The organism is Streptomyces sp. NPDC048718, assembly GCF_043198875.1.
Taxonomy (GTDB): Bacteria; Actinomycetota; Actinomycetes; order Streptomycetales; family Streptomycetaceae; genus Streptomyces.
The window spans coordinates 152,673-199,078 of sequence record NZ_JBICVG010000006.1 but is presented as its reverse complement, the minus strand read 5'-3'; the positions used below and the strand labels follow the sequence as shown (position 1 = coordinate 199,078).

Annotated in this window: 33 protein-coding genes and 1 pseudogene; 12 read left to right on the top strand and 22 right to left on the bottom strand. The window is 70.9% G+C overall.

The window, feature by feature from the left end:
• Positions 1-132 precede the first annotated feature (132 nt).
• The 3 genes from ACGFRB_RS13625 to acnA form a co-directional block, all read right to left on the bottom strand.
• On the bottom strand, positions 133-576 hold the full coding sequence (locus tag ACGFRB_RS13625; protein ID WP_393242772.1) for a hypothetical protein: 444 nt from the start codon (positions 574-576) through the stop codon (positions 133-135).
• A gap of 425 nt (positions 577-1,001) precedes the next feature.
• Entirely contained in the window at positions 1,002-1,472 is a 471-nt protein-coding gene (locus tag ACGFRB_RS13620) for a hypothetical protein (protein WP_393242770.1), read from the bottom strand.
• A gap of 1,064 nt (positions 1,473-2,536) precedes the next feature.
• Positions 2,537-5,251 (bottom strand): aconitate hydratase AcnA, encoded by a 2,715-nt coding sequence (acnA, locus tag ACGFRB_RS13615; RefSeq protein ID WP_393242768.1) that lies wholly within the window; start codon positions 5,249-5,251, stop codon positions 2,537-2,539.
• A 570-nt stretch (positions 5,252-5,821) separates the two neighbouring features.
• Here acnA and ACGFRB_RS13610 point away from each other — a divergent pair.
• Positions 5,822-5,950, top strand: a complete 129-nt coding sequence (locus ACGFRB_RS13610) for a hypothetical protein (RefSeq protein ID WP_393242767.1) — start codon at positions 5,822-5,824, stop codon at positions 5,948-5,950.
• Between the two features lie 121 nt (positions 5,951-6,071).
• Here the strand turns inward: ACGFRB_RS13610 and ACGFRB_RS13605 are convergent, their stop codons facing one another.
• Positions 6,072-6,677 (bottom strand): lytic polysaccharide monooxygenase, encoded by a 606-nt coding sequence (locus tag ACGFRB_RS13605; RefSeq protein WP_363010467.1) that lies wholly within the window; start codon positions 6,675-6,677, stop codon positions 6,072-6,074.
• A 222-nt stretch (positions 6,678-6,899) separates the two neighbouring features.
• Positions 6,900-7,385 (bottom strand): rhodanese-like domain-containing protein, encoded by a 486-nt coding sequence (locus ACGFRB_RS13600; RefSeq protein ID WP_393242765.1) that lies wholly within the window; start codon positions 7,383-7,385, stop codon positions 6,900-6,902.
• 148 nt (positions 7,386-7,533) lie between these two features.
• On the opposite strand from ACGFRB_RS13600, the gene ACGFRB_RS13595 reads away from it, so the two are divergent.
• The gene (locus ACGFRB_RS13595; protein ID WP_393242763.1) at positions 7,534-7,980 is read left to right on the top strand and encodes an Lrp/AsnC family transcriptional regulator; all 447 of its coding nucleotides are present in this window, start codon (positions 7,534-7,536) and stop codon (positions 7,978-7,980) included.
• On the opposite strand, the gene ACGFRB_RS13590 is transcribed toward ACGFRB_RS13595, so the two are convergent.
• From ACGFRB_RS13590 to ACGFRB_RS13575, 4 genes are all read right to left on the bottom strand, one after another.
• Positions 7,970-8,776 carry a phytanoyl-CoA dioxygenase family protein gene (locus ACGFRB_RS13590; protein ID WP_393242761.1) on the bottom strand — a complete coding sequence of 269 codons (807 nt, stop codon included), beginning with the start codon at positions 8,774-8,776 and terminating at the stop codon, positions 7,970-7,972. The genes ACGFRB_RS13595 and ACGFRB_RS13590 overlap by 11 nt on opposite strands.
• A 149-nt stretch (positions 8,777-8,925) precedes the next feature.
• Positions 8,926-9,354 carry an NAD(+)--rifampin ADP-ribosyltransferase gene (gene arr, locus ACGFRB_RS13585; protein WP_393242759.1) on the bottom strand — a complete coding sequence of 143 codons (429 nt, stop codon included), beginning with the start codon at positions 9,352-9,354 and terminating at the stop codon, positions 8,926-8,928.
• A 195-nt stretch (positions 9,355-9,549) separates the two neighbouring features.
• Positions 9,550-12,462, bottom strand: a complete 2,913-nt coding sequence (locus tag ACGFRB_RS13580; RefSeq protein ID WP_393242757.1) for a DUF6923 family protein — start codon at positions 12,460-12,462, stop codon at positions 9,550-9,552.
• A 211-nt stretch (positions 12,463-12,673) separates the two neighbouring features.
• Positions 12,674-13,027, bottom strand: a complete 354-nt coding sequence (locus tag ACGFRB_RS13575) for a hypothetical protein (RefSeq protein WP_393242755.1) — start codon at positions 13,025-13,027, stop codon at positions 12,674-12,676.
• Positions 13,028-13,188: 161 nt separating this feature from the next.
• Between ACGFRB_RS13575 and ACGFRB_RS13570 the strand changes: the two genes are divergently transcribed.
• Both ACGFRB_RS13570 and ACGFRB_RS13565 read left to right on the top strand, forming a co-directional pair.
• Positions 13,189-13,545, top strand: coding sequence for a VOC family protein (locus ACGFRB_RS13570; RefSeq protein WP_393242753.1), 357 nt, complete (start codon positions 13,189-13,191; stop codon positions 13,543-13,545).
• A 50-nt stretch (positions 13,546-13,595) separates the two neighbouring features.
• On the top strand, positions 13,596-15,125 hold the full coding sequence (locus tag ACGFRB_RS13565; protein WP_361224040.1) for a UDP-N-acetylglucosamine 1-carboxyvinyltransferase: 1,530 nt from the start codon (positions 13,596-13,598) through the stop codon (positions 15,123-15,125).
• A gap of 173 nt (positions 15,126-15,298) precedes the next feature.
• On the opposite strand, the gene ACGFRB_RS13560 is transcribed toward ACGFRB_RS13565, so the two are convergent.
• The 5 genes from ACGFRB_RS13560 to ACGFRB_RS13540 all read right to left on the bottom strand — a co-directional run bounded on the left by ACGFRB_RS13560 (position 15,299) and on the right by ACGFRB_RS13540 (position 25,260).
• Positions 15,299-15,961, bottom strand: coding sequence for a deoxynucleoside kinase (locus ACGFRB_RS13560; protein WP_361224038.1), 663 nt, complete (start codon positions 15,959-15,961; stop codon positions 15,299-15,301).
• Between the two features lie 572 nt (positions 15,962-16,533).
• Positions 16,534-19,347, bottom strand: a complete 2,814-nt coding sequence (locus tag ACGFRB_RS13555) for a pPIWI_RE module domain-containing protein (protein ID WP_393242751.1) — start codon at positions 19,345-19,347, stop codon at positions 16,534-16,536.
• A 9-nt stretch (positions 19,348-19,356) separates the two neighbouring features.
• A complete protein-coding gene (locus tag ACGFRB_RS13550) occupies positions 19,357-22,863 on the bottom strand; it encodes a hypothetical protein (RefSeq protein WP_393243113.1) in 3,507 nt (1,168 codons plus the stop codon).
• Positions 22,864-22,885: 22 nt separating this feature from the next.
• Positions 22,886-24,097, bottom strand: coding sequence for a hypothetical protein (locus ACGFRB_RS13545; protein ID WP_393242749.1), 1,212 nt, complete (start codon positions 24,095-24,097; stop codon positions 22,886-22,888).
• On the bottom strand, positions 24,094-25,260 hold the full coding sequence (locus ACGFRB_RS13540; RefSeq protein WP_393242748.1) for a PD-(D/E)XK nuclease family protein: 1,167 nt from the start codon (positions 25,258-25,260) through the stop codon (positions 24,094-24,096). The genes ACGFRB_RS13545 and ACGFRB_RS13540 overlap by 4 nt, the downstream gene beginning before the upstream one ends.
• A 460-nt stretch (positions 25,261-25,720) precedes the next feature.
• On the opposite strand from ACGFRB_RS13540, the gene ACGFRB_RS13535 reads away from it, so the two are divergent.
• Positions 25,721-26,641 carry a serine/threonine protein kinase gene (locus tag ACGFRB_RS13535; protein ID WP_393242746.1) on the top strand — a complete coding sequence of 307 codons (921 nt, stop codon included), beginning with the start codon at positions 25,721-25,723 and terminating at the stop codon, positions 26,639-26,641.
• Between the two features lie 24 nt (positions 26,642-26,665).
• Here ACGFRB_RS13535 and ACGFRB_RS13530 read toward each other — a convergent pair whose 3' ends face one another.
• On the bottom strand, positions 26,666-29,461 hold the full coding sequence (locus ACGFRB_RS13530; protein ID WP_393242744.1) for an NB-ARC domain-containing protein: 2,796 nt from the start codon (positions 29,459-29,461) through the stop codon (positions 26,666-26,668).
• Positions 29,462-29,651: 190 nt separating this feature from the next.
• On the opposite strand from ACGFRB_RS13530, the gene ACGFRB_RS13525 reads away from it, so the two are divergent.
• The 3 genes from ACGFRB_RS13525 to ACGFRB_RS13515 all read left to right on the top strand — a co-directional run bounded on the left by ACGFRB_RS13525 (position 29,652) and on the right by ACGFRB_RS13515 (position 31,109).
• Positions 29,652-29,810 (top strand): hypothetical protein, encoded by a 159-nt coding sequence (locus tag ACGFRB_RS13525; RefSeq protein WP_363010379.1) that lies wholly within the window; start codon positions 29,652-29,654, stop codon positions 29,808-29,810.
• 289 nt (positions 29,811-30,099) lie between these two features.
• Positions 30,100-30,849 carry a hypothetical protein gene (locus tag ACGFRB_RS13520; protein WP_393242742.1) on the top strand — a complete coding sequence of 250 codons (750 nt, stop codon included), beginning with the start codon at positions 30,100-30,102 and terminating at the stop codon, positions 30,847-30,849.
• The gene (locus tag ACGFRB_RS13515; protein ID WP_363010375.1) at positions 30,846-31,109 is read left to right on the top strand and encodes a helix-turn-helix domain-containing protein; all 264 of its coding nucleotides are present in this window, start codon (positions 30,846-30,848) and stop codon (positions 31,107-31,109) included. The genes ACGFRB_RS13520 and ACGFRB_RS13515 overlap by 4 nt, the downstream gene beginning before the upstream one ends.
• Before the next feature lie 109 nt (positions 31,110-31,218).
• Here ACGFRB_RS13515 and ACGFRB_RS13510 read toward each other — a convergent pair whose 3' ends face one another.
• The 4 genes from ACGFRB_RS13510 to ACGFRB_RS13495 form a co-directional block, all read right to left on the bottom strand.
• A complete protein-coding gene (locus ACGFRB_RS13510) occupies positions 31,219-32,778 on the bottom strand; it encodes an MFS transporter (RefSeq protein WP_393242740.1) in 1,560 nt (519 codons plus the stop codon).
• A gap of 277 nt (positions 32,779-33,055) precedes the next feature.
• Positions 33,056-33,886: an alpha/beta fold hydrolase gene (locus ACGFRB_RS13505; RefSeq protein WP_393242738.1), complete on the bottom strand. Its 831-nt coding sequence runs from the start codon at positions 33,884-33,886 to the stop codon at positions 33,056-33,058.
• 38 nt (positions 33,887-33,924) lie between these two features.
• On the bottom strand, positions 33,925-34,326 hold the full coding sequence (locus tag ACGFRB_RS13500; protein WP_393242736.1) for a RidA family protein: 402 nt from the start codon (positions 34,324-34,326) through the stop codon (positions 33,925-33,927).
• On the bottom strand, positions 34,323-35,657 hold the full coding sequence (locus ACGFRB_RS13495) for an acyl-CoA dehydrogenase family protein (protein ID WP_393242734.1): 1,335 nt from the start codon (positions 35,655-35,657) through the stop codon (positions 34,323-34,325). Before ACGFRB_RS13495 ends, ACGFRB_RS13500 begins: the two co-directional genes overlap by 4 nt.
• Before the next feature lie 485 nt (positions 35,658-36,142).
• On the opposite strand from ACGFRB_RS13495, the gene ACGFRB_RS13490 reads away from it, so the two are divergent.
• Both ACGFRB_RS13490 and ACGFRB_RS13485 read left to right on the top strand, forming a co-directional pair.
• Entirely contained in the window at positions 36,143-37,969 is a 1,827-nt protein-coding gene (locus tag ACGFRB_RS13490) for an AMP-binding protein (protein ID WP_393242732.1), read from the top strand.
• 9 nt (positions 37,970-37,978) lie between these two features.
• On the top strand, positions 37,979-38,791 hold the full coding sequence (locus ACGFRB_RS13485) for a PaaX family transcriptional regulator C-terminal domain-containing protein (protein ID WP_393242730.1): 813 nt from the start codon (positions 37,979-37,981) through the stop codon (positions 38,789-38,791).
• 104 nt (positions 38,792-38,895) lie between these two features.
• Here ACGFRB_RS13485 and ACGFRB_RS13480 read toward each other — a convergent pair whose 3' ends face one another.
• Together ACGFRB_RS13480 and ACGFRB_RS13475 are read right to left on the bottom strand one after the other, a co-directional pair.
• The gene (locus ACGFRB_RS13480; RefSeq protein ID WP_393242728.1) at positions 38,896-41,547 is read right to left on the bottom strand and encodes a bifunctional salicylyl-CoA 5-hydroxylase/oxidoreductase; all 2,652 of its coding nucleotides are present in this window, start codon (positions 41,545-41,547) and stop codon (positions 38,896-38,898) included.
• Entirely contained in the window at positions 41,544-42,371 is an 828-nt protein-coding gene (locus tag ACGFRB_RS13475) for an enoyl-CoA hydratase family protein (RefSeq protein ID WP_361224013.1), read from the bottom strand. The genes ACGFRB_RS13480 and ACGFRB_RS13475 overlap by 4 nt, the downstream gene beginning before the upstream one ends.
• Positions 42,372-42,685: 314 nt before the next feature.
• Here ACGFRB_RS13475 and ACGFRB_RS13470 point away from each other — a divergent pair.
• Positions 42,686-43,138: pseudogene (locus ACGFRB_RS13470) on the top strand (ATP-binding protein); the annotation flags it as partial.
• A gap of 196 nt (positions 43,139-43,334) precedes the next feature.
• Here the strand turns inward: ACGFRB_RS13470 and ACGFRB_RS13465 are convergent.
• Positions 43,335-44,768, bottom strand: coding sequence for an amino acid permease (locus tag ACGFRB_RS13465; RefSeq protein ID WP_393242726.1), 1,434 nt, complete (start codon positions 44,766-44,768; stop codon positions 43,335-43,337).
• Positions 44,769-45,322: 554 nt separating this feature from the next.
• Here ACGFRB_RS13465 and ACGFRB_RS13460 point away from each other — a divergent pair.
• Positions 45,323-46,406 (top strand): collagen-like protein (locus tag ACGFRB_RS13460; RefSeq protein ID WP_393242724.1); only part of this gene is annotated, 1,084 nt, incomplete at its 3' end.

Sequence of the window (46,406 nt, the reverse complement as noted above, 5' to 3'; positions counted from 1 at the left end):
GGTGCGGGTCGTTCTCGCCCCGCGGCGGGGGGGGGGGGGGGGGGGGGGCGCGCGGGGGGGGGGGCGGGGGGGGGGCGCCCCCCCCCCCCCCCCCCCCCCCCCCCCCCCCCCCCCATACGGGTGCCGGCCGGCTCAGTTGTCGAACCAGGCGACGAGTCGGACGCACCGGGGGCCGTGGACGTCGGCGAGGGTCTTCATCGTCGCCCAGACCGGGGCCCACTCGGGGTCGTCCTTTACCGCCTGCCGGCGCGTCATGCGCTCGACGGCTGCCGGCTCGTCCCAGTCCACGGCGGCCAGCTCCTCCCAGCCGATCCAGGACGCGCTGTGGTAGAGGTCCGGATCGTCCTCGTAGTAGCTCCGGACCTCGGCGCTCACGTCGGGCGGGAGCCCCCGCTCCTGGGCGAGGGGCCGGAAGCCGGCGCGGTTGCGGACACCGAACAGGCAGCCGAAGGCGTCGTAGCTCCGTCCGCCGTACAACAGCGCCAGATCGATGGCGGGCTGCCAGTCCGCGGCCTCCTCATCGATGGTGCCGTACGTGATACGACACTCGATGAACCCGTGTATGTCCGCTCCCATGATGACGCATCCTCGCCTGCGCGGGACTTCCGCGCCAAGCGGGTTCCCTCCAGGCGGACACGTCCGGCCCCTGCGGGCTGTCGGTGCGGGTCAGGAGCCAGGAGGCGTCCAGTTCTCCCCTTCCGGCCAGGGGATGACCTGCCACTCGATGCCCTTCTTGGGGGCCGCCGCGTTTCCGCCGGCTCCGGACTCGGCCGCCTCCTTGGCCCGCTCCGGCCTCCGAGGCCGCGCCCTTGGGGCCTTCCTTGCCGGCTTCCGCCGAGGGCTTGGCGCTCTTGGCCTTGGCCGCTGCTCCGGCGTCCTCCTTGGCCGCTTCCGATACGCCCTCACCGCCCGGGCCGGGGCCGCAGTCGCCCATCACCGCACCGCAGGTGGCCACGAACGCTCCCGCGGCACCGGCGGCCCCCCAGAACCCGTCACAGTCGTCACCGCCGCCACCGCCACCCGAAGAGGTCGTGGTGGTCGTCGTGACGGTCGTGGTGGTCGTGCTGCCCGTCGTCGGGGACGGCGTGTGGGGCCTTGGTGCCGGCCGCGGGCTCGGCCGCGGGCTCGGCCGGGGCGACCCAGACGGGCAGCGTGCCCGCCTTGACCGGCCGGTGCCCGGCGGTCCGCGGGCCGTCCGTCAGGCCGACGGTCGCCGAACCGCCCTTCGGCCAGGATGGCCGGCCGGGCTGGTAGCGCTTGACCGGCCGGTAGCCGGCCGGGTGGCCCGGCCGGGGGCCTGCGAGGTTCCCGGACAGGTCGTGCCCGCCCACCCCGGCGGTCTCGGAGACCTTCTTCGGATTCCAGACCTCACCGCGGAAGTGGTAGTCCCCCGCCTGGCCACCGCGGGCTTCCCAGTCGTCGCTCTGGCCCAGGGCCAGCAGCTGCGGATCGAGTCCCTGCGGGACGGTCACCGGCAGGAGCAGGGCGAGGATGGCCAGAAGTGACCCCCCGAAAACGGTTCCACCGCCCCATATCCGATATCTCCTGCTCGCGAACCATCGATGTCGCGCTTTCACCGTGCGTCCCCCACCCTTGGGCGGCCCCGTGGCCACCGTTGCTCTTGGCCACATCAGATGTGTGACCGGCGGAGGCTATTGATGTGCACGAGGTTTGATCAATACGGCGCGTCGACCCCGAGTTCGAATAAATCTGGCCACCTTGATATGCGAAGTACACCTGTTCACCCAGGGCAAACGAGCAGTCAATCGGACAAACCGCAGGGCCTGTTGGGCCGCATCACGGCAGCGCCGCCGTCGGCGCATGGGGGAATCCTTGATTCCACCTCGCTCGATCTTGCGAGGAATTCAGCGAATGCTTTATCGTTCCGGCCGAAGTCCCGGAAGACAAAGGCATCTGAAGCCCTGTCAAAAAATTCTGGTGGCGGCGTCCGCTCTGGCCCTCTCCGTGCCCGCTGCGGCTTCAGCGATGTCCTGATCGTCCACGCCCAGGCCGCCGCGACCGACCCCCGGATCAGGGAGTTCAAGCTCGGCGCGGTCACCGGCGGACTGACCCCGACCCCGACCCCGGCCGCCGGCTCTACCAGTCCGTCTACGGCGAGTACGCCAACGGCGCGGTGAGCGACGTGCGCCTCTACCGGCAGGCGCTGCCCGCGGCGAACACCGCGGCCACCGGCGAACTGCCGGGCATCACCCAGCTCGACCGACCGGCACGCGACCGGCGGCCCGGCCCCCGCCCTTCCGGTGGAGACCGGGCCGCTCCGGTTCCATCCCCGGGCGTGCGACCGAAGGATTCTCAGTACCGTCCTGGCGGCGCTCGCTCTCCACCCGCTCGCAAGGACAGAAGGACCCCGCACCCGGTACCAGGTGCGAGGTCCTTCATCGTCGCGGGACGCGCGGCTCCGCTCCGTCGAACAGAGCGCCCGCGATCACGGTCGCAGGCGCGCCATCCGCCCCGCCAAACGCGAGCGCCCCGCCCCCGTACGAGATACAGGGGCGGGGCGCTCGTTCAGTTCGGATCAGGAACCGGCAAGGTGGCGCAGCACGTACTGCATGATGCCGCCGTTGCGGTAGTAGTCCGCCTCACCGGGGGTGTCGATGCGGACGACCGCGTCGAACTCCACACCGGTGTCGGTGGTGACCTTGACCGTGCTCGGGGTGGTGCCCTCGTTCAGCTCGGTCACGCCGGTGATGGAGAAGGTCTCCTCGCCGGTCAGGCCCAGCGAGTCGGCCGACTGGCCGGCCGGGAACTGCAGCGGCAGGACGCCCATGCCGATGAGGTTCGAGCGGTGGATGCGCTCGTACGACTCGGTGATGACGGCCTTGACGCCGAGGAGGGCCGTGCCCTTGGCCGCCCAGTCGCGGGACGAGCCGGAGCCGTACTCCTTGCCGCCCAGGATGACCAGCGGGATGCCGGCGGCCTGGTAGTTCTGCGAGGCGTCGTAGATGAACGACACCGGGGCGCCGTCCTGGGTGAAGTCGCGGGTGAAGCCGCCCTCGGTGCCCGGCGCGATCTGGTTGCGCAGGCGGATGTTGGCGAACGTACCGCGGATCATGACCTCGTGGTTGCCTCGGCGCGAGCCGTAGGAGTTGAAGTCACGACGCTCCACACCGTGCTCGGTGAGGTACTTGCCGGCCGGGGTGTCGGCCTTGATGGCACCGGCCGGGGAGATGTGGTCGGTGGTGACCGAGTCGCCCAGCTTGGCCAGGACGCGGGCACCGGCGATGTCGGTGACCGGGGTGGTCTCCATCGTCATGCCCTCGAAGTACGGGGGCTTGCGGACGTAGGTCGACTCGGCGTCCCACTCGAAGGTGTCGCCGGTCGGGATCGACAGCGCCTGCCACTGGGCGTCGCCCGCGAACACGTCCTGGTAGGACTTGTTGAACATGTCCTCGCCGATGGCGCTGGCGACGACCTCGTTGACCTCGGCCTCGGTCGGCCAGATGTCGTTCAGGTAGACCGGCTTGCCGTCCTGGTCGACACCCAGGGCGTCCTTGGTGATGTCCACCTTCATGGAGCCCGCGATGGCGTACGCGACGACCAGCGGCGGGGAGGCCAGGTAGTTCATCTTGACGTCGGGGTTGATCCGGCCCTCGAAGTTACGGTTGCCGGAGAGCACCGAGGTGACCGCGAGGTCGTGGTCGTTGACGGCCTTGGAGACCTCCTCCGGCAGCGGGCCGGAGTTGCCGATGCAGGTGGTGCAGCCGTAGCCGACGAGGTTGAAGCCGACCTTGTCGAGGTACGGGGTCAGGCCCGCCTTGTCGAAGTAGTCGGTGACGACCTTCGAGCCCGGGGCGAGGGTGGTCTTGACCCACGGCTTGCGGGTCAGGCCCTTCTCCACGGCCTTCTTCGCGACGAGGGCCGCGGCGACCATGACGTACGGGTTCGAGGTGTTGGTGCACGAGGTGATCGCGGCGACGGTGACGGCGCCGTGGTCGATCGTGTAGGTGCTGCCGTCGGGGGCGGTCACGGTGACCGGGTTCGACGGGACGCCGTTGGACGCGGCCGGGGCGTCGGAGGCGGGGAAGGACTCCTCGCCGGCCTCGTCGGCGGTGGAGACGTAGTTCATGACGTCGGTCTTGAACTGCTCCGAGGCGTTGGCGAGGACGATACGGTCCTGCGGACGCTTCGGGCCGGCGATCGACGGGACGACCGTGGAGAGGTCGAGCTCCAGCTTCTCGGAGAAGTCCGGCTCGGCCTGCGGGTCCAGCCAGAGACCCTGCTCCTTGGCGTACGCCTCGACGAGCGCGACCTGCTGGGCGCTGCGGCCGGTCAGACGCAGGTAGTTCAGGGTCTCGTCGTCGATCGGGAAGATCGCGGCGGTGGAACCGAACTCCGGCGACATGTTGCCGATGGTGGCGCGGTTGGCGAGGCTCGTGGCCGCCACACCCTCGCCGTAGAACTCGACGAACTTGCCGACGACACCGTGCTTGCGCAGCATCTCGGTGATGGTGAGCACCAGGTCGGTGGCGGTGGTGCCGGGCTTGAGCTGACCGGTCAGCTTGAAGCCGACGACGCGCGGGATCAGCATGGAGACCGGCTGGCCGAGCATCGCGGCCTCGGCCTCGATGCCGCCGACGCCCCAGCCGAGCACACCGAGGCCGTTGACCATGGTGGTGTGGGAGTCGGTGCCGACCAGGGTGTCGGGGTAGGCCTTGCCGTCACGGACCATGACGACGCGGGCCAGCTTCTCGATGTTGACCTGGTGGACGATGCCGGTGCCCGGGGGGACGACCTTGAACTCGTCGAAGGCGGTCTGGCCCCAGCGCAGGAACTGGTAGCGCTCCTTGTTGCGGCCGTACTCCAGCTCGACGTTCTGCTGGAAGGCGTCGCTGGTGCCGAACTTGTCGGCGATGACGGAGTGGTCGATGACCAGCTCGGCCGGGGCGAGCGGGTTGACCTTCGCCGGGTCGCCGCCGAGCGCCTTGACGGCCTCGCGCATGGTGGCGAGGTCGACGACGCAGGGGACGCCGGTGAAGTCCTGCATGATCACGCGCGCCGGCGTGAACTGGATCTCCTGGCTCGGCTGGGCCTGGGAGTCCCAGTTCCCGAGGGCCCGGATGTGGTCGGCGGTGATGTTCGCGCCGTCCTCGGTGCGGAGCAGGTTCTCCAGGAGAACCTTCAGGCTGTAGGGAAGGCGCTCGGAGCCCTCCACCTTGTCCAGCCGGAAGATCTCGTACGACTCGTCGCCCACGCTGAGCGTGCTGCGGGCGTCGAAGCTGTTCGCCGACACGACAGTCTCCTTCATATATGTGCGCGTTCCACCACATCCTGCCGCCACGTACTCGTCGTCGACCCACTAAGGTAGGGCTAAGCAAGGTAACCCTTACCGACTGGCGGCAGCGGTGCGCCTCGGCAGATATCTCGATGTCGAGATAACTCTAGTACATCACCGCCGGTCGGTCATGCGCGGCAGGACGCGACCCGCTCCGGCGGCGCCGGGGCGGTCCCAGTCTTTCCGAGACATCGGGTCCGCGCCTCCGAGACATCGGATCCGCGCCTCCGAGACATCGGATCCGCGCCTCCGAGGCGTGAGCCCGCGCCCGGAGCCCGCGCCCGGAGCCCGCGCCCGGAGCCCGGACACAAAGCCCGGACCGGACGCCCCGGCCTTGCGCCCCGGCCGGAAGCCCGAAGATAGCCCGCCCGCGATCACCAGGGGCTGCCGTGTCCCGATGACTGGTATCGAGGTGCGGCACGCACGCGGGTCGACGGCGGACACCCTGGGGGTCGGTCGCTCCGCCATCCGCCGCCTCCGACCGGCGGACTCGTGCTTGCGCTCGTATCCGCATCCGCGTCGGTGCCCGTGTCCGTGTCCGTGCCCGGCGGCACCGGCTCCGCCCCGGCCGACGGCCTCGAAGACGCCGCGGCGCGGGCCGCGGTCGCCGCGTTCCCGGAAGCGACGTCCGAGGCTCCGGACGACGGTGGCCTGTAAACCCATGCGCGGATGAACTCGCCCGGGAACGCGGGAGGCTCCGCCAGGCCAGGGTGCCTCATCGAGTCCCCTGCCCAGACGGAGCCTGGTCGGCCGGGCGCCGGTGGCGGCGCTCCCCGGCTCAGCCGAAGTTCACGTCACTGCACCACATGTACGCCTGGTCGAGGTGCGAGGCCTGCCAGATCACGAACAGGGTGTGGTGTCCGCTGTAGCCGGACGTCTGGACGGGGAACGTGATGTCCCCCGCGGGGGCGTAGCGGCCGGTCTGCGTGATGAAGTCGAGGTTGCCCCAGCCCAGCGTCTGCGTCTTGGGGTCGTAGCCCTGCTTGCTCACATAGACCTTGAAGTAGTCGGCACCGTGGGACGCCTGGTCGCGCAGGTGGACCGAGAAGTTGTTGCCGACGGTGGTGGTCTTCCACTGCCCAGGCTTGTCCAGGCTGGCGTTCCTCGACAGGTTGTTGCTGCAGAGCGTCCCGTCGGGGGTCTTCGCCTGGAACTGGCCGCCGAGGCCGTCACGGAGCGCGCTCATCCAGTTCCACATGGTGTCGGGGTTGGCCTGGAACGCCTGCCAGCACATGGGGTCCTCGGTCTGCATGGCCGGATTCATGTGGTCGCTGCCCCACCTCTCCCAGCACTTGTACGCGCGGGAGGCGGGTTCGACGATGGTGCCGTGCGCCTGGGCGGGGGCCGACCAGGTCAGTGCGCCGGCGACCACGGCGAACAGCATGACGAGTACCTGGAGGGGCCGGCGGAGGGACGACCGCGCACACCCGGTCGACGGACTCTGTTGACGCATGAGGGAACTCCTTCCAGTTGTTGGCTGTGGGAGCGCTCCCAACGCTAGGACTTCTCCATGAAATGTCAATGAAACAAACGGAGTTGCTCACAAAGACGGGGGGCCGCCGCAGGTCCGGCGGCGGCAGGGCGTCCCGTCCGGTTCGGCGCCGGATCAGCAGCCGCAGGCGCCCGTGACCGGGGCGGTCAGGGGGTCGGCGGCGCGCCGCTCCGCACCCTGCCGGCTCTCGTACGCGAAGCCCTCGCGCGCCCAGTACTCGAATCCGCCGAGCATCTCCTTGACCCGGTAGCCGAGCTCGGCCAGGGCGAGGGCCGCGCGCGAGGCGCCGTTGCAGCCGGGCCCCCAGCAGTAAGTGACGACGGGCACCGCCGGGTCGAGCAGCCCGGCGGCCCGCTCGGGGATGAGCGCGGTGGGCAGGTGGACCGCGCCGGGAATGTGCCCCTGGTCCCAGGACTCGGTGGAACGCGAGTCGAGCAGGACGAATCCCGGGTCGCCGCCGGCCGCGAGGGCGGCGGCGACGTCCGACACGTCGGTGTAATGGGCCAGCGAGGCACGGAAGTGGGCGGCGGCCTCGGCGGGCGACGCGGGGGCGACCCGCAGGACGGATGTCGAGGCGAGGGTCGGGGCGGTCGTGGTCATCAGGCAGGGCCTTTCGTGGCGGCCGGGGCGCGGACCCGGCGAGCTGCTTCTCTACGACCTCGAAACTACGGGGCGTGACCAGCGCGCTGAAGGTGTCATCCACGGCCTGCGACTGTCCCGGCGGGGGAATCCGTGCTACTTCTCGACCATGACCGCGTTTTCCCCTGACGCCACCGACTGGCGCATTCTCGAAGTCCTCCAGCACGACGGCCGGGCCAGTTTCGCCGACCTCGCGCGCGCCGTCTCCATGTCGCCGAGCGCCGTCACCGAGCGGGTGCGCCGGCTGGAGGAGGCGGGGATCATCAGCGGCTACGCGGCGGTCGTCGCCCCGGAGAAGGTCGGGCTGACGATCATGGCGTTCGTCCGGCTGCGCTACCCGAACGGCAACTACAAGCCCTTCCACGACCTGGTCGAGGCGATGCCCGAGATCCTGGAAGCCCACCATGTGACCGGCGACGACTGCTTCGTCATCAAGGTCGCCGCACGGTCCATGCGTCACCTGGAGGAGATCGCGGGCCGCATCGGCGGCCTGGGCTCCGTCACGACCAGCGTCGTCTACTCCTCCCCGCTCCCCCGGCGCCCCGTCAGCCCCTGAGGGTGGGGGCGGGGGTGGGGGCAGGGGTGTCCTGTCCCAGACCCCGGCGGATCGCGATCTCCACGGGCGAGTACGCGCCGTCGGCCCGCTCCAGTTCGTACGGCGCGGCCGGCATCAAGGGCGGCTGGGCCAGGAAACGGGGCCGGGTCCCGTGGTGCGGCTGCGCCGCGTGCACCAGGAATGGATGGCACAGGAAGACATCACCCGGGGACCCGGTGGCGAGGGCGAGCGGCCGGTGGTCGGACGCCGCCACCAGTTCGGGCGCGAGCGTCAGCCCGCTCGCCCCGTCGTCCCCGTACCGCTCCAGCACCCGGGGTGCATCGAGGTGCGAGCCGACCCGGATCCGGGTCGGGGCGTCCTCCTCGCCGACCTCGCTGAACAGGAACAGCATCAGCAGCGCCCGGCCCCGGGAGCGCAGGTTGGTGAAGTACCAGCTCTCGCCTTCCGGGAGATAGCTCCCTTCGATGTGCCAGCCCGCGTCCTCCGGCTCCTCCTCGTGCGGGAACCGCAGCGGGAACGTGCCGAGCGAGTAACGCGGCTCCCAGCGTCCCGCTCCGACGAGCAGGTCGTACGCGTGATGCAGGGCCGGGGAGTTGGGCGCGGCGGCGAACGGCCCCTGCCCCATGCCGGGCACCCAGTGCACGGGCCGCGTCCACGTCGCCGGATCGTCCGGGTCGCACCCCGTCTCCCGCCAGAGCAGCCGCGCGCAGTCCGCGGCGACGCGCGGCGCGACGGCACCCTCCAGCTTCACGAAGCCGTCGTCGAGGAAACGGGTCACCAGAGTCGTGTCGTCCATGCGCTCATCGTGCGACGGCACGGAACCCGCCCGCACGGCATTTTCCGCGCGCTTCGGTGGCGCGGCAGCGGTGTGGCGGCGGTACTGCGGCGGGGAGCGGCCGCTGCCGGATCGCGGGATCCGGCGGATCACCCGCTCTTGTCACCCGCTCACTCGTTGATGGCCTCGACGCCCTGGGCCTTGAGCTCCGCCAGCCTGTCCCGCATCTGCTGGAGGACCTCCGGCGGGTGCCCCTGCCAGTGGCGGACCTCCGTGACGACACGCAGCGGCAACCGGGTGCGGTAGGACCGGGTCGGGTTGCCGGGGAACTTCTTGTCCGTCAGATTCGGGTCGTCCTCGAAGAATCCGGTGGGTTCGACGAGATAGACGCGCTGGTCCTCGTCCGCCCCGGCGGCCAGTTCCGCTCCCCAGACGGCGGCTTCCAGCGTGGCGGTCAGGTAGACGAAGTTCGCCCTGTCGCCCTTGCCGTAGTTGGAGCCGTACCCCGGCTCCAGCAGATCTCCGACGGCGAGATCGGCCTTCGTGCCATGAAAGAAGGGGCCGGGGTCCTTGCTGCCCCACCGGATCGGTTCGCTCATCCTGTGCTCCCCACGCGAGTCGGCTGGTTCCGGGCCACGGTAGCGGGGGCGACGGCGTACGCCCGCGCGCACCGGGCGCCGCGAGCCGGGCACCGACAGCCGGAGCGCCCGCGCCCCTGGAAGGGGACGCGGGCGCTCCGGCCGTACCCGAGGCGGACCCTCATACGTCAGGCGTCGGGTGTCAGGTGTCAGGTGTCAGGCGTGGTGACGGCCGGCCGCCTCCTTGGACGCGCCCTCGGACGCACCCTTGGAGGAGGACTCGGCGTGGTCGTAGCCACCGTCACCGTACTCGTGGCACTCGCCGTACTCGCACGGCGGCTTGACCTCCCTGATCACGGTGATGACGGCCTGGGCCGGGGCGCTGATGACGGTCTCGCCCTCGGGGTCGGTGCCCGCCGCGGTCGCGGTGTTGGTGACGGAGCAGGTCTCCTGCCCGCCGCCACCGTTGCCACCGTTGCCGTCGTCGCCGCCCTTGCGCGCCTTCGGCGCTCTGACGTCCTGGTGGCAGTCGGTCAGCGCGTCGGACGTGATCGTGTACGTGCCGTGGCAGGTCGTGCTCGCCTCGACGGCGAGGCTCGTCGCGTCACAGGTGACCGGGGAGACCCGGTCGTCGGTGACGGTGATGCCATTGAGCGTGGTGTTCCCGGTGTTGGTGACCGTGTAGGTGTACGTGACCGTGTCACCGACCTGGAACGGCCCCGCCGAGTCCGCCTGCTTCGTCAGCGACAGCGCCGGCTGGATGGTGACGGGGACGTCGGTGGTACAGGCGGCCGCCGAGGTGCAGGCGCCTTCCGCGCCGGGGGTCACGGCGTTGTGCAGGAGCTGGTCACCGGTGTCCGGGTCGTCGACGGTCACGCTGTAGGTGATGGTGACGGTCTCGCCGACGGCCAGCGGGCCCGACCAGTTCAGCGTGGTGCCGGTGACCGTGGCCCCGCCTGTCGCGTCGTTGTTGTACGTCGCGTCGTCCAGTACACCCGAAAGGTCGTCGGTGAACGAGGCCGGGTCGGCGTCCGTGAACGGGGTGGTGCCGATGTTCCGTACGGCCACCGTGTACGTGACCCGCTCCCCCGGCTGCGCCGTGCTCGGCGACACGGTCTTGCGCACGGTGAACCCGTGCGTCTGGACGGTGGTCTCGGTGCCGCACACGTCCGGGGTGGCGCAGCTGCCGTACTGCCCCGGGGTCACGGTGTTGCTGATCACGGTGGTGGCCGTGATGGTGTCGTGGACGGTGAGCGAGTACGTCAACGTCTCGGTGGCGCCGATGGGCAGGTCCAGGTCCCAGACGAGGTTGCTGCCCTGGAGGGTGCCGCCATTGCTGGCGTCCCCGTTGTAGTCGGCGAGGACGAGATCGCTCGCGAGGGCGTCCACGATGTGCGCCGGGGGCGCGTGCGGGGTGCCGCTGCCGCCGAAGTCGACCGCTCCGGTGTTGGTGACGGTCACCGTGTAGTGGAGGACGTCGCCGGGGGCGGCGGTTGTGGCGTCCACGCTCTTCGCCACCGTGAAGGCGGCGACGGGGATCGTGGACGTGCAGTCGGCGGCGCTGGTGCAGCTGCCGGTGGGGCCGGGGGCCACGGCGTTGCGCAGCACGTGGTCACCCTGGTCGGGGTCGTTGACCTCGACCGTGTATGTCACGGTGTGGGTGGCGCCGGCGGCCAGCGGGCCGGACCAGGAGATGCCGCCGTCGACGAGCTGAGCACCGCCGGTCAGGGAGTTCGGGTCGACCTCGGCGTCGTCGGTGACGTCGCTCAGGTCGTCCGTGAAGGTCGCGGGGTCCGCGGTGGTGTAGTCCACCGTGCCGGTGTTGGTGACGGTGACCGTGTACGTCACCCGGTCGCCGGAGCCCACGAATCCGTCGGGTCCGACGGACGCGGTCTTGCTCACGGTGAAGGACGGCGTGGGCGTGCCCGCCGGGCAGGCCGTGGAGTCGGCGGCGTTGTTGTCCGGCACAGGGTCGGACTCGTTGCCGGTGACGTGGGACGTGTTGCTGATCCCGTCGGTGACGCAGTCGGTGCCGGGGGTGGCCGGGGCGGTGCCGGTGATGGTGATCACCGGGGCGTCGGCGCCGTCGGCGAGCGCGGCACCGGTGCACTGCACGAGGCTCCGGCCGTTGTCCGTGACGATGGCGCAGCCGGGGGTCGTGGTCTGCGGGTTGAGCAGGTTGTCCGGCAGGGTGTCCGTGACGATGTAGCCGGAGGAGTCACCGGGCCCGTTGTTGTGGATGCGCAGGGTGTACGTGATCGTGTCGCCCGGCGACCAGGTCGACGGTCCGTCCTTGGCGATCACGAGGTCGGCGGGCTCGCCTGGGACGGACGCTCCGTCGTTCTGACTGTTCGCCGGACCTCTGGTCGAGGAGAGGATGGTGACCGTGGGGGTGGCGGACGTCGGGTTGTTGATGCGGAGCTGGTAGACGGTGCCGGTGACGTTGTTGGAGATGCCGATGTTGCCGTTGCCGTAGACCCATTGGGCGCCGTACGGGTTCGCCGGGATCCCGGTCAGGGGGACGGACAGGACGGCGCCGGTGGTGGGGTCGATCCGGTAGAGCTGGTGGCCCTCGCCGTACACGCCCCAGATGTAGCCGTCCTTCCAGACGATGTCCGACAGGTTCGGGACGTTGGAGGAGAGCGCGATCCTGTGCGACGTGTGGGTGGGGACGTCGACGGCGTACAGGCTGTTGTCGGTCTCGGACAGGCGGACGTAGAGGGTGTCCGCGGTGGGCCCGTCGCCGAAGGTGCCCTGGTTGTAGCTGAAGGTGCCGCTGGAAGGCAGGCCGGCCTGTCCGGTGTTGGTGGCGACGCCACCTTGGCCGATGCGGGCGACGCCGTCGTTGTTGTTGATGGCGTAGAGGTAGCGGTCCGTGACGCGGAAGCCCATGGCGTTGTAGCCGAAGCCGGCGGTGCCCTGGGAGACGAAGTGGACCTCGCCGACACCCTGGACCGCTTCGTAGAGGGTGGTCGGCTGGCCGGGTGCCGTGCCCTGGGCGACGAAGACCAGGCCGGGGCCTTCGGGGAAGGGATCACCGGCCGCGGCATATGCCTGTTGCTGCCATGGCAGCAACAGGGCCGCGGCCAGTCCCGCGACCCCCGCCAGTCCCCACAAACGGCGCAGCATCCCGTCTCGCTCCTTTGATCGGCGGTGTCCCGGACGGCAGTCGCAGGACATCAAAGGACATCAAAGCCGCATAACGACCGCCGCTGCTCGGGCATGCACCCCTGACACACCCCTGGAGGCTCGGTGTCAGCCATATGCCCGATCGGCCTGGCGGACGGGGCACCGGGAGCCGGCGGGGAGAGTGCCGGGAGCCCGTCGGCCGGAACGCGCGTCAGAGGGACCAGAGGTGCAGCGCGTTGTGGGCCGAGGAGGTCGTGTACCAGGTGCCGTCGCCCAGGGCGGTGGGCGGGACCTCTACGGGGAAGGGGTAGTCGACCACTTCGGCATATGCCATACGGTCCGCGCCGATGAGCCAGTGCCGGAGGTCACCGTGCTCCTCGTCGCTCTCGACCGTCCCGGCGATGACGGTGTCCTCGTCGACGAAGCCTCCCGCGCAGTCGAAGTACGCCTCGTCCGGCTCCTCATCCTCCTCGTTGCCCTTGCTGTCCTCGTCGCCCTCGTGCTCAGGCGCTTCCTCGCGAATGCGACTGCGGGAGGCGGACGAGGCGACGACGGCGGGTGACACGAGGGGCCGCCGAGACGGACCCGCACGCGCCTTGGCCGTACGCCTCCCGCCGCACATCCCGCCACCGGCCGCACCCCGCCCCGTACCCCTTACCACTCCGCACTACTCCGTACGGAAGCGGCGCGATTGCCGTGAACCGCCCGCGAGGTGACGATCGAGGCATGTTCAGCGGCGCGCACATGGTCATCTACACCCGGGACGCGGAGGCGGACCGCGACTTCCTCAAGGACGTCGTCGGCTTCGACCACGTCGACGCGGGGCGCGGCTGGCTCATCTTCCGGCTGCCGCCGGCCGAGATCGCGGTGCATCCCACCGACGGCGACCCCTGGCACGAGATCTATCTGATGTGCGAGGACGTCGCACAGGTCCTGCGCACCCTGGAGGACCGGGGCGCGGACATCTCACGGCCCGTCACCGATCAGGGCTGGGGGCTGGTGGCCGCCGTGCGCCTGCCGAGCGGCACTGAACTGCCGCTTTATGAACCGCGTCACCCCATTGCCCACACTCCGTCACCCTGATAGCCCACCCCACCGCTCGCACCATCTCATATCTGAGATACCGTGAAGCCATGACAGACGACTACCTCGAGCGCATCGGCAAGCTCATCCGTGACGCCCGTCAGCACCGCGGCTGGACCCAGACGCAGCTCGCCGAAGCCCTCGGCACCAGCCAGAGCGCTGTCAATCGGATCGAGCGCGGCAACCAGAACATCAGCCTTGAGATGATCGCCCGTATCGGCGAGGCTCTCGACAGCGAGATCGTCGCTCTCGGTTACGCCGGCCCGATGCATCTGCGCGTCGTGGGCCGCCGTCGGCTCTCCGGCGCCATCGACGTCAAGACCAGCAAGAACGCCTGTGTCGCGCTGCTGTGCGCCACGCTGCTGAACAAGGGCCGCACGGTGCTGCGCCGGGTCGCCCGCATCGAAGAAGTCTTCCGCCTCCTCGAAGTCCTCAACTCCATCGGCGTCCGCACCCGCTGGATCAACGACGGCGTCGACCTGGAGATCGTGCCGCCCGCCGAGCTCGACATGGAGTCGATCGACGCGGAGGCGGCCATCCGCACCCGCTCCATCATCATGTTCCTCGGTCCGCTGCTGCACCGCATGGACCGCTTCAAGCTGCCGTACGCCGGCGGCTGCGACCTCGGCACCCGCACGATCGAGCCGCACATGATCGCGCTGCGCCGCTTCGGTCTCGACATCACCGCCACCGAGGGCCTCTACCACGCCGAGATCGAGCAGGGCGTCTCCCCCGACCGCCCGATCGTCCTGACCGAGCGCGGCGACACGGTGACCGAGAACGCCCTGCTCGCCGCCGCCCGCAACGACGGCGTCACCGTCATCCGCAACGCCTCCTCCAACTACATGGTCCAGGACCTGTGCTTCTTCCTGGAGGCCCTGGGCGTACGGGTCGACGGCGTCGGCACCACCACGCTCACCGTCCACGGCGTCCCCCAGATCGACGTCGACGTCGACTACTCCCCCTCCGAGGACCCGGTCGAGGCGATGAGCCTGCTGGCCGCGGCCGTCGTCACCGAGTCGGAGCTGACGATCCGCCGGGTGCCGATCGAGTTCATGGAGATCGAGCTGGCGGTCCTGGAGGAGATGGGGCTCGACCACGACCGTTCCGCCGAGTACGCCGCCGACAACGGCCGCACCCGGCTGGTCGACCTGACGGTCCGCCCCTCCAAGCTGGAGGCGCCGATCGACAAGATCCACCCGATGCCGTTCCCGGGCCTCAACATCGACAACGTCCCCTTCTTCGCGGCCATCGCGGCCACGGCGCAGGGCAAAACGCTGATCCACGACTGGGTCTACGACAACCGCGCGATCTACCTCACCGACCTCAACCGCCTCGGTGGCCGCCTCCAGCTCCTGGACCCCCACCGCGTCCTGGTCGAGGGCCCGACCCGCTGGCGCGCCGCCGAGATGATGTGCCCGCCGGCCCTGCGCCCGGCCGTGGTCGTCCTCCTGGCGATGATGGCCGCCGAGGGCACCTCGGTGCTGCGCAACGTCTATGTCATCAACCGCGGTTACGAGGACCTCGCGGAGCGCCTCAACTCGGTGGGCGCGCAGATCGAGATCTTCCGGGACATCTGACCCGACCGACCTCGACCCTGCCCCTCCCCCTCCCCGAACGCACCGACCCCCTTCCGGGGCCGCGCCGAAGCGGGCCCCGGAAGGGGGTCGGACAAGGGGTCGGGACCGAGGGGCCCGAAGGGGAGGTCGTCCGTACGGTCGTCCGTCCGGGACGGCCTCCGTACGGGACTGCCTCAGACCCTGCAACCGCCGGCGGCCAGGGCGTCCCTGACCTCCTGGGCCACCCGGACCGCGTCCTCGGGGTTGTTCACCACGTCGGTGCAGTTCATGTCGATGACGAGGACTTCGCTGGCCGAGTAGTGCTTGTGCACCCAGTCGTCGTAGCCGGACCAGAGCGTCCGGTAGTACTCGACGAGGCTCTCGTCCTGCTCGAAGTCACGGCCGCGCAGCCCGATACGGTGCATCACCGTGTCGAAGTCCGCCTTGAGGTAGACCATGAGGTCGGGTGCCTTGCGGTACGGCAGGCCGTCGATCTCGCGCATCATCTCGTCGAGCAGACCCTCGTACACCTGCATCTCAAGGGAGCTGATCCGCCCCAGGTCGTGGTTGACCTTGGCGAAGTACCAGTCCTCGTATATGGACCGGTCGAGGACGTTGTTGCCCTCCTTGTACGCGTCCTTGATCGCGGCGAACCGCGTCTGCAGGAAGTAGAGCTGAAGGAGGAACGGGTAGCGCTTGGCCTGGATCTCCTCAGGGCTCGCCGTGTAGAAGAGCGGAAGGATCGGGTTGTCTTCCACGCTCTCGTAGAAGACCTCGCTGCCCAGCGCCTTGGCGAGCACCTCGGCCACACTGGTCTTGCCGATTCCGATCATGCCACCGACACAGATCACTGGCATACCTCACTTCTCCCTGGGGTCTTCTGAATCACGGGCGGGTGGGCCGGGTTCCCCGCACCGCTGGGAGACGTGTCGGCGTGACGTCGGTTCCCCGGGATCTGCGTGATCAGCGGCGTACGGTCCCCTCCGGACCAAGGCCCCGACGCGCGCGCTCCCCGACCGGCAGGACTGCCCGCCGGTTCCGCGGTTGCCACGCAAGCGACGAGCCACTGCCCCGTGGCCGCCTTGAAGCATAAATGACAATCCGCATTGCTCTGGCCAGGGCCTCTGCGCGGGCTCGTCCCGGCGACCGGTTCGGCCGGCCTCCACACATCTGTCCGGAGAGATCCGCCGGAATTCCCCAGCCTTGCCGATCTCGACGGCCAAGCTGAACACTCACGGCCACGGAGCAGGGCAGACGCGTACGAATAACCCCATAGCAAAACGCCCCACCGGGGCAGTGCCGGCGCCAAGATCCCAGGAAAGATCTGACATCAGGCCCCCGAGGGGGTCTCTTCCACCTGCGCGTGCGCGTCGCGTGCAGGCGGAGGAGCCCCCTTACCGCCCGCGGGCCTCTCGCCGCCCCCGACGTCTCATTCTTGTGTGTCTTGGCCGGCGGTTGTTCCCTGACGTTCTCCCACCTCCGCCAGCGGGAGCACGTACTCACCGGCGAGACGTGCCACATGCAGGGGGAGGGGGCGGGCAAGCGGCGGGTAATCGTCGTGATAGCGCAGCTGATGCGTCAGCGTTGCCCACTCCGCCGGCTGGTCGGGCACGTCACCTTCGCGGCCCGAGTCAGCCAGCGCCTTCTCCGACAGACACCCGAGCACGGTGACCTCAAGCTGCCCGGGATTCCAGGCGGTCTTGGCCGGTGCCGTCCGGCCCTCGGCTGTCGGCACCAGCTTCATGAGTCCCTTGGGCAGTTTCGCCGCCGTGTGCGGCTTCGCGGCCGTACTGGCGAAGACACGCCCCTCGCGCTCCGATGTGCCCCACACTCCCTCGGCGAAGCCGATCTCACCTTGCCCGTCGTGGGCGTACCACTCCGGGACTTCTCCCCTCCCGTTCGTGTCACGCACGCACACCATGCGTAGGTCGGTTCCGTAGGCGGTCAGACGCTGGTCGGCCTCTGCCCCGAATCCGAGCATGTCCGGCACCAACGAACCGTTGCGGAGTCTCGGCCAGCACTGCCGCAGATTGCCCGCGTCCACCAGCAGAAGCGTCGGCTGGTCGCGCAGTTGGAAGAGCAGGGTGCGGATCTGGCTCTCGGTCTCCCGCTGCGCGCGTTGAGCCGCACCCGCGCGATCGGCGGACCCGCGTACTTGTCGCGAGAGCCCGTTTCCCTTGCGGCCGCCGGGCTCCCCGGCTTCTGCTGCCGGCTCCGTCTGCCCGGAGAGCAACAGCAGCAGTTCGCGATACGGCACCCATGTGGCGCGTTCGGCGTCCCACCCTTCGATGACGCCGGGCCCCTCCCCGGGGCGGACGCGTACCGCGACAAGACGACGGACAGGTCGGCGCGTGGGCCCCTTCCTGGTGTGCCGGACGAGCCAGAGCGCCGCGTACTGGAGGTCACCGGGGATGCCGGCCCCCACCCTGTGTGCGGGCGAACTGATGGCACCCAGCTGCCGGAACAAGTCCAGCCAGACCCAGCGCGCACGATGCTCCAGCGTGGTGCCGGACTCGGCGTCGTCCTCGGCGCCAGTGCCGGCGCCGACTCCTCCTGCCGAGTTGACGAACTGACTGATCCGCCCCTGCCTCGCCCAGGCGATCCGCAGCGCGTGCTTGGGATCGGAGTCCGGCGCCTCGGCGAAAGCATCCTTGCCGGCGGTCTCCGCGATCACCGCGCCGACAGCGTCGCACAGCGGCGACATCCGCTCCGCCACCAGGCCGCACCGTCCCTCGACCGCTTCGGCAAGCCGGACGGCCCTCGGCCGCTTGCGATCCCGCGGCACCGGCAGCGCGGCGGCCAGAGAGCCGGCGGGCCGCGCGCGCACGCACAGCTCGATCCCGTCCGCTCGCCATCGCCGGATCTCGTCGGTGTCGGTTCGCGCTGTCTCCGCGGGGCCGAGGCCGACGAGCTTCGGCAGTGCCGCGAGGAGCGCGGTCCGGGTCTCCTCCGTCCGCCAGAAGATCTCGACCTGCAGCGGCCGACCGTTCAGGGCCTGGGCCAGCGCCGCGCGACGCTGCGGCACCATCCGCGCCTCCCGGGCCTCCGGCTCGGCTCCGGCGCCCGACCGGGGAAGCAGAGAAGGGGTATTGCGCCGGGTCACCCTGGTGAGGTCGGGAACCCGGCGCAGCATCGGATGGAGCCCTTCCGCCACCCAGGCGTCCAGTTCCGCCCGTTCCCGGGGCATCAGCCCTGATCCGACCGCGTGCGGGCCGAGCGACGGGTGGTAGACGATGCCGGCCGCCACGTCCTCGCGGCCGTGGAGCCAGCGCTCCGGATGGGCGAAGAGCTCCGCGGGGTCGGGGTAGCGGCGCACGATGTCCAGGTCGGGCAGCAGCAGTACGGGGCTGCGACGGCGCCAGACCAGCTCCTGGCGGCCGCGGTCGTAGCCGAGGGTGTTGACCGTCAGCCGCTTGTCCTGGTCCGACTGCCCGGGCCAGGGCAGTGGAGCGTCCAGGAGGACCGTCGCCCCGCTGAGCTGATGAGGACGTGTTTCCGTCGCCGTGGCCCATCGGCGCACCTGCGTGGCCACGTGGACACGGAACCGGGAGGCGAATGGCACCGTGTGCACGGTGATGTTCAGGCATGCCGAGTAGTACCAGGTCCGCTTGCCCCGCTCGTAGCGCAGGGGCGGCCAGGAGACGAGGCGCGCTCCGTCCCCCGAACTCTCGACACGGAAATGGAGGGTGGCGCCCCCCGTGCGGAACGGGCGTGCCGCCAGCCGGAACGCGATCCACTCCGGCAACAGGCTGTAGAGCCGTACCGCGGGTTCGGCGGTCCCGCCCGCCGACGTCGACGTCTCCAAGAGGTCGATGTGCTCGGTCTCCCAGTCCGGAAGCCGTACCCCGGCGGCGGGGTCCTCCGTCCAGAGCCGCTCTTCCAGGTCGGGCCCCGCTCCGTCGTCGTCATCGCTCTCCGGGACCAGGCGCGCCGCCCAGGTGCCGATCAAGGGGGCGAGCACGTCCCGTGGCACGGTCTTCCGCGCGTAGAGCCAGGGCAGCCGGCCGTCGGTTCCGGCTTTGCGCCCGGTCGCGATGACGCCTGGTGCCGCCGCCCGGAGGAGGGAGTCGAGCTGGCGCACGGGAAGCTGGTCGGGCCGACGGGCTCCGTTGTCGCTCTCCGCACGGATCCGGGTGAGTTCCGCGTGCAGTTCCTCGCCCAGCCGCAGGACATGCAGGCTCTCCCGCCACGGACCGTGCATCGGGTCGGGCTCGTAGGCCATGGAGCGAATGGTGTGGTACACGATTGTCTCCTAGTGGGTGGGGCGGGGCCCCTGGGGGCCTGCGGAAGGAAGGGGCTCGGCCAGCAGCCGGGCGAGCATGCGCCGCAGCGGCTCGTACAGGGCTCGGGCGATGAACTGCTCCTCGGGCTTCTTCGTGTCGCCCTCGAAGTACGGGTTCAGCACGTCGAGCACGCTGTGCAGCAGGCTGGACCGGGGAGTGTCGGGGCTCGGTGGCGCCGCTGCCCGGTTCGGCGCGAAAGCCGCGTCGACGAAGACCACACGGGCAGGCACTCCGCCGCGCACCAGGCGCCCGATCACCTGCCACATCAGGACCAGCATGTCCCAGGTGACACGCTCCCGTTCGTCGCCGAGACGGCTCCAGGCCATGGAGCGCTGGAGCACCTCGTACCAGCGCGATCGAGCCTCGGCGCGAACGGCCTCCGCCCCCTCCTCGATGGTGTCGCCCTTGCGCACCCAGGAGTCGAAGTCACCGCCGGCGAGGGCACGGACGATCCAGTCGTTGATCGCGTGGACGGCCAGGGACAGGTCTTCGGGGTGCGGATGCGGCCTGGCCAGGAAGTAGACCGTGCCGATGGCGGCGGTGGCTTCGTCGTTGAGGATGTTGTGGCCTCGCTCCACGGCCAGCAGGGGCGCCACAAGAATGTCCGCCTGCAGGTCCTTCAGGTGCTCCACGTCTCCCCGTCGCAGCGTCCGGGCACGGTGCGCGGAGGGTACTTCGTCCTCCGCGTCGATCTCCTCGTCGTCCGAGACGAGACAGAGCACCTTGTCGTGCCAGCCGGGATGAAGGTTGTGCAGGGTGTCGGCGACCACGCGGGCCTCGGCATAACTTCCGACGAGCAAGAGGATGTGATCACGCCCCTTGGGCAGGGACAGCAGTTCCCGTTCCAGCGGCCCACCGGTGGGGACTTCCCACTCTCCCTGGCCCAGGTACCTCGCGATCCGGCGCAGCTTCTCGGGACGGTCCTCGGGATCCGTGCCGGACATGCGCAGCTTCTCGTCGCCGTCGTCGATGAACTCGAAGCGCATCCGGCTGTCTTCGGCGATGCGCTCCATCACCTCGGGCGACGGCTGGATGATCACACCGACGGGAACGTCGACGTGGTACCGGCTGGATGTGCCGGCCCAGCTGCTTCCGGACATGAGCAGGACGTGGGCGCCGGGGCGGCCGTCCACGGTCGCGAGGTGGGGCATGGCGCGCAGGAGTTCACGGCCTACACCGCTGCATCGGAAGAAGGTCAGTTTCCCGCTGCGGACACCGCCCTTGTCCTCGCCGGGAACCCTGAACTGGAAACCCAGCACATTGCCCATCGGTGCCTCGGGCACCATCGGAGCGTAGTCGAGTGGCCGCCGGTACATCTGGTTGTAGCCCAGGCTCAGGGCGGCGTCGACTCGGGGCCACATGGCGTTGATCATGGCGAGACGGGGTTCCAAGGCGCTCAGAAGCAGTGTGAACTCGAAGCGTGTGCCCATCTCTTCCCGCCACACATCCGGGGACTTCGGGGGCACACTCGGCCTGTTCGTCTCACCGGCTTTCTTCCGCTTCTTGCGTTCCTCTTCCTTGCGTTTCCATTCGGCGTACTGCTCCTCGTATGTCTTGTGCCGAAGTGCCATATAGGCCGGGGTGAGTCCGAAGACCTGGTCCGTGACCCGCATCAGATGCCGCCGGGTGCTCTCCGGACTGCCCGTGTGGAGAAGTTCGTTGAGCAGTGCGGTCAGATCGCCGAAGTCCTCGTCCGTCCGCCGGATCCGATCGCCGAACGGGTTGTCGCGGAACGCGTCGAGGAGCTTGCTCAGCGTCTGCCTGGGCGCGTGGTTCTCGTGTTCCGGCCCGCTCCCCTCGGGCAGCGGATGGCGTTCGTCGAGCAGACCGAGCTGCAAGGTCCAGGCGCTGAAGTAACCGGTACGGACCCAGCGCCGCAGGTCGTAGTCGGCCACCAGCATCGCGTACAGCCGGTCCGTCGCGGCGGTCGCCGTGTTGAGCGCGGCGGAGAATGTCGCCACGTCCCGCTCGGAGAGCTGAGTACGCCCGCTCTCCGCGAGTTCTCTGATCTTGTGCTGGACAAGCCCGTCGATCAGGCCCTCCTGGTCACCGGCGAGAAGTGCCGCGGGCGCGAAGGCCTGATCGAGTTGTACCTGTACACGGTCGACCTCGTCGATGATCACCAGATCACTGCGCCGGCAGGCGAGTTCGAGGTAGCGGATCCGCTCGCCGTTCTGCGGAAGGGGCGGCGAGGCGTCGATCAGCCCGGGAGGTGTGGTGACCCAGATCCGTGCGTCGACCAGGGCACGTGCCCCGTGGTGCCGGGGGCAGGTGGACCAGTACGGGCAGCTCGCCCGCTGCTTCCGCCACGGATCCGTCCGTCCGCGGGAGGTGAGGTACCTCGGGTCCGTCGGTGGCCTGAGGCGGGCACAAGGGGCCTCCCCGAAGGCGAGCGGCTCGGCGCTCGGCTGGGCTTCCTGCCGATGGACGTTCATGGCACAGGACGTACCGAGGTAGGCGAAGGCGGGGTCGTCGTGAGCGAGCAACCGGTGTTCGCCGCGCCCCGCGAGCCGGCGGTGCAGCCGCTGAGCGTGCCGCTCCCGGCCGGACAGACCAAGCACGGGAGCGGCGGCGCCGTCGGTGTAGAGGTTGTAGAGCTCAACCAGTTTGAGTACTTCCGCCACGTCGGAGACGACGATGGTGGTGCGCTTGTTCTCCTTCGCGAGGTGCACCGCGATGATGTCGCGCAGGGTGCTCTTGCCCGCGCCCACGATGCCGAGCAGGTGCTGGATGCTGTCGACCGTGAAGGTGAAGTCGCGGATGGTGTGGAAGCCGTCGTCCGTCTTGACCGACAGCTCGAAGGCGTCCAGCCGTTCCACCCAGCGGGGCGGCTTTCCCTCCCCGTTCCGGGTCTCACGGAGGTACCGGGCGTGCCGGGCGTCCATGTCCGCCGCGGTGCGCTCCAGATCCTCCCTGGTGAAGACCAGCGGGTCGCCCCCGCCGGCCGGGGCCAGGTCCATGTCGTGGGCGACAAGGGGAGCGTGCGGCACGGCCGGCAGGTCGACCACCGCCAGTGAGCGGCTGACCGGGAAGGCGTGCGGTCCCTGGCCCGCGACCGGCATGCGCTTGCCCGCCAGGGGCGGTGCGACCTTGAGCAGTCGGTCGTACGCGTCGAAACGGTCCTCGGCCACGGAGATCACCCGGCGCATGGCCGGTGCTTCGGTGTCCGGAACGTCGTAGGCGCGCGCGTTGGCGTCGGACTTCTGGTAGCGCAGGAGTGCCTCGCGCCAGGCCCGCCCCCTTCGGAGCGTCCACAGCGAGTAGCGGGCGACACGCAGTGTCCTGGTCGCGTCGGGAGGCAACGTCACCCCGTACGCCGACGCGAAACCGTACCCGCTGAACAGCACCCAGGCACTGCCGGCCGGAACACCGGGCAGCAGCTTCTGCTGCAGATACAGGCCGAGTTCCACCTGGCAGAACGCTTCGAGCGCGGGCTTGTGCGCAGCCGTGAGGACCGTCCGGAGGTCCCGGAACACGTCCTGCAAGGGCGGTTCGATGCTACGTATCGTCGTTCTCCTCTCCTGTGGTCGGCACGGGGACTCCCCCGTGCCGTGGCCCCGGGGCGTCGGCGGTGGCGCGCGGTGCCCTGAGGTGATCAACAAGCTCTGCCGGAGTGGTCAGCACCAGCCGTTCCCTGAGGAGGGGCGGCAAGGCGGCAAGGAAGCGGTCGCGGTATCCCTCACGCTCGGTCAGCCGCCGGGGCACGACGACGACGGTGCGCTCCGCGAGCGGCGGGCCGTCGGAGAGCCGGGCGGCGAGCAGGCCCGGCTGTGTCCGGTCGTACACGCGCACCTCGCAGGTGGCAGCCCCGGCGTGGCGCACCCGATAGGCGGACAAGGCCCCCGGCACGGCCTCATAGCCGACCCCCGCGCGGTCGAGTTCGGCCAGCGCCGCCTCCTCGGTTCGATATGGGAGTGCGAGGCAGACACGCAAGGAACGCCGCAGGACCAGGGCGCGGGCCGGGTCACGGATCAGTTCCAGCTCGTCGTCACGCGGGCAGTCCTCGCCTTCGCACCAGACCTCCTCGCCGGCGCGGGAACGCCCTGAAGGCGGCGCCTCGCGAAAGCTCGTCGACGCGGGAAGACCACAGGACGGGCATCGCAGGAAGACCCCGCCGGTGATCAGGGACTCGGGAAGCGGCTGGTAGAGATCCTTGACCTCGCTCCAGACGGACGTGCTCCAGCCGCGCGTCCGGCGGTCCTCCTGACGCACCACGGGACGGCGCGCGAGGAACCGTCGGCACCGCCGGAAGCGCTCGACCGAACCACACCGCCTCTCCAGTTCGGCCAGGAGAGCGCGAGCCTCCTCCGGCACCCCTCCGGACGGCCCCTGGGACGCTGCTTCGAGACACGTCCGGGTGGGCATCAGACCGACGGGGTGCACCAACGTCGCGTCCGGGGTGACGAGAGAGGCCGGGACATCGAAGAGCGGATCGGCCGCCGTCCTCCTCCGGCACCACTCCCACAGTTCCGGCAGGCTTCGGGGCGGGCTCTCTCCAATACCGAGGCAGCGCATCACCACCCGGTCCAGTGCCCGCTGGGCCTGGACCGGGTAGGGCAAGGCGAATGAGCGCAGACTCCCCACCTCGGCCAGTGCCGCCACCGCGCGGGCGACGTCACCGAACAGTTCGAGGCCCGCGCCAGTGCTCCCGGTGCCGCCCCTCCCCGCGCCGCCATCCGCCCGCGCGCCGGGGCGCGGCCCCGCCCTCACGCGGATGCCTCGGTGCCGGCCGACGCCGAGCACCAGCGGGCCACTTCACATCGCTCGCAGGAGCGCCCGGGCGCGGGCGCGTAGTGATCGTCACCGTGCCAATCGGCCACCATGGTCCGCATGATCTGTTCCGCCAGTGCCCGGTTGGCGGGGGCGAAGGCGTCGACGATCTCCAAGTCCGCGCCGCCGGGGCGCAGTACCTCGAGTTCCACCCGCGCGCGGGCCGGTGAGCCGCCGAGGTCGCCACGTCCGACGAGCAGGACCGCCAGGGCGAGTTGCGGATAGCGTTCCAGCAGGGTGCCGTGCGGCCGGAAGTCGGATGCCGATGTCTTGGTCTCACGCCACACCCAGGAGCCACCGTCCCGGTAGAGCAGGTCGGGGGCCGCGATCACCACGACATCGGCCGTGGTGTCGTGCCGGACGACGCGGGGTTCGGTCCGCACGTCCGAGCCGTCCGTGACGCACCGCATCGGGCAGACCGCGGCATGCCGGCGCAGCAGGCGGGCACCGATCACGCGCTCGTGATCGGGCAGGTGGAAGCTGTCCGGCACCCACTGTTCGGGGACGTCGATCGTGCACGGCCGAGGGGCGCCGTGCCCATGGCGGCCGGCGAGATAGGCGTGGACGGCCCGGCCCCGCTCGGCCGCCGCGTCCCGCTCGATGGAGTCCTCGACGGGCAGCCGCAGGCGCCGCAGGTGGTCACGGGCCGGGCAGGCCTGATAGTTGCGTCCATTGGTCACCGACCAGGTGCGGCGCGGCCGGCCTGTCGCCCGCACACCCAGCAGTCCGGGAGCGGCGCGCAGCGCCGGACAGACACGTACATACGCGCACCCGCCGCACGTGGCGCCGGGCCGGTACTCCCCGCCGTCCAGGATCTCGCTCAACGCGGCGCGGCCATGGGCGCGGTAGAGGGCGAGCGCCTGTTCCCGGTCTCCGGCGAAGAGTTCGCGCGTACGGCCGTCGAGAAGCGCGAACTCCACGATCCTGACGTGCTCCGGCCGCGGGCCCGGGGTGCCCTCGGCCAGCACGAGGGCCGCAGCGGCCACGAACCCGTCGGCCGGAAGGGCGCGACCGAGCCGGTGCACAGGCAGGCGGAGTTCACGATGTGTCCCGTCGGCGGAGGCCAGACAGCGCCCCCACACGGTGAAGCGGAACTCGTCCACGTCCCGCGCGACCGGGGAGGGCGGCCGGTACCGATAGGCCCACCGCTCCTTTACCTCGTGCAGAGGACGGAGCGGGTCCGCGGGGAAGGCCGCTTCGTACGCCGCCAGGCCGTGCTCCGCCCACGACCGGAGACCGTCGTGCACCCGCGACCGGTTCGAGACGGCCGCCGTGGTGCCGGAACTCCGCGCGCGTGCGTCGCAGGCATCCATGAACGGGGCGAGGGCGAAGTGTTCCAGCCGCTCGCGAGGTCGCGGCGCCGGCCGCACGGGAACGTAGCCACGCGCTTGGAGAGCGTCGGCGGCCGGGCAGCGGAATGTGCTTTTCTTGAACATTCCGGCTTTGACTGTGATTTGCTGGGACTTGCGGACCACCCCGTCAGGGGGCAACCAGGTCTGCGACATCCTTCACTCCTCCATTCGGATACGAGGCATCTCTTCGCCTCGGGATACGGAGTCGAACATGTGCGAGATCGACGACATCGTCGGCATCGTCAATATCGACGACATCGAAGAGCATTACGAAGTCCTGGGCCCCATCGGCGACGGCGGCCAAGGCGACATCTTCTCCGCCCGCCATCGACTCAGCGGAGAAAGGGTGGCCTTGAAGACTCAGAAGCCCCGCCAGTTCGGCCCGAGCGCAGACTTCTACAGTGCCGCGAGAACCCTGTCCGAAGAGGGCTCCCACTTGCGCGCCCTGACAGGAATCGAGGGAATTCCCGAAGTCATGGCGATCGGATCGTACGACGGCCGCAGGTGCCTTGTCATGGAGTTTCTCGAAGGCCGGCAGCTCCGCGATTGCCTGTCAGCCAGACGCCCGGTCAAAGACCTTGGAGTCGTGGCCTCGGTCATCGGCCAGCTGTGCGAAATTCTGTACGAGGTACATGAAAAGGGCCTGGTGCACTGCGATGTGAAGCCCGAGAATGTGCTGGTGGAGCCAGATGGGCGGCTTCGTCTCATCGACATGGGGTACTCGGTTCGCAAGGGCGAGCAAACTCAGTATGCGCACGGCACGCTGGGCTATGCCTCGCCCGAGCAGTGCGATGCCAGCCCGAAGGGTCTGACCAGACAGGCGGACATCTTCGCTCTCGGGTGCGTCCTGCTGGAAATGACGGTCATGAGCCTCCCTTACGGTGGCCTTTACGAGCGGCCGCTCAAAGAGCGTCCGGTACTTCCGCCCGATCGACTCGCTGCGATTCCCCCGGAGTTCAAGGACCTCGCGCTGCACATGATCGAGCTGAACCCCGAGGACCGTCCGGCCGACGTTCTCGAAGTCTTCGACGGGATCCGTCGGCATCTGCCCCCGGTGGGATCCCGGCGACCGCTCAAGCCCCTGACCCCGGATACGACGGAGTACTACCGCGCCCGCCCGCCCCGGCTGTAACGCCACGTCCCTCGGACCCGGGTGTCACCTCAACCCTTCCAGACGCTCCCTGATCTCCAGTGTGCCCTCGCCCCCCATCCGCTCGCGCAGCACGAATGCCCTTTCCAGTTCCTCCACTGCCTCTTGAGTGCGCCCGGCGGAGATCAGAGCGTCCGCGAGCAGGCACCGCACCTTGTCTTCGTCCGACCAGTGCTCCTGCTCGCGATAGATCCCAGCCGCCTCATGGAACAGCGCCATGCCCTCGTCTCGCTCGGCGCGGGCCAGTCTCACCTTCGCCAGCGTGAACGACACATCGGCCCGGACACGGTGTTCTTCCGTCCGCCCGATCACCTCAAGGGCCCGCGTGCACCAGGGGAGCGCCCTGTCGTGCTCACCACGGTCGTTCAGGAGCGCTCCGAGCGCGTTCAACGATTCCGCCTCGCCCACCGGGTCCGACACCGCCTCCCCCTGGAACAGCTCAAGCGCGCGGCGGAGTGCCGTCTCCGCGGCGGCCACCTCGCCCTGCTTCCGCAAGGTGATCCCGAGCGCGTAGAGCGAGCGGGCGAGGCTCCACCGGCCGTCCGCGCTGTCATCCTGCTCACTGAGATGGACCGCCCGCAGCAGGTCGCCGGCGGCCTGCCCGAAGTTCCCGAGGCGCCATCGGGTGCCCGCCAGCATCCTGTACACCATGGCGCGCTCGACAGGACTGGCGATTCTCTCGGCGGCCTCGCGCGCCTCCCCGAGATTGTTCAGCGCGTCGCGGAGACGACGGCGGCGCCATTGGTAATTGACCAAGGCCATCGGCAGCAGCCACGTATACCGGTCCATGTCGTGGTCGCTCGCCAGCGTGATGCAGTGTTGGACCGTTTCGTACTCCTTGTCCAGCACCTCCATCGCGTCCTCCAGGTTCCCCGGTTCGATCACCCTGACCTCGCCCGGCTCGCCGATGCGCAGAGTGCGCTGGCCATCGAGCATCCGGTCGCAGGCTCGGACGTTGTGCACCTGGTGCTCCAACACCTGCTGCAAAGTCCGTCGCTCGATGGCCGCGGCCTGCTGGGAGGAATCCGGACGCAGGTGCTGGCGGGCGAATGCCCGCACCAGATCGTGCAGGCGATAGCGGTCGGACTGGAACTCCACCAGGTTCGCCTCCACGAGTTCCGTCAGCGCACGGTCCGTGCGCGCGCCCTCGCTCGCGACGCCGATGTCCATCACGGCTTCCCACCCGATGCTGGGGCCAGGGTGAAGGGCCAACTGCCACAAGAGCAGCCTCGCTTCAGCGCTCAGCCCACGGACGGAACAACCGAAGGCCACGAGAACCGACATCTGATGCTCCGGCATATGCAGCGCCTCCAGCCGGGCCCGTTCCTCCTTCATCTCCCGCGCCAGACTCCGCGGCGGCCTGCCCTCCAGCTGCCGTGCCACGATGGCGAGCGCCAGTGGCAGGTACCCGCAGAGACGGGCCAGTTCGGCGAACTCCCCCGCACGCTTCGACCGGTCCTTCTCGGCCACCCTCTCCTGGAGCACCTTCAGGGCGTCCTCTTCCCGCAACGGCCCCACCTTGTACGAGCGCACCCTCGCATTTCTCTGAGCGCGCAGCCCGCCCAGCTCGTCCCGGCTGGTGATGATCACAGCGCAGGTGCCGGGCCCCGGGAGCAGGGGCAGCACCTGCTCGGTGTCGCGCGCGTCGTCCAGCACGATGAGAACCGAGCGGTGGGCCAGCGCGCTGCGCAGCGCCGTGCTCTTGTTCCGCAGTCCCGTCACCGTGAAATAGGGCGGAAGGTTGGCCAGGAATCCGTCCAGGACCTGCTCCGGCTCGGCAGGCTGCACATCGTCGCCCGTGAACCCGTTCAGTTCCTGATAGAAGACGCCGTCCGGGAAGCGTTCGCTCAGCTGCCACGCGAGGTGGAGGCCCGTCACGGTCTTCCCCACCCCGGCCATGCCGCTCAGCTGGACGAACGCCGTCCGGCCCGCGTTCTGCTCCTCGCGCACGAAGTCGGCGAGGTCGCGGACCAGGTCCTCCCGCCCGATGGGACACAGTTCGCCACCGGGCAACTGAGCCGGGATCGGCGGGAGCACGGTGCCCTCCGGCCGGGACGGCGCCCCGCGCAGCCGGTCGATGACGTCCTGGAGTTCGGGCTCCGGATTCCCATAGCGCTTCTGCCATCGGCTGATGAGCCGGTCGAACGCCTCGGAACGCATGTCCGCATAATGCGCGAGCAGGTAATACCGGAAGATCTTCTGATGTCCGGGGAGTAGCTTGTGCCACTTCTCCGATTCCTCTCGCAGCCTCTTTGCCTCTCTGGCCATCCACGCGGCATCCAGCAGGTCGCACACAGCCTCGATCCGTTCCGCGCGCAGCCGCTCCCGTCGTTCGCGAAAGGCGCTGCCGCGAAGCCCTTGGAGGGGTTCGTCACCCGTGTATTCCTCCAGGGCGGCACGGATCCGCTCGAACCTCTCGGGATACGGAAGCGGGAGAGCCTGGCGCCACCCTTCAAGGAATCGAAGGTAGTCGACGCTCTCAGCCGAAAGCCGAAGCGTACACATGCCCGATTTCCCGCTGTGCGGAACGGCCTCGTCACCCAGAATCTTCCGGAGCTCCTTGATGACTCCGGCCAGTTGATTCTCCTTGCCGTCCTTCCCTTCCCATAGGGCCTCGACGATCTTCTCTCGGCTGCACCGGTATCCCGGTGAGGTGACCAGCAACGCGAACAGGGCCGCCACCTTCGTCGTCCCGGCGGCCCGCTTACCACCGGTCCGCTCGACACTGACCGGGCCCAGCACCCGTCCGTCCATCTCTCTCCCGTCCAGCACACGACAGAAATCAGCAATCAGCCTCACCACCCGAACCCGCCTTGTTCCGGGGCAGCCATCGTCCACTTCACACGCAGGCGCCCTTCCGTGTCCCCCGGAACTCATTTTTCGCTCATTTTTGTCTCTGCACGGCTCGATACCGCTTGGGCACGATGGCTCCAGCCGCTCACCACAAGGCGAGACCCCGGCTCGGTTATCGACAGGAAGGACCACCACACCCATGAACAACCGCCAGCGCAGCCACCGGCTGAGCCGCCTCCGGAAGTCGCCCGGCTTCCCCCCGAGCCGTCGGCGGCAGACGAACGACTCGGTCGGCCAGACGCCCACGGCGATCCGGCAGCCCGAAACCTCGGAGACCCCGTCCTCCGACTCGGCCTGAGTTCCGGGGAGCGGGCGCCTGTCCAAGGCGGGCGCCCCCTCCCCGGCTCTTCGGCACCCCCTCACGCGCTCAGGACGAACGCGTCCGGCGTTCGGCGAGCAGGTCCAAAGCTGTGCACGTGAGTAGAAATTTGGGGCCCCTGGGACTGATTCCCGATTTGTCCGGAATCTAGAGGCGCTATGACGGCCTCACCCCACCCCCGCGCGCGCTCCACCCCCTCACTCCGGCATTCGAGATCCCTCTCGGCTTCATGATCGGACATTTCATGACTTACCCTCCTCCTTCTGGTGTGTTCGCCTCGGTGAGGCAGCACTTCGACGACCCACGCGTCCAGGAGTCGACACTGGTCACCCTCGGCACGGACACGATCGCGGCGGGTTCGGTGTGCCTCACCGCCGGTGAGGCACACGACGCCCTCTACGGGCCGGCCGCCGTCCCGGAGCACTCCACCGCGATCTGGGAGGCGGTGCTCGCCGCCGCCCGCACCGACCGGACAACGGACGGCACGGAAAAGCTCCTCGCGCTCTGGCTGGCCCTGCCGAGGCTGACCGGGACGGTCCACCGGATCTGCGGGCGCCTGCGTGTCGACCGCTCGGACGTGGAGGCCGAGATGTCCTTGGCGTTCTTCGAAGAGTTGGCCGTGTCGGACGACACGGACGACACGCACGGCCTCTCCGCCGAACCCCTGCTCAAGGCCGCACGCACCCGCGCCTGGAGCTTCGCCCGGGCCGGTCTGCGAGAGCGTCCCTCCGCTTTTGTGGAGCACATCGAGCAAGGGCGTGCCCTCGTGCCGGAGAGCGAACCGTCGGACAACTCCGTGGAGTGGCCGGGACTCGACGTGGTGATCGATCGTCCGGACCGGCCGGACGGTCTGAGTGCCTCCTTGCGCTTCCGCGCGCGCCCCGAGCACCTTCGCGCGGACGCTTTCGCCCATGCCGGGACCGAGGCATGCGGCCGCCCGAGGGGCTGTCCCCGGAAGCGGCGCTCGCGGCACCGGGTCGGCACCCTGCCGATTCGTCCCATGGCGAGGCGGCCGTGAGTCATCGGCACGACAACCGGCTCGGCTTCACTGAACTCTTCGAGCTGCCCGTCGCGGTCGACATGCGGACCGCGGCCCGCGCTCTCGGAGTCTGTGTCGCGACCGCGTACCGGCTGAATCAGCGGGGAGACTTCCCCTGCCCGGTGCTCCGCGTCGGCGCCTCGTACCGGGTTCCGACCACCGGGTTGATGCGCTTCCTGGGAATCGACGAACTGCCCCTGTACACCGTTGACCCGGAACCGGAGGAAGAGGACAGCTGAGAGACGCTGCCCTCCAGGCCCCTGACCGGTAGGCAGAAGGGCCGGGCCGGGGTCGCACCGCCTTCCTGACCGGAGGGCTGTGCGGCCCTGGCCGTCGTGTTGCCTGCCGTCAGTCCGGTCCTGTCCTCCCCCCGCCCTTGAGGCGTTCGAGGTCCGAGGGGCGGACCTTGATGGCAAGGAGGGCGATGGTCAGGGCGACCACGGCGAAGGCGGCGGCCACGATGAAGCCGGCGGTGACCCCGCTGGTGAGGACCTCGTCGCTCCAGGGTTTGGGGAGTTGGCGAGTACGCGCGAACTCCGTCTTCGCCAGGATCCCGGCGTGCTGGAGGAAGGCGGGCACCTGCTTCTCCGCCTCGCTGCGGCTGACCGTGCCGAAGACCGTGACGAGGATCGACAGACCGAGGGAACCGCCCACCTGCTGCATCGTGTTGAGCAGACCGGACGCGGCGCCCGCCTCCTGCGGGGCGACGTTGGACAGGGCCGTCAGGGTCAACGAGACGAACATCATGCCCATGCCGGAGCCCAGGACCAGCATCGGCCCGAAGATGCTGCCGAGATACGTGGAGTGGACCTCCACCTGGGTCAGCCAGGACAGTCCGGTCGCCAGGCAGACCGAGCCGGCCACCATGAACAGCTTCGGCCCGAAGCGGGGCAGCAGGCGAGAGGTGACGCCGGCGAGAATCGCGATCACCACGCTCACCGGGAGGAAGGCGAGTCCGGCACGCAGCGGGCTGAACTCCAGGACGTCCTGCACGAAAAGGGTCAGGAAGAAGAACATCCCGAAGATCGACGCCGACAGGCACAGCATGATGCCGTAGGTGCCGGACCGGTTGCGGTCGGCGAACATGTGCAGCGGGGTAATCGGCTGCCGGGACCGCCGTTCGATCAGCACGAAGGACGTCAGCAGCACCACGGCGAGGGCGAACGAGCCCAGGGTGTACGGATCCCGCCAGCCCTCCTGCGCGGCGCGGATGAAGCCGTACACCAGGGACACCATGCCGAGAGTCGCGGTGAGCGCGCCCGCGATGTCGAAGTGGCCGGGGTGACGCGGGGAGTCCTTGACGTGGCGCGGCGCCAGGAAGGCGATGAGGAGCGAGATCGGCACATTGACGAAGAACACCCAGCGCCAGTCGAGCCATTCGACGAGGATCCCGCCCGCCAGGAGTCCGATCGCGCCGCCGGCCGCCGAGACGCCCGCGAACACGCCGAAGGCGCGGTTGCGTTCGGGACCTTCGTCGAAGGTGGTGGTGACCAGGGACAGCGCGGTCGGCGAAGCGATCGCGCCGCCGATGCCCTGGAGCGAGCGCGCGGCCAGCAACTGCCAGGATTCATGGGCGAGTCCGCCGAGCAGCGAGGCGAGTCCGAAGAGCAGGACGCCGAAGATGAAGACCCTGCGGCGCCCCAGGATGTCGCCGGTCCGGCCACCGAGCAGCAGCAGACCGCCGAAGGTCAGCGTGTAGGCGTTCACCACCCACGAGAGATTGGTGGTGGAGAAACCGAGGGCGCTCTGAATGTGCGGGAGCGCGATGTTCACGATGGTGATGTCGAGGACGACCATCAACTGGCAGGACGCGATCACGAACAGGGCGATGCCCTTGCCGTGACCGCTTCGTTCACCGGGTGGCGCGTCGGCGGTCCGCCGGGAAGGCGGCGGCTTCGGGGAAGTCATCGCGCATCGTGCCTCACCTACGAGACCCGTGGGCCGGTCGGTCCACCCATCGACCCTAAGCCCGGCCCCGGAGGCCCACCAGTCGATCTCCTCGGCGGAGGGGCCGCAGGGGGGTGGGGGTGGGGCTTGGCAGGTTCCGGAGCCGCCCCCTGAGCGGCTCCGGAGCCTTCACCCCCACCATTCCCCGCCCCGTCGTCCGGGATCTGCCGGCCGGGCTCCGGCGCCCGTCGGGCGGCACCCAGCGGGCGGCACCCGAACCCCGGCCGCTCGTCCGCGCTCAGCTCTCCGCGACGAACGCCCGCAGTTCGTCCGCCAGTCGCTCCGGCTGATCCTCGGCGATCAGCGTGCGGCTGTCGGCGATCTCGACGTACCGCCCCTTCGGCAGCAGCGCGGCCAGCCGGCGCCCGTGCTCGCGAGGCATCATCAGGTCGTCGGCGGCCCAGACGACGAGCGCGGGCCGGTCGAAGGAGCCCAGCCCGTCGGCCGCCTTCAGCAGTTCGTCCTTGCGTACGGCGAGGTTGTAGCGGCGGAAGTCGGCACGGACCGCCGGGTCGGTGCGCAGCGGTCGCAGCCAGCCGTCGACGACTTCGTCCGGCACGGGCCGCCGGGTGAGCGCGCCGATGCCGACGGGGAGGCGGCGCAGCGCATTCAGACCCAGGGCCCGGGACATGAGGGTGATGCCGCCGGGGACCCGGCAGGCCAGCGCGATCATCTTGCCGGGGGCGCCGGGCGGGTAGTTGTCGAAGGCCTCGCAGGAGATCAGGACCAGCCGGGCGAGCCGCTCGGGGTGACGGACGGCTACGGTCTGGGCCCGGCCGCAGTCGCTCTCGACGAGCGTGACCTCGCGCAGGTCGAGCCGGTCGAGGAACTCGGCGATCAGGTCGATGACGGTGTCGGGCGAGAGCGGGACGTCCGCGCGCATCGCCTTGCGGTGGGAGCCGTAAGGAAGAGTGGGCGCGATCACCCGGTGGTCCGGGGCGAGTTCGGCGGCGACCGTGCGCCAGACCGTCGCGTCGTGGACGAGCCCGTGGAGCAGGACCAGGACCGGTCCGGGACCTCCGGTGTCCTCGTACGCGATGGTCCCCGCACTCAGTTCGATCTCGGGCATGGCACCCGACCCCCATCCGTTTCGTTCACCCGCTCTGTTCATCCGTCCACGACGGCGAACCCGTCGAGCTCGACTCGCGCAGAATCGTCCCATAGCCGTACGACGCCGATCACGGCCATCGCCGGATAGTCGCGGCCTGCCAACTTCCGCCAGATACGGCCGAGTTCAGGTGCGTGTCGCCGATACTCGGCGACGTCCGTGGCGTAGACGGTGACCCGGGCCAGGTCGGCCGGCGAGCCTCCGGCGTGACGGAGCGCGGTGAGCAGATTGACCAGGGCGGCCTCGAACTGCTCGGGCAGGGTCTCACCGCTGATCTTGCCGTCGCGGTCGAGGCTGGTCTGGCCGGCGAGGAACACCAGCCGGTTTCCGGTGGCGGTGACAGCATGGCTGAAGCCGGCCGGCGGGGAGAGTTCGACGGGGTTGTGGCGGTGCAGGGTCATGCGACACCTCCGGGCGCGGCGGGCGTGTGCTGCGGCTGCGGCTGCGGCTGCGGCTGCGGCTGCTCCAGTACGGCGTCCCTGCGCTCGGGCCGACGCTCGGGCCGGTCCTCAGGGGCAGCCGGGGCGGCCTGGGGCCCGGGCGCGGCCCGGTCCTCGCGGGCCGCGCCGGGCGCGTGCCGCCGGTACAGCTCCTTGGCGATGATGGTGCGCTGGACCTCGGTGGCGCCTTCGTAGATACGGGGCGCCCGCACCTCCCGGTAGAGGTGTTCCAGCAGGTGACCGCGTTGCAGGGCACGGGCGCCGTGCAGTTGGACGGCGGCGTCGACGACGTACTGGGCAGTCTCGGTGGCGAGCAGCTTCGCCATGGCGGCGCGGCGCGGCACGTCCGGATCGCCTTGGTCATACGCCTCGGCCGCCGCGTACACGAGCAGCCGGGCGGCCTCCGTGCGGGTCGCCATCTCGGCGACCTGGTGGGCGACCGCCTGGAGGTCGGCGAGGACGCCGCCGAAGGCGGGGCGGGCGGCGGTGTGATCGAGGGTGGCGTCGAGGGCGGCCCGCGCCATGCCGACGGCGAAGGCGCCGACGCTCGGCCGGAACAGGTTGAGCGTACGCATCGCGACTCGGAACCCCTCCCCCGGCGTCCCGAGCACATCGCCGGGGCCGACCGGCACCCCGTCGAAGACGAAGGTGCCGAGCGCGTGCGGGGCCAGCATGTCCAGCGCCTCGCCGCCGAGCCCCGCCCGGTCGCCGGGGACGAGGAAGGCCGTGACGCCCCGGGATCCGGCCGCACGGCCGCCGCCCGCGTCCCCGCCCGCGCCGGGCTCAGCCTCGCCCGTCCGGGCGAAGACGGTGACGAGGTCGGCCTCGGGCGCGTTCGAGATCCAGGTCTTCTCCCCGTACAGCCGCCAGCCCCCGCTCTCCGGGTCCGGTACGGCCTCCAGCGCCAGCGCGGCGGCGTCGGAGCCGGCGCCCGGCTCCGACAGGGCGAACGCGGCGACGGCGCGACCGGCGACGACCTCGGGCAGCCAGCGGGCCCGCTGCTCGTCCGTGCCGAAGGCGGCGACGGGGTGGGCGCCGAGCCCCTGGAGGGCGAGCGCCGTCTCGGCCTCCGTACAGGCCTGGGCCAGGGATTCCCGCATCAGACACAGGTCGAGCGCACTGGATTCGAACAGGCGGGCGAGCAGGCCCAGCTCGCCCAAGGCGACGACAAGGGGGCGGTTGACCCGCCCCGGTTCCCCCTTGTCGGCGAGCGGACGCAGCTGCTCCGCCGCGAGCCGGCGCAGCTCCGCGCACCAGGTGATCTGTTCCGGATCGAGCGAGAATGCGGCCATGGGCGCCCTTTCCCTGGCTGTATCGCGAACCGTTGACTGTCGTCACCATCACGATACGCTCCTAGGGCGGCAGCCGACCCCACCTCGACTGCCGAATCGGCCACGCGCGCGGTCACACGCACCGGATGCGGTCATCCCCCGTGCCCGGCCACGAAAGACCGGGACGCGCCCACGACGCCCACCACGACCGGCACGGCAATCGGTACGGCAGCCGGCACGGCTGTCAGCACGGCTGCCGTCATCACGTTCAGCGCCGCCACGACCGCCCCCGCGCGGTCGCCACCCCGGCCGGCTCACCACCGTCGCCACCCCGCCGCGCCCCGCCACCAGCCGCTCCCGCCTGGCCCCCGCACCAGCCCGACCCGTGCGCCCAGCCCAGCCCGGCACGCGCACCAGCCCGCCCCGCGCCACCAGCGCCCGCGCACCACGGCAGCCACCGCACCACGACGATCCCACCGACCGACGACACAGGGGGAACGGACGTAATGGAGCTGACGCCCTCGGCCCATCAGGACACCTTCGCCCGCGATCATCTGCCGCCCGCCGGGCAGTGGCCGCGCCTGCTCTTCGACCTCCCCGGCCTCGCCTATCCGGACCGGCTCAACTGCGGGGCCGAACTCCTGGACCGTACGGTGGAGCGCTTCGGCGGCGACCGCCCGGCGTTCCTCGACGCCGAGGGCACGGTCTGGACGTACGGCGAACTGCGCGACCGGGTCGACCGGATCGCCCATGTCCTCACCTCCGACCTGGGCGTCCGCCCCGGCAACCGGATTCTGCTGCGCGGCCCCACCACCCCCTGGCTCGCCGCCTGCTGGCTCGCCGTGATGAAGACGGGCGCGATCGCCGTCACCGTGCTCGCGCAGCAGCGGTCCCGCGAACTGGCCGTGATGTGCGAGATCGCCCGCTGCCAGTACGCCCTGTGCGACGCCCGCTTCCTCGACGAACTGACCGCCGCCCGGGTGCCGGGGCTGCGGATCACCCCGTTCGGCGGGGACGGCCCGGACGATCTGCTCACCCTCGCCCACGGCAAGCCGAAGCGGTACGAGGCGGTGCCGACCGCCGCCGACGACGTGGCCCTGATCGCCTTCACCTCCGGCAGCACCGGGCGGCCGAAGGGCTGCATGCACTTCCACCGCGACGTGCTCGCCGTCGCCGACACCTTCTCCGCGCACGTCCTGCGCCCGGAGCCGGACGACGTCTTCGCCGGCTCCCCGCCCCTCGGCTTCACCTTCGGACTCGGCGGGCTCGTCGTCTTCCCGCTGCGGGCCGGCGCGTGCGCGGTCCTGCTCGAACAGGCGGGCCCGCAGCAACTGCTCGCCGCCATCGCCCGGCACCGGGTGTCCGTCCTCTTCACGGCACCGACCGCGTACCGCGTGATGCTGTCCGAACTGACCGCCCCGGGCCACGGCCAGGTCCCCGACGGCCGGACTGCCGGCGAACAGGGCGATCAGGCCCGCGACAACCGGACCCCACCCCCGGAGCCGGCTCACACCCACGACCTCGGCTCCCTGCGCCGCTGCGTCTCGGCGGGCGAGCACCTGCCCGAGTCGACCTGGCGGGCCTGGTACGAGCACACCGGTCTGAAACTGATCGACGGCATCGGCGCGACCGAGCTGATGCACATCTTCCTGTCCGCCGCCGACGACGACATACGCCCCGGCACCACCGGCCGGCCGGTCCCCGGCTGGCAGGCGCGGATCGTCGGCCGCGACGGCAGGGAACTGCCGGACGGCGAGCCCGGGTTGCTCGCGGTGCGCGGCCCGGTCGGCTGCCGCTATCTCGCCGATCCCCGGCAGACGGAGTACGTACGCGGGGGCTGGAACATCACCGGCGACACCTACGTCCGCGAGCCGGACGGCCGCTTCCGCTACCTCGCCCGCGCCGACGACATGATCATCTCGGCCGGGTACAACATCCCCGGCCCGCAGGTGGAGGAGGCGCTGCTCGCCCATCCCGACGTCGTCGAGGCGGCGGTGATCGGCCGGCCCGATCCCCTGCGCGGCCAGATCACGGTCGCGTACACGGTGGTACGGGACGGGGTGCCGCACGACAGCGCCACGGCGGCGGCGCTGCGCGCCTTCGTACGCGCAAGGCTCGTCCCTTACAAGACGCCGCGTGAGTTCGTCTTCCTGGACACGCTGCCGCGCACGGCCACCGGCAAGCTCCAGCGCTTCCGGCTCCGGAGCGACGAGAGCGGCGAGCGCGGTGGGGGCCCCGGGGATGGCCGGGGCGGCGGGAGCCACGAAGGCGGCATGGGCGGCGGCCGGGAAGGGAAGGCCGGCGACGAGAAGCCCGGTCCGGACAAGCCCTAAAGTGATCACGTGGCCGAGCAGCACACCCCCCGTTCCCTGATCGTCTCCCTGTACGGCGCGTACGGCCGGTCGCCGGACGGCGCGCCGCTCGCGGTGGCCGAGCTGATCAGGCTCCTCGGCGTGCTCGGCGTGGACGCGCCGTCCGTACGCTCGTCGGTGTCGCGGCTGAAGCGGCGCGGGCTGCTGCTGCCGCGCCGGACGGCGGGCGGCGCCGCCGGGTACGCGCTGTCGGACGACGCCCGGATGATGCTCGTCGACGGCGACCGCCGGATCTACGCGACCGAAGAGCCCCGGCTGTCCGACGGCTGGGTGCTCGCCGTGTTCTCGGTGCCGGAGGCGGAACGCCACAAGCGCCATCTGCTGCGTTCCCGGCTGGCCCGGCTGGGCTTCGGCACGGCCGCCCCCGGGGTCTGGATCGCGCCGGCCCGGCTGCACGAGGAGACCCGCCACACGCTGGAGCGGCTGGAACTGTCCGGGTACGTGGACCTGTTCCAGGGCGCTCACCTGGGCTACGCGCCGACGGCGGAGGCGGTGGCCCGCTGGTGGGACCTGCCGTCGATCGCGGCGCTGCACGAGGAGTTCCTGGCCGCGCACGAGCCGGTGCTGCGGGCATGGGCGGCCGCGCCGGGCACGGCGGAGGACGCGTACCGCGCGTATCTGCTCGCGCTCGACTCCTGGCGCCGGCTCCCCTACGCCGACCCGGTCCTTCCTCTCGCGCTCCTGCCGGAGGACTGGCCGGGCACCCGCTCGGCGGAGGTCTTCGCCCGGCTGCACGAGCTGCTGTCCGCGCGCGGCGGGGAGTTCGTGCGCGGGCTCGGCTGACTGCCCCGTCCGCCGGCCCTCATCCGCCGGCCCGGCGGACGGCCCGGCCGTGCTTCGGCACCCCGGCACCCCGGCACCCGAGGAGCCGTTCCCGGGCGGCCCCCTCAGGGATCCTTCCGGCCGGTCGGCGGGCGCCGGTTGCCGGCCCGGTACGGGGCGGGCCAGGGCGCGGCCGGTCCCTCGTAGCCCTGCTCGACGGCGGCGTGCAGGGTCCACTGCGGGTCGTAGAGGTGGGGCCGGGCCAGGGCGCAGAGGTCGGCGCGGCCGGCCAGGAGCAGGGAGTTCACGTCGTCCCAGGAGGAGATCGCGCCGACCGCGATCACGGGTACGCCGAGGGCGGCACGGATCCGGTCGGCGTACGGGGTCTGGTACGAGCGGCCGAACTCGGGGCGTTCGTCGGCGACGACCTGGCCGGTGGAGACGTCGATGGCGGCGGCGCCGTGGGCGGTGAAGGCGCGGGCGATCTCCACGGCGTCTTCGGCGGTGGTGCCGCCCTCGGCCCAGTCGGTGGCGGAGATACGGACGGTCAGCGGCCGGTCCGCCGGCCACACCTCCCGTACGGCGTCGAAGACTTCGAGCGGGAAGCGGAGCCGGCCGGCCAGGTCGCCGCCGTAGGCGTCGGTGCGGTGGTTGGTGAGCGGGGAGAGGAAGCCGGAAAGCAAGTAGCCGTGGGCGCAGTGGAGTTCGAGCAAATCGAAGTCCGCCTGAGCGGCGCGGCGCGCGGCGGCGGCGAACTCCTCGCGGACGGCGGTGAGTCCGGCGTGGTCGAGGGCTTGCGGGGTCTGGTTGACGCCGGGCCGGTACGGCAGCGCGGAGGCGGCCACGAGGGGCCAGTTGCCGTGCGGGAGGGGCGTGTCGATGCCGTCCCACATACGGCGGGTGGAGCCCTTGCGGCCGGAGTGGCCGAGCTGGACGCCGATCGCGGTCCCGGGGGCCTCGGTGTGCACGAAGCGGGTGACCCGGGCCCAGGCGGCGGCCTGTTCGTCGTTCCACAGACCGGTGCAGCCGGGGGTGATCCGGCCCTGTTCGCTGACGCAGACCATCTCGGTCATGACGAGTCCCGCGCCGCCGAGGGCGCGGGCGCCGAGGTGGACGAGGTGGAAGTCGCCGGGGAGGCCGTTCTCGGCGACGTACTGGTCCATGGGTGAGACGACGACCCGGTTGCGCAGGGTCAGTCCGCCGAGCCGGAACGGGGTGAACATCGGCGGGGTGCCGGGCGGGCAGCCGAACTCCTCCTCGACGGCGGCCGTGAAGGCGGGATCGCGCAGCCGCAGGTTGTCGTGGGTGACGCGGCGGCTCCGGGTCAGCAGGTTGAAGGCGAACTGGTGGGGCGGGCGGTCGAGTTGGCCGGCCAGTTCCTCGAACCAGCGCAGACTCGCGGCGGCGGCCCGCTGGGTGGACTCGACGACCGGGCGGCGTTCGGCCTCGTACGCAGCGAGCGCGCGGGCGAGGGTGGGCTCCCGGTCGACATGGGCGGCCAGAGCGACGGCGTCCTCGACGGCCAGTTTGGTGCCGGAGCCGATGGAGAAGTGCGCGGTGTGGGCGGCGTCGCCGAGCAGGACGGTGGAGCCGTGCGACCAGCGGGCGTTGACGACCGTGCGGAACGCGGTCCAGGCGGACTTGTTGGAACGCAGCGTCCGGCCCTGGAGCGCGTCGGCGAAGATCTTGGCGCAGCGGGCGGTGGACTCCTCCTCGCCGAGTTCGTCGAATCCGGCGGCCCGCCACACCTCCTCGCGCATCTCGACGATGACGGTGGAGGAGGGCTCGGATCCGAGCGCGTAGGGGTAGGCGTGCAGCTGCATCACGCCGTACTCGGTCTCGGCGATCTCGAACCGGAAGGCGTCGAGGGCGAAGTCGGCGGCGAGCCAGATGTAGCGGCAGCGGTGGGTGGTGAGGGTGGGCCGGAAGACATCGGCGTGCTCCTCGCGGGTGCGGCTGTGCACACCGTCGGCGGCGACGACGAGGCCGTATCCCTGCGCGGTGAGGGCGTCGGCGGTCGGCGCCTCGGTACGGAAACGGAGTCGTACGCCGAGGTCGGTGCAGCGCGTGTGCAGCAGCTCCAGGAGCCGGCGGCGGCCGAGGGCGGCGAAGCCGTGGCCGGTGGAGGTGAGGCGGTGGCCGCGGTGGACGATCTCGACGTCGTCCCAGTGGACGAGTTCGCGGCGCAGCGCGGCGTGGACGACCGGGTCGGCGCTCTCGATGCCGCCGAGGGTCTCGTCGGAGAGGACGACACCGAAGCCGAAGGTGTCGGTGGGCGCGTTGCGTTCCCAGACGGTGACCTCGCGGCGCGGGTCGCCCCGTTTGAGGAGGGCGGCGGCGTACAGGCCGCCGGGGCCGCCGCCGATGACGGCGACCCGGAGGGGGCGGGGGGTGAGCGCCTCGGGCGGCCGGGCGGGGGCGAACGCGTGGGGTGCGGGGCCGGAGGGCCGGCGTATCGCGCTGGGGCCGTCCGGCGCGGGGCCGGGGCCGGGGTCGGGGGGAGGGGTGTCGGTGGAGGCCGGTGGCGGTGGGTCGGCGCGTCCGCCGAGGAGGCCAGGGGCGGGGGCCGGGGCGGGGCCGGGCGCGGAGGCCGGGGCGGGGCCGGGCGCGGAGGCCGGGACGGGGCCGGGCGCGGAGGCCGGGACGGGGCCGGTGGCGGGCGACCGCCCGCCGTCGGAGGCGGGGCCGCCACCAAGGTCCCGGACAGGTCCGCCGCCAGGGTCCCGGGCGGGTGCGCGGCTCGGGGCGGGGGCGTGGCCGTCCGGGTCCGGGATCATCGGCCCCGCCACTTCGCCGGGCGCTTCTCGGTGAAGGCCGCGTGGAACTCCGCGTAGTCCTCCCCGTGCATGAGCAGGGCCTGGGTCGCCGCGTCCATTTCGACGGAGGCCGCCAGCGGCATGTCGAGCTCGGCTGTGAGGAGCGCCTTGGTCTGGGCGTACGCGAGCGCCGGGCCCTCGGCGAGCCGGCGCGCCAGGGTCGCGGCGCGGCTGCCGGCCTCCCCGGCCTCGGTCAGCTCGCTGATCAGGCCGATCCGCTCGGCCTCGACGGCACCGACCGGGTCGCCCAGCATCAGCAGCCGGGTCGCGTGGCCGAGGCCGACCACCCGGGGCAGCAGATACGCGGCGCCCATGTCGCCGCCGGAGAGCCCGACGCGGGTGAACAGGAAGGCGAACCGGGCGGTGGGGTCGGCGACCCGGAAGTCCGCGGCGAGGGCGAGGACCGCCCCGGCACCGGCGGCCACCCCGTGCACGGCGGCGATCACCGGGAACGGGCACTCGCGCAGCGCCCGTACGGTCTGCCCGGTCATCCGGTTGAAGTCGAGGAGCTGGGCGGTGTCCATGGCGAGGGTGGCGCCGATGATCTCGTCGACGTCGCCGCCGGAGCAGAAGCCGCGTCCCTCGCCGCCGAGCACGAGGGCGCGGACGGCGCGTTCGCGGGAGAGCTCGGCGAGCAGGTCGCGCAGGTCGGCGTAGGCGCCGAAGGTGAGCGCGTTCAGCTTCTGGGGGCGGTCGAGGGTGATCGTGGCGACCCCGTCATCCAGGGTGAGGCGCAGATGCCGCCAGCGTTCGGTGCGGGGCGCGGAGCCGGTGAAGGGGCTCATGTCCGGGAGAACCTCCCTGATTGCGTGCGCGTACGGGCGCATCGTCCACACGACACCGGGAGCGTATCACTTGTATGTGACTGTCGTCACGAGTACGCGATACGCGCGCCCCGCACCGCCACGCCTCGCCCCGCGCCACACCGAAGGCCGCGAGAAACCCGGGCCACCCGCCCCCCTCCCGGCGCGGCCCCGTCGCCGCGGAGGCGCGGCCCGCTCCCCTGTCCGGATTTATGACTTCGTAAGGTGGAAACCCGGATGTCCCCCGCATCCGGCCCGCATCCGATCCGCATCCGACCCGAACGGGAGCCGCCCCCGTGTTCGAAGTCTCCGGCCCACCCGCATGGCGCGCCGAGCTGCCGCACACCACGGCCGCCGTGCCGATCGCCCGCGCCCTCGTCCGTACCGCCCTCACCGAGATCGAGGGCCCGGAGCAGGCCGCCGCCGACCGCGACACCGCCGAGCTCCTCACCGCCGAACTGGTCGCCAACGCCGTCGAGCACACCCCGGGCGACAACCCGATCGAGCTCGTCGTCGAACTGCTCCCGGCACCGGGCGGCTGTCAGATCGAGGTCCACGACGACCGTCCGGCGGCCCCCGGCGAGCTGCGCTGCCCGGATCCGGCCGTCCCCGTCGATCCGTGGCAGGAGCACGGCCGGGGCATGCTCCTCATCCGCGCGCTGAGCAGCGACTGCGGACACCGCCCCACCGCCCACGGCAAGGCGGTCTGGTTCACTCTCCCGGCCGTGCCGCTGCCGGCCGTACCGTCGCGGGACACGCCGACACCGGCCGCACCGCCCCAGGCCACGCCGGCGCCGCCCATACCCCGGCCGGCCAACCCCCGCACTGAGTCGCGGACCCGGCCCGCACGGTCGATTCACCGCGCCGAGCCCCGGCGAGCCGGAGAAGCCTGAAAGGCCGGAGAAGCCCGAGAGGCCGGGGGAACCGTCCCCCGGCCTCTCAAGGTCACTCCGCCGACCGCGCCACCGACCGCTCCTCGGCCTCCGGCTCGGCGGCGAGGCGCGAGTGACGGCGCCCGTATCCCGCGTAGACGAGCGCGCCGACGACGAGGAAGCCGGCGAACTGGAGCCAGGTCTGCCAGCCGGTCCCCCACATGAGGTACAGACAGAAACCGACGCCGAGAATCGGACTGAGCGGGTAGAGCGGGACCCGGAAGGAGCGCCGGAGCTCAGGGTTGCGGCGGCGCAGGGTGATCACGGCGATGTTCACCACGGCCATGACGGCGAGGGTGCCGATGGTGGTCAGATTGACGACCATGCCGAGCGTCGCGAACGCCGCGGGGATCGCGAAGACGGTCGCCACGATCCAGGTGTTGGCCACCGGCGTATGGGTCCGGGGCGAGACGCGCTCGAAGACCCGGGGCACCAGGCCGTCGCGGGACATCGACATGAGGATCCGGGTCTGCCCGTACATCACGGCGAGGACGACGGACGCGATGGCGACGACCGCGCCGAAGGCGATGATCCCGCCGCCGACCGTCGAGTCGGTCACCTGGTTGACGACGAGCGAGAGCGCGGCGGGCTGGCCGGCGACGGCGTCCGCGCCGAGCGCCCCGATCGCGGCGAGCGCGACGGCGCAGTAGAGCAGGGTGACGGCGCCGATGCAGATGAGGATCGCGAGCGGGATGTTGCGCCGCGGGTTCTTCACCTCCTCGCCGGCGGTGGTGATGGCGTCGAAGCCGATGAAGGAGAAGAAGGCGAGGGAGGCGCCGGCGGTGATCCCGGAGAAGCCGCTGCCAGTGAACGGGGAGAGATGGCCGGCCTGGAAGGCGGTATAGCCGATCGCGCAGAAGAACAGCAGGATGACGATCTTGAGAATGGCCATGGCGGCGGTCGCCCGGGCGCTCTCCCGTACCCCGCGCACGAGGAGCACGGCCGCGAGCAGGATGACGATCACGGCGGGCAGGTTGACCACACCGCCGTCGGCGGGCCCGGCGGACAGCGCGGCGGGCAGGTGCACGCCGACGAGGCTGTCGAGCAGCTCGTTCAGGTACTGGCTCCAGCCGACCGCGACGGCGGAGACCGAGACGCCGTACTCCAGCAGCAGACACCAGCCGACGAGGAAGGCGATCCGCTCGCCGAGGCTCGCGTACGCGAAGGAGTACGAGGAGCCGGACACCGGGATCGCGCTGCCGAGCTCGGCGAAGGAGAAGGCCGTGAAGACGCAGGTGATCGCGGCGAGCACGAAGGAGACCACGACGGCGGGGCCCGCTTCGGCGACGCTGTCGGACAGCCCGACGAAGATGCCGGTGCCGACGATGGCGCCGATACCGAAGCTCACCAGCTGGAACAGCCCCATGGTGCGCTTGAGGCCGTGACCTTCGAGGTCGGCTCCGGACTCGGCGATCAGCCGGCTCGGGGATTTGATCCGCGAGGACATGCGGTCGTTCTCATCTCTGATCGGGCACTCGGGCGGGTGGGCACTCGGGCACTTGAGGGTGCGGCCATGCGGGTGAGTGGACATACGGGCGGGTACGGACGGGCGCGCGCACACGCGAAGAAGGGGGTCCGGGCATACCTGCCCGAACCCCCCTCGATGAGGCGATGGTAGCCCGTGTTCCGCATATTCACCCAACCGGCCGCATCCCTATACCCCACCGGCTCAGCTCCCGGGCCGGCCGGGGCGCCCCCGAGCGGGCCGGAGGCGCGGCGGGGAAGGGGGCGGGAGCGGGAAGGACCGGGGTGTCGGACCCCCGGCGCACGGCGCTCGCGGAGTCGGCGGGCGGGTGATCTCCATCGATAACGGCAAATCACCGCATTCAACCGATACCGGGCGGTGGAATAGTGACTCACGGGCGGGGCGAGTGCACCCAGCGTGTGCGCTCGTGGGTGTGATCCCACCACTTTTCGTGAGGAAGGTGCTCAGTGAGCCCTAGAACGACCCGAATCGCGCGCCTGAGATCCGCCACGGTGGTCTCGGCGGGCGTTCTTGCCGTGGCCTTGAACGTCGTCCCCAGCACAGTGGCCGTCGCCCACGCGATCCACCGGTCGTCGGGCACCGCCGGCAGCGCGGCCACCCCCGGCCCGAACGGCGCCGTGAGCGTCCCGCGCGACGCGGGCCGGCCGCCCGTCGCCGTGATGACGCCCATCGCCGTGATGAAGGGCGGTCACGGAGACCGGGGCGGCGATGGCGACGACTACGGAAGCGGCTCCGGAACCCAGGGGCCCCAGGGCCCTCAGGGCGACACCGGCCCGCAGGGCCCTCAGGGCGACATGGGTATCCCGGGCGACACGGGCCCGCAGGGCGCCCAGGGGTTCCAGGGCTTCCAGGGCTTCCAGGGCGACACCGGCCCGCAGGGACCAGGCGGCGACGGTACAGGCGCGCAGGGGCCTCAGGGCGTGCAGGGCGCGACCGGCTACCCCGGAGCGCAGGGCGCCCAGGGCGACACCGGCGCACAGGGACCCCAGGGGTTCCAGGGCGACATCGGCCCGCAGGGACCGGGCGGCGACGGAGTGCCGGGGACGCAGGGACCGCAGGGCTTCCAGGGTTTCCAAGGCGACACCGGCGCTCAGGGGCCCCAGGGCTTCCAAGGGTTCCAGGGGGACATCGGCATCGGTACGCAGGGACCGCAGGGCTTCCAAGGGGACATCGGCCCGCAGGGGCCGGGCGGCGACGGAGTGCCGGGGACGCAGGGACCGCAGGGCTTCCAGGGCGACACCGGCGCTCAGGGGCCCCAGGGCTTCCAAGGGTTCCAGGGGGACATCGGCACCGGTACGCAGGGACCGCAGGGCTTCCAGGGAGACCCGGGCGGGCCGGGCGGCGAGGGCCCGCAGGGCTTCCAAGGCGACACCGGCGCTCAGGGACCCCAGGGCTTCCAGGGGGTCCAGGGCGACATCGGCGTCGGAACGCAGGGACCCCAGGGCTTCCAAGGGGTCCAGGGCGACATCGGCGTCGGAACGCAGGGACCCCAGGGCTTCCAAGGGGTCCAGGGCGACATCGGCGTCGGAACGCAGGGACCCCAGGGCTTCCAAGGGGTCCAGGGCGACATCGGCGTCGGAACGCAGGGACCCCAGGGCT

Excerpts from the sequence above, each read along its gene's own strand:
- ACGFRB_RS13505 (WP_393242738.1), bottom strand. The coding sequence starts at position 33,886 with ATGCCCGAGATCGAACTGAGTGCGGGGACCATCGCGTACGAGGACACC.
- arr (WP_393242759.1), bottom strand. The coding sequence starts at position 9,354 with ATGAGCGAACCGATCCGGTGGGGCAGCAAGGACCCCGGCCCCTTCTTT.
- ACGFRB_RS13565 (WP_361224040.1), top strand. The coding sequence starts at position 13,596 with ATGACAGACGACTACCTCGAGCGCATCGGCAAGCTCATCCGTGACGCC.
- ACGFRB_RS13475 (WP_361224013.1), bottom strand. The coding sequence starts at position 42,371 with ATGAGCCCCTTCACCGGCTCCGCGCCCCGCACCGAACGCTGGCGGCAT.
- ACGFRB_RS13590 (WP_393242761.1), bottom strand. The coding sequence starts at position 8,776 with ATGGACGACACGACTCTGGTGACCCGTTTCCTCGACGACGGCTTCGTG.
- ACGFRB_RS13525 (WP_363010379.1), top strand. The coding sequence starts at position 29,652 with ATGAACAACCGCCAGCGCAGCCACCGGCTGAGCCGCCTCCGGAAGTCG.
- ACGFRB_RS13605 (WP_363010467.1), bottom strand. The coding sequence starts at position 6,677 with ATGCTGTTCGCCGTGGTCGCCGGCGCACTGACCTGGTCGGCCCCCGCC.
- ACGFRB_RS13480 (WP_393242728.1), bottom strand. The coding sequence starts at position 41,547 with ATGATCCCGGACCCGGACGGCCACGCCCCCGCCCCGAGCCGCGCACCC.
- ACGFRB_RS13570 (WP_393242753.1), top strand. The coding sequence starts at position 13,189 with ATGTTCAGCGGCGCGCACATGGTCATCTACACCCGGGACGCGGAGGCG.
- ACGFRB_RS13595 (WP_393242763.1), top strand. The coding sequence starts at position 7,534 with ATGACCGCGTTTTCCCCTGACGCCACCGACTGGCGCATTCTCGAAGTC.
- ACGFRB_RS13600 (WP_393242765.1), bottom strand. The coding sequence starts at position 7,385 with ATGACCACGACCGCCCCGACCCTCGCCTCGACATCCGTCCTGCGGGTC.
- ACGFRB_RS13510 (WP_393242740.1), bottom strand. The coding sequence starts at position 32,778 with ATGACTTCCCCGAAGCCGCCGCCTTCCCGGCGGACCGCCGACGCGCCA.
- ACGFRB_RS13495 (WP_393242734.1), bottom strand. The coding sequence starts at position 35,657 with ATGGCCGCATTCTCGCTCGATCCGGAACAGATCACCTGGTGCGCGGAG.
- ACGFRB_RS13625 (WP_393242772.1), bottom strand. The coding sequence starts at position 576 with ATGGGAGCGGACATACACGGGTTCATCGAGTGTCGTATCACGTACGGC.
- ACGFRB_RS13535 (WP_393242746.1), top strand. The coding sequence starts at position 25,721 with ATGTGCGAGATCGACGACATCGTCGGCATCGTCAATATCGACGACATC.
- ACGFRB_RS13490 (WP_393242732.1), top strand. The coding sequence starts at position 36,143 with ATGGAGCTGACGCCCTCGGCCCATCAGGACACCTTCGCCCGCGATCAT.
- ACGFRB_RS13465 (WP_393242726.1), bottom strand. The coding sequence starts at position 44,768 with ATGTCCTCGCGGATCAAATCCCCGAGCCGGCTGATCGCCGAGTCCGGA.
- ACGFRB_RS13560 (WP_361224038.1), bottom strand. The coding sequence starts at position 15,961 with ATGCCAGTGATCTGTGTCGGTGGCATGATCGGAATCGGCAAGACCAGT.
- ACGFRB_RS13500 (WP_393242736.1), bottom strand. The coding sequence starts at position 34,326 with ATGACCCTGCACCGCCACAACCCCGTCGAACTCTCCCCGCCGGCCGGC.
- ACGFRB_RS13580 (WP_393242757.1), bottom strand. The coding sequence starts at position 12,462 with ATGCTGCGCCGTTTGTGGGGACTGGCGGGGGTCGCGGGACTGGCCGCG.